This is a genomic window from Kitasatospora sp. NPDC058063, assembly GCF_042885395.1.
Classification (GTDB): domain Bacteria; phylum Actinomycetota; class Actinomycetes; order Streptomycetales; family Streptomycetaceae; genus Kitasatospora; species Kitasatospora lactacystinica.
In genome coordinates this window covers 53718-111388 of sequence record NZ_JBHVSD010000029.1, presented here as the reverse complement: position 1 = coordinate 111388, position 57671 = coordinate 53718, and the positions used below count along the sequence as shown (strand labels likewise).

General features: G+C 73.3%; 45 protein-coding genes (1 of these 45 only partly in view). 21 read left to right on the top strand and 24 right to left on the bottom strand.

What is annotated here, in order from left to right; translation table 11 throughout:
* Positions 1-184: the 5' end (the start) of a glutamate 5-kinase gene (proB, locus tag ACFVUY_RS36445; protein WP_359910954.1), read on the bottom strand. Its footprint begins 953 nt before the window's first position; only the first 184 of its 1137 coding nucleotides appear in the window; its start codon is at positions 182-184; its stop codon lies off the left edge, out of view.
* Between the two features lie 306 nt (positions 185-490).
* Between proB and ACFVUY_RS36440 the strand changes: the two genes are divergently transcribed.
* On the top strand, positions 491-1267 hold the full coding sequence (locus tag ACFVUY_RS36440; protein ID WP_387736452.1) for a hypothetical protein: 777 nt from the start codon (positions 491-493) through the stop codon (positions 1265-1267).
* Between the two features lie 102 nt (positions 1268-1369).
* Here the strand turns inward: ACFVUY_RS36440 and obgE are convergent, their stop codons facing one another.
* The 6 genes from obgE to ACFVUY_RS36410 form a co-directional block, all read right to left on the bottom strand.
* Positions 1370-2851 (bottom strand): GTPase ObgE, encoded by a 1482-nt coding sequence (gene obgE / locus ACFVUY_RS36435; protein ID WP_387695370.1) that lies wholly within the window; start codon positions 2849-2851, stop codon positions 1370-1372.
* A 139-nt stretch (positions 2852-2990) separates the two neighbouring features.
* The gene (gene rpmA, locus ACFVUY_RS36430; protein WP_030309712.1) at positions 2991-3248 is read right to left on the bottom strand and encodes a 50S ribosomal protein L27; all 258 of its coding nucleotides are present in this window, start codon (positions 3246-3248) and stop codon (positions 2991-2993) included.
* A gap of 14 nt (positions 3249-3262) precedes the next feature.
* On the bottom strand, positions 3263-3580 hold the full coding sequence (gene rplU / locus ACFVUY_RS36425) for a 50S ribosomal protein L21 (protein ID WP_045696828.1): 318 nt from the start codon (positions 3578-3580) through the stop codon (positions 3263-3265).
* A 227-nt stretch (positions 3581-3807) separates the two neighbouring features.
* Positions 3808-7476: a ribonuclease E/G gene (locus ACFVUY_RS36420; protein ID WP_387736451.1), complete on the bottom strand. Its 3669-nt coding sequence runs from the start codon at positions 7474-7476 to the stop codon at positions 3808-3810.
* Between the two features lie 398 nt (positions 7477-7874).
* A complete protein-coding gene (locus ACFVUY_RS36415) occupies positions 7875-8675 on the bottom strand; it encodes a TIGR03936 family radical SAM-associated protein (RefSeq protein WP_387695373.1) in 801 nt (266 codons plus the stop codon).
* Between the two features lie 230 nt (positions 8676-8905).
* Positions 8906-10834, bottom strand: coding sequence for a TIGR03960 family B12-binding radical SAM protein (locus tag ACFVUY_RS36410; protein ID WP_359908081.1), 1929 nt, complete (start codon positions 10832-10834; stop codon positions 8906-8908).
* Positions 10835-11382: 548 nt separating this feature from the next.
* Here ACFVUY_RS36410 and ACFVUY_RS36405 point away from each other — a divergent pair.
* The 6 genes from ACFVUY_RS36405 to ACFVUY_RS36380 all read left to right on the top strand — a co-directional run bounded on the left by ACFVUY_RS36405 (position 11383) and on the right by ACFVUY_RS36380 (position 19482).
* Positions 11383-12687 (top strand): M14 family zinc carboxypeptidase, encoded by a 1305-nt coding sequence (locus ACFVUY_RS36405; protein WP_387736450.1) that lies wholly within the window; start codon positions 11383-11385, stop codon positions 12685-12687.
* Between the two features lie 315 nt (positions 12688-13002).
* Positions 13003-13806, top strand: coding sequence for an IclR family transcriptional regulator (locus tag ACFVUY_RS36400; RefSeq protein WP_387695375.1), 804 nt, complete (start codon positions 13003-13005; stop codon positions 13804-13806).
* Positions 13807-14274: 468 nt separating this feature from the next.
* Positions 14275-15960 (top strand): ABC transporter substrate-binding protein, encoded by a 1686-nt coding sequence (locus ACFVUY_RS36395; RefSeq protein ID WP_387736449.1) that lies wholly within the window; start codon positions 14275-14277, stop codon positions 15958-15960.
* On the top strand, positions 15957-16916 hold the full coding sequence (locus ACFVUY_RS36390; protein ID WP_359908091.1) for an ABC transporter permease: 960 nt from the start codon (positions 15957-15959) through the stop codon (positions 16914-16916). The genes ACFVUY_RS36395 and ACFVUY_RS36390 overlap by 4 nt, the downstream gene beginning before the upstream one ends.
* Positions 16913-17818, top strand: coding sequence for an ABC transporter permease (locus ACFVUY_RS36385; RefSeq protein WP_387736448.1), 906 nt, complete (start codon positions 16913-16915; stop codon positions 17816-17818). Before ACFVUY_RS36390 ends, ACFVUY_RS36385 begins: the two co-directional genes overlap by 4 nt.
* On the top strand, positions 17815-19482 hold the full coding sequence (locus ACFVUY_RS36380) for a dipeptide ABC transporter ATP-binding protein (protein WP_387736447.1): 1668 nt from the start codon (positions 17815-17817) through the stop codon (positions 19480-19482). Before ACFVUY_RS36385 ends, ACFVUY_RS36380 begins: the two co-directional genes overlap by 4 nt.
* Before the next feature lie 135 nt (positions 19483-19617).
* Here ACFVUY_RS36380 and ACFVUY_RS36375 read toward each other — a convergent pair whose 3' ends face one another.
* Both ACFVUY_RS36375 and ACFVUY_RS36370 read right to left on the bottom strand, forming a co-directional pair.
* On the bottom strand, positions 19618-20658 hold the full coding sequence (locus tag ACFVUY_RS36375; RefSeq protein ID WP_387736446.1) for an SGNH/GDSL hydrolase family protein: 1041 nt from the start codon (positions 20656-20658) through the stop codon (positions 19618-19620).
* Positions 20655-22127, bottom strand: a complete 1473-nt coding sequence (locus ACFVUY_RS36370; RefSeq protein WP_387695381.1) for an MFS transporter — start codon at positions 22125-22127, stop codon at positions 20655-20657. The genes ACFVUY_RS36375 and ACFVUY_RS36370 overlap by 4 nt, the downstream gene beginning before the upstream one ends.
* 206 nt (positions 22128-22333) lie before the next feature.
* Between ACFVUY_RS36370 and ACFVUY_RS36365 the strand changes: the two genes are divergently transcribed.
* The 5 genes from ACFVUY_RS36365 (at position 22334) to asnB (ending at position 29999) form a co-directional block, all read left to right on the top strand.
* Entirely contained in the window at positions 22334-23533 is a 1200-nt protein-coding gene (locus ACFVUY_RS36365) for an acyltransferase family protein (RefSeq protein WP_387695382.1), read from the top strand.
* A 77-nt stretch (positions 23534-23610) separates the two neighbouring features.
* A complete protein-coding gene (locus ACFVUY_RS36360) occupies positions 23611-24813 on the top strand; it encodes a cytochrome P450 (RefSeq protein WP_359908108.1) in 1203 nt (400 codons plus the stop codon).
* 203 nt (positions 24814-25016) lie between these two features.
* A complete protein-coding gene (locus ACFVUY_RS36355) occupies positions 25017-26636 on the top strand; it encodes an aromatic amino acid lyase (protein WP_387695383.1) in 1620 nt (539 codons plus the stop codon).
* A gap of 97 nt (positions 26637-26733) precedes the next feature.
* Positions 26734-28185, top strand: a complete 1452-nt coding sequence (locus ACFVUY_RS36350) for a phenylacetate--CoA ligase family protein (protein ID WP_387695384.1) — start codon at positions 26734-26736, stop codon at positions 28183-28185.
* On the top strand, positions 28182-29999 hold the full coding sequence (gene asnB, locus ACFVUY_RS36345; RefSeq protein WP_387736445.1) for an asparagine synthase (glutamine-hydrolyzing): 1818 nt from the start codon (positions 28182-28184) through the stop codon (positions 29997-29999). The genes ACFVUY_RS36350 and asnB overlap by 4 nt, the downstream gene beginning before the upstream one ends.
* Positions 30000-30209: 210 nt before the next feature.
* Here asnB and ACFVUY_RS36340 read toward each other — a convergent pair whose 3' ends face one another.
* Together ACFVUY_RS36340 and ACFVUY_RS36335 are read right to left on the bottom strand one after the other, a co-directional pair.
* Entirely contained in the window at positions 30210-31049 is an 840-nt protein-coding gene (locus tag ACFVUY_RS36340) for a class I SAM-dependent methyltransferase (protein ID WP_387736444.1), read from the bottom strand.
* Between the two features lie 64 nt (positions 31050-31113).
* A complete protein-coding gene (locus ACFVUY_RS36335) occupies positions 31114-31926 on the bottom strand; it encodes a cyclase family protein (RefSeq protein ID WP_387695387.1) in 813 nt (270 codons plus the stop codon).
* An 85-nt stretch (positions 31927-32011) separates the two neighbouring features.
* Here ACFVUY_RS36335 and ACFVUY_RS36330 point away from each other — a divergent pair, with 85 nt between their 5' ends.
* Entirely contained in the window at positions 32012-32518 is a 507-nt protein-coding gene (locus ACFVUY_RS36330; protein WP_387695388.1) for a MarR family winged helix-turn-helix transcriptional regulator, read from the top strand.
* 26 nt (positions 32519-32544) lie between these two features.
* On the opposite strand, the gene ACFVUY_RS36325 is transcribed toward ACFVUY_RS36330, so the two are convergent.
* On the bottom strand, positions 32545-33780 hold the full coding sequence (locus tag ACFVUY_RS36325) for a serine hydrolase domain-containing protein (protein ID WP_359908126.1): 1236 nt from the start codon (positions 33778-33780) through the stop codon (positions 32545-32547).
* A gap of 213 nt (positions 33781-33993) precedes the next feature.
* On the opposite strand from ACFVUY_RS36325, the gene ACFVUY_RS36320 reads away from it, so the two are divergent.
* Together ACFVUY_RS36320 and ACFVUY_RS36315 are read left to right on the top strand one after the other, a co-directional pair.
* Positions 33994-34647, top strand: a complete 654-nt coding sequence (locus tag ACFVUY_RS36320) for a nitroreductase family protein (RefSeq protein ID WP_387695390.1) — start codon at positions 33994-33996, stop codon at positions 34645-34647.
* Positions 34648-34951: 304 nt separating this feature from the next.
* Positions 34952-35674: a response regulator transcription factor gene (locus ACFVUY_RS36315; protein ID WP_359908131.1), complete on the top strand. Its 723-nt coding sequence runs from the start codon at positions 34952-34954 to the stop codon at positions 35672-35674.
* Between the two features lie 14 nt (positions 35675-35688).
* Here the strand turns inward: ACFVUY_RS36315 and ACFVUY_RS36310 are convergent, their stop codons facing one another.
* Positions 35689-36669, bottom strand: a complete 981-nt coding sequence (locus ACFVUY_RS36310) for an LLM class F420-dependent oxidoreductase (RefSeq protein WP_387695391.1) — start codon at positions 36667-36669, stop codon at positions 35689-35691.
* Between the two features lie 150 nt (positions 36670-36819).
* On the opposite strand from ACFVUY_RS36310, the gene ACFVUY_RS36305 reads away from it, so the two are divergent.
* A complete protein-coding gene (locus ACFVUY_RS36305; protein ID WP_380348070.1) occupies positions 36820-37143 on the top strand; it encodes an ArsR/SmtB family transcription factor in 324 nt (107 codons plus the stop codon).
* 112 nt (positions 37144-37255) lie between these two features.
* A complete protein-coding gene (locus ACFVUY_RS36300) occupies positions 37256-37735 on the top strand; it encodes a hypothetical protein (protein ID WP_387736443.1) in 480 nt (159 codons plus the stop codon).
* Positions 37736-37823: 88 nt separating this feature from the next.
* On the opposite strand, the gene rodA is transcribed toward ACFVUY_RS36300, so the two are convergent.
* The 8 genes from rodA to ACFVUY_RS36260 all read right to left on the bottom strand — a co-directional run bounded on the left by rodA (position 37824) and on the right by ACFVUY_RS36260 (position 46758).
* Complete coding sequence (gene rodA / locus ACFVUY_RS36295) at positions 37824-39023, bottom strand: rod shape-determining protein RodA (RefSeq protein ID WP_387695393.1); 1200 nt, start codon at positions 39021-39023, stop codon at positions 37824-37826.
* Positions 39020-41320 carry a penicillin-binding protein 2 gene (mrdA, locus tag ACFVUY_RS36290; protein ID WP_387736442.1) on the bottom strand — a complete coding sequence of 767 codons (2301 nt, stop codon included), beginning with the start codon at positions 41318-41320 and terminating at the stop codon, positions 39020-39022. Before mrdA ends, rodA begins: the two co-directional genes overlap by 4 nt.
* Positions 41321-41371: 51 nt before the next feature.
* A complete protein-coding gene (gene mreD, locus ACFVUY_RS36285) occupies positions 41372-42010 on the bottom strand; it encodes a rod shape-determining protein MreD (RefSeq protein WP_359908147.1) in 639 nt (212 codons plus the stop codon).
* Positions 42011-42013: 3 nt separating this feature from the next.
* Positions 42014-42985, bottom strand: coding sequence for a rod shape-determining protein MreC (gene mreC, locus ACFVUY_RS36280; RefSeq protein WP_359908150.1), 972 nt, complete (start codon positions 42983-42985; stop codon positions 42014-42016).
* A 115-nt stretch (positions 42986-43100) separates the two neighbouring features.
* The gene (locus ACFVUY_RS36275; RefSeq protein ID WP_049648984.1) at positions 43101-44126 is read right to left on the bottom strand and encodes a rod shape-determining protein; all 1026 of its coding nucleotides are present in this window, start codon (positions 44124-44126) and stop codon (positions 43101-43103) included.
* A 366-nt stretch (positions 44127-44492) separates the two neighbouring features.
* A complete protein-coding gene (ndk, locus tag ACFVUY_RS36270) occupies positions 44493-44906 on the bottom strand; it encodes a nucleoside-diphosphate kinase (protein WP_359908153.1) in 414 nt (137 codons plus the stop codon).
* 108 nt (positions 44907-45014) lie between these two features.
* Entirely contained in the window at positions 45015-45365 is a 351-nt protein-coding gene (locus ACFVUY_RS36265; protein WP_387695396.1) for a DUF4233 domain-containing protein, read from the bottom strand.
* Position 45366: 1 nt separating this feature from the next.
* Positions 45367-46758 (bottom strand): bifunctional folylpolyglutamate synthase/dihydrofolate synthase, encoded by a 1392-nt coding sequence (locus ACFVUY_RS36260; protein ID WP_380634308.1) that lies wholly within the window; start codon positions 46756-46758, stop codon positions 45367-45369.
* Between the two features lie 184 nt (positions 46759-46942).
* Here ACFVUY_RS36260 and ACFVUY_RS36255 point away from each other — a divergent pair, with 184 nt between their 5' ends.
* The 3 genes from ACFVUY_RS36255 to ACFVUY_RS36245 all read left to right on the top strand — a co-directional run bounded on the left by ACFVUY_RS36255 (position 46943) and on the right by ACFVUY_RS36245 (position 51290).
* The gene (locus tag ACFVUY_RS36255; protein ID WP_387695398.1) at positions 46943-48376 is read left to right on the top strand and encodes a glycosyltransferase family 2 protein; all 1434 of its coding nucleotides are present in this window, start codon (positions 46943-46945) and stop codon (positions 48374-48376) included.
* A 70-nt stretch (positions 48377-48446) separates the two neighbouring features.
* The gene (wecB, locus tag ACFVUY_RS36250; protein ID WP_387695402.1) at positions 48447-49586 is read left to right on the top strand and encodes a non-hydrolyzing UDP-N-acetylglucosamine 2-epimerase; all 1140 of its coding nucleotides are present in this window, start codon (positions 48447-48449) and stop codon (positions 49584-49586) included.
* A 165-nt stretch (positions 49587-49751) separates the two neighbouring features.
* A complete protein-coding gene (locus tag ACFVUY_RS36245) occupies positions 49752-51290 on the top strand; it encodes a chitinase (protein ID WP_387736441.1) in 1539 nt (512 codons plus the stop codon).
* 31 nt (positions 51291-51321) lie between these two features.
* On the opposite strand, the gene ACFVUY_RS36240 is transcribed toward ACFVUY_RS36245, so the two are convergent.
* The gene (locus ACFVUY_RS36240; RefSeq protein WP_387695400.1) at positions 51322-51846 is read right to left on the bottom strand and encodes a hypothetical protein; all 525 of its coding nucleotides are present in this window, start codon (positions 51844-51846) and stop codon (positions 51322-51324) included.
* Between the two features lie 312 nt (positions 51847-52158).
* A complete protein-coding gene (locus ACFVUY_RS36235) occupies positions 52159-54798 on the bottom strand; it encodes a valine--tRNA ligase (protein WP_359908171.1) in 2640 nt (879 codons plus the stop codon).
* A 190-nt stretch (positions 54799-54988) separates the two neighbouring features.
* On the opposite strand from ACFVUY_RS36235, the gene ACFVUY_RS36230 reads away from it, so the two are divergent.
* Positions 54989-55858: a hypothetical protein gene (locus tag ACFVUY_RS36230; protein ID WP_387695401.1), complete on the top strand. Its 870-nt coding sequence runs from the start codon at positions 54989-54991 to the stop codon at positions 55856-55858.
* A gap of 73 nt (positions 55859-55931) precedes the next feature.
* Here ACFVUY_RS36230 and clpX read toward each other — a convergent pair whose 3' ends face one another.
* Entirely contained in the window at positions 55932-57221 is a 1290-nt protein-coding gene (gene clpX / locus ACFVUY_RS36225) for an ATP-dependent Clp protease ATP-binding subunit ClpX (protein WP_045696864.1), read from the bottom strand.
* Positions 57222-57671 lie beyond the last annotated feature (450 nt).

Below are 57671 nucleotides of genomic sequence, written 5' to 3'. Positions count from 1 at the left end.
CGGAGGAGACGAGCACGACCTCCGGCGCCCCCGGGCGGCCGCGCAGCTTGGCGAGCGCGTCCACCAGGGCGTCGACGCGGTCTGCGTCCAGGCCGCCGGCCGCCGTGGTCAGGGAGGAGGAGCCGACCTTGACGACGATCCGCCGCGCGGTCAGCACCTCGTCCCGCAGAGAGTCCTCGCTCATCTCGCTGTACGCCCTTCCGGTGTGGTGCGGGTACGGCGGGGCCCGGGCCCGGCCGTCACCCCCGCAATCTACGCGATCGGCGCAGGTCACCCGCCGGGTGTTTCACCGGCTGGACCCGGCCTGGTCACGGGCCCGCCACAGCCCGTCCGGCAATCCGGATGACTGGTATGGTCCCTGACCGCAAGCCAGATCGGGGGACGGCTTCTTGCCCGCTGGACCCATGTCGTCATCGACCCTTCCTGTCACGACGGGCGGCGCCGCACTGGGCAAAGGCCGGCAACGGTCGCGGCCGTGCGCCCAGGAGAAATGCGCACCATGCGTTCGTACACCACCAAGCTGACCTTCGCCGCGCTCGCGGCGGCCACCGCCCTGTCGCTCGCGGCCTGCGGGCCGGACAACGCCGACCCGGCCGCCCCGGCGGGCGGCTCGACCGGTGCCGCTCCGGCGCCGACCAACGGCGCTCCGGGCGCCGCCACCGGGGGTGCCGCCACCGGGGGCACCCCGACCGGCGGCGCGGCCGGCGGTTCGACCGCGGCCCCGTCGGGTGCGGCGACCGGCGGCGCGGCGTCCGGCGGCGCGGGCACCGCCGGTGCGGCGGGCGGCGGGGCCGCCGGCGGAGCCGTCCCGGCGGCCGCCAGCAGCGTGAAGGTCGGCCAGAGCGCCACCGTGGACTTCGCCGACAAGACCTCCAAGGTCGCCACCAAGCTGGAGATCACCGTCACCGGCGTCGAGGTCGGCTCGGTGCAGGACTTCACCGCCGCCAAGATCAGCATCGTCGGCCTGGAAGGCCGCACCCCGGTGTACGTGAGCTACACCATCAAGAACGTCGGGGACGCCAGCCTCTCCTTCACCGCCCCGGACTCGAAGTTCGTCGTCTTCGACACCGCCGGCAAGAAGGGGCTCAACGTCATGACCGCCGCCACCCCGCTGCCCAAGTGCACCGGGGCGAAGTTCCAGGGCGTGACCAAGGGCGCCGAGGCCAAGGGCTGCACCATCATCTCCATCCCCGGGAACACCCCGGCCGCGGTCGGCTACACCGACCTGGCCGACCCGCTGAAGCTCCAGGCCTCCTGGGCCAAGTGACGCCCGGTCACCGCTGAACACGCGGACGGCCCCCGCCACCTTCGACAGGTGACGGGGGCCGTCCGACAGGGGCTCTGGAGACAGGCCTCAGGACTCCGGGGCTCAGTTGTCCTCGTCGTCGTCGCCCTCGATGGCGGCCTGGCGGCCGCTGGAGAGCGCCTCGAAGGCGAGGAACTCGGACTCGGCCGCGTCCCGGCCCTTCTGCTTCTCGCGGCGGCGGTCGACCGCCGGGCGCGGGTTCTCGAAGCGGTGGTCCTCACCGCGGCGGCCGAGCATCTCGGCACCGGCGGCCATGGTCGGCTCCCAGTCGAAGACGACGGCGTTCTCCTCGGGGCCGATGACGACGGTGTCGCCCTCGTGCGCCCCGATCTTCCACAGCTCCTGCTCGATCCCGAGGCGGGCCAGCCGGTCGGCGAGGTAGCCGACGGCCTCGTCGTTGCTGAAGTCGGTCTGGCGGACCCAGCGCTCCGGCTTGACGCCGCGGATGTGGTACGCGCCGTCCTCCTCGGTGATGGTGAAGCCGGCGTCGTCGACGGCCTTGGGCCGCAGCACGATCCGGGTGGACTCCTCGGCCGGCTTGGCGGCGCGCGCCTCGGCGACGATCCCGGCCACGGCGAAGCTCAGCTCGCGCAGGCCCTTGCGGGAGGCGGCGGAGACCTCGAACACCCGGTAGCCGCGCTCCTCCAGGGAGGCGCGGGTCAGGTCGGCGATGTCCTGGCCGTCCGGGACGTCCACCTTGTTGAGCGCGACCAGGCGCGGGCGGTCGTCCAGGCCGCCGTACTCGGCGAGCTCGGCCTCGATGGTCTCCAGGTCGGTCAGCGGGTCGCGGCCGGGCTCCAGGGTGGCGCAGTCCAGCACGTGCACCAGCACCGAACAGCGCTCCACGTGGCGCAGGAACTCCAGGCCCAGGCCGCGGCCCTGGCTGGCGCCCGGGATCAGGCCGGGCACGTCGGCGATGGTGTAGACGGTGTCGCCCGCGGTGACCACCCCGAGGTTGGGGATCAGGGTGGTGAACGGGTAGTCCGCGATCTTCGGCTTGGCGGCGGAGAGCACCGAGATCAGCGAGGACTTGCCCGCGCTCGGGTAGCCCACCAGGGCCACGTCGGCGACGGACTTGAGCTCCATGACGATGTCACGGGCCTCACCGGGCTCGCCGAGCAGCGCGAAGCCGGGCGCCTTGCGGCGGGCCGAGGCCAGCGCGGCGTTGCCGAGGCCGCCGCGGCCGCCCTGGGCGGCGACGAAGCTGGTGCCGTGCCCGACCAGGTCGGCCAGCACGTTGCCCGCGCGGTCCAGCACCACGGTGCCGTCCGGCACCAGCAGGACGAGGTCCTCGCCGAGCGCGCCGGTGCGGTTGCCGCCCGCGCCCGGCTTGCCGTTGGTGGCCTTGCGCTTGGGCGAGTGGTGGTACTCCAGCAGGGTGGTGACCTGCGAGTCCACGGTGAGGATGACGCTGCCGCCCTCACCGCCGTTGCCGCCGTCCGGGCCGCCGAGCGGCTTGAACTTCTCGCGGTGCACGGAGGCGCAGCCGTGGCCCCCGTTACCCGCGGCGACATGAAGTTCGACGCGGTCCACGAAGGTGGTCATGGGTGTGCCTCCAGTGCGCGAGAGTCTGCTTGCTACCTGCGTAAAGCGTGAAGGGTGGACCGGAGAATTCCGGCCCACCCTTCACTGTGAGTCTTGTCCGACCCGGTGGGTCTTCTCAGACTCGGGAGTCCGCGGGGACTCAGGCCTCGACGGCCACGATGTTGACGACCTTGCGGCCACGACGGGTGCCGAACTGCACCGCACCGGCGGTCAGCGCGAACAGGGTGTCGTCGCCACCGCGACCGACACCGGCACCCGGGTGGAAGTGGGTGCCGCGCTGGCGGACGAGGATCTCGCCGGCGGAGACGACCTGGCCACCGAAGCGCTTCACGCCGAGGCGCTGGGCGTTCGAGTCACGGCCGTTACGAGTAGAGCTTGCGCCCTTCTTGTGTGCCATTTTTCGCTATCCCCTTACTTGCTGACCGAGTCGATGCTCGTGATGCGCACCGCGGTGTGCTGCTGACGGTGACCCTGGCGACGGCGGTAGCCGGTCTTGTTCTTGTAACGCAGGATGACGATCTTGTCACCCTTGGTCTGGTCGACCACCTCGGCGTGAGCCTTCACGCCGGCCAGGACCCACGGGTCGGAGGTGACAGCGTCACCGTCGACGACGAGGATGGTCGAGAGCTCGACCGAGTCACCCGGCTTGGCCTCGATACGGTCGATCTCCAGCACGTCGCCCACGGCGACCTTGTGCTGGCGGCCGCCTGCGCGAACGATCGCGTACATGCGGTACCTGCTTTCCTTGCTCGGTCGGAACCCCCGACGCCAGCCACCTGGGTACGGACACAGGAGCCTCTCCCCGGCCCTCCGCGCGAACGCGGCGACCCGGGAAGGTGATGTGCTCGGGAGCATGGCGTAGACACGCCGATGGTCAAGAATACGGACCGGCCGCCCGGGGGGCAAACCGGCCCGTACGACCCGGGGCGGGATCACTCCCGCCCCGGGCGTGGGCACTACTCGGACGCCGTATCACCGTCGGCGGCCGCGGCCTTCTTGGCCGCCGCGCTCGTCCGCTTGGTGGCGGTCTTGCGGGCGGTGGTCTTCTTGGCCGCCGTGGTGGTCTTCTTGGCGGCGGTCTTCTTCGCGGCGGTCTTGCGGGCGGCCCGCTTCTTCGGCGCCGGCGCCTCCTCGGCCGGAGCCTCGGCGGCCTCCGCGGCCTCGGGAGCCTCCGTGGCCGCGGGGGCCTCGGCGACGACCGCGGCCTCCGCGACCACGACCGGCTCACCCGGCGCCTCGGCGACGGCCTCGGCGGCGGCTTCCGCGACCGCCGGGGCGGCGGCCTCCAGGGCCGCCTCCAGCGCCGCCTCGGCCTTGGCCTGGAGCACCACGATCTCGGCGGTGTCCGGGGAACCCGCCGGAGCGGTCGCCTTGCGCACCGCGCGGCGACGCGGACGGCCCGCCGGAACGGCGGCCGGGGCCTCGGCCACGGGGGCCTCGACGACCGGCGCGGCCACCTCGGCCGGAGCCTCGACGCCCGGGACCTCCAGGGCCAGCTGGCCCTCGATCTCCTCGCGCACCGGCTCGGCGAGCTCCTCCGCCGACTCGGACAGGATGGTCACCACGGGCTCGACGGCCTGCGGCTCCTCGTGGCCCGCGCCGCCCTTGCCGCGGCGACGGCGCTTGCCGCCGCCCGCACCGGCCTCGCCCGCCGCCACGGGGGCGTGGACGTGGGCGCTCGGCTGCTCCATGTGGACGATCACGCCGCGGCCGTTGCAGTGCACGCACGGCTCGGAGAAGGACTCCAGCAGGCCCTGGCCGACCCGCTTGCGGGTCATCTGGACCAGGCCCAGCGAGGTGACCTCGGCCACCTGGTGCTTGGTCCGGTCCCGGCCCAGGCACTCCAGCAGGCGGCGCAGCACCAGGTCGCGGTTGGACTCCAGCACCATGTCGATGAAGTCGATCACGATGATGCCGCCGAGGTCGCGCAGCCGCAGCTGGCGCACGATCTCCTCGGCCGCCTCGATGTTGTTCCGGGTGACCGTCTCCTCCAGGTTGCCGCCCTGGCCGACGAACTTCCCGGTGTTGACGTCGATGACGACCATCGCCTCGGTGCGGTCGATCACCAGCGAACCGCCGCTGGGCAGCCAGACCTTGCGGTCCAGCGCCTTCATCAGCTGCTCGTCGATCCGGTAGGTGGCGAACACGTCCACCTCGGAGGTCCAGCGCTGGAGCCGCTCGGCGAGGTCCGGGGCCACGTTGGAGACGTACTCGTGGATGGTCTTCCAGGCCTCGTCGCCGGAGACGATGACCTTGCTGAAGTCCTCGTTGAAGATGTCGCGGACGACCCGGACGGTCATGTCCGGCTCGCCGTACAGCAGCGCCGGGGCGTTGCCGGTCGCGGCCTTCTTCTGGATGTCCTCCCACTGCTGCTGGAGGCGCTGGACGTCGCGGGTCAGCTCCTCCTCGGAGGCGCCCTCGGCGGCGGTGCGCACGATGACGCCCGCGTCGTCCGGGACGATCTTCTTGAGGATCTGCTTCAGCCGGGCGCGCTCGTTCTCCGGGAGCTTGCGCGAGATGCCCGTCATCGAGCCCTCGGGCACGTACACCAGGTAGCGGCCGGGCAGCGAGATCTGGCTGGTCAGGCGGGCGCCCTTGTGGCCGATCGGGTCCTTGGAGACCTGCACCAGCACGGACTGGCCGGACTTCAGCACCGACTCGATCCGGCGCGGGCCGCCGTGGCCGCCCAGCGCGCCGAAGTTGACCTCACCGGCGTACAGCACCGCGTTGCGGCCCTTGCCGATGTCGACGAAGGCGGCCTCCATCGACGGCAGCACGTTCTGGACCTTGCCCAGGTAGACGTTGCCGACGTACGAGGTGGCCTGCTCCTTGTTGACGTAGTGCTCGACCAGCACGCCGTCCTCGAGGACGCCGATCTGGGTGCGCTGACCGCTCTGGCGCACCACCATGACGCGCTCGACCGACTCGCGGCGGGCCAGGAACTCGGCCTCGGTGATGATCGGCACCCGGCGGCGGCCCAGCTCGCGGCCCTCGCGGCGGCGCTGCTTCTTGGCCTCCAGACGGGTCGAGCCCTTGATGGACTGCACCTCGTCCGGGTCGAAGGACGGCTCGGTGGAGCGGCGGCGCGGCTCGCGCACCTTCACCACCGTGCGGACGCCGTCCTCGGTGGTCTCGGCGGCCTCGACGGCGCCGGCCTCACCGCTGCGGCGACGGCGGCGACGGCGGCGGCGCGACGAGGACAGGCCGGCGGCCAGGTCGTCGTCCTCGTCGCCCTCGTCCTCGGCGACGGCCTCGGCCGACTCCTCGGCGGCGGGCTGCTCGGTCTCGACGGCCTCGGCGGCCTCGAACTCCTCGGCCTCGCCACGACGGCGGCGGCGGCCACCCCGGCGGCGACGGCGCGACGGACGGCCGTCGTCCTCCCACTCGCCCTCGGTCTCCGGACCGGCGACGGGGGCCTCCACGGCGGGCGCCTCGGCGACCGGGGCCTCGACGACCGGCGCGGCCTCGACCGGGGCCTTCACAGGGGCCTTCGCCGGCGCCGGAGCCTTCGCCTGGGCCTTCGCCTGGGCGGCCGGCTTGCGACGGGTCGGCTCGACCCGGGTACGGACCCGGCGGCGACGGCCGACACCGCTGTACTCGAACTCGTCCTCCTCCTCCGTGCGCTCGGCCACGGCCGGGGCCTCGGCCTGCACCGGGGCGGCGACGGGCTTCTGCGGCGCGGCCGCGGTGGCCGGCGCGGACGGCGTGGACGGCGCGACGAAGGGGGCCGGCTCCTGGAACACCGGCGCCTGGAACACCGCGGTGGCCGGGCGCACGGCGCGGCGGCGCACCCGGTGGTGCGGCTCGGCGGGGGCCTCGGCGACGGGGGCCTCGGGGGCGGCGGCCTCGACGGCCTCCTCCTCGGGCTCCTCCGCGGCGGCGGGCTCCTCGGCCTGCGGCGCCTCGGCGACGGGCTCCGCCACCGGGGCCTCGACGACCGGTGCGGCCTCGACCACGCGACGGCGGCGGGGGCGGCGGGCCGGAGCGGCCGGGGCCTCCTCGGCCACCGGCTCGGCGGCGGCGGGGGCCTCGGGAGCGGCGGCCTCCACGACCGGCGTCTCGACAACCGGCGTCTCGACAACCGGCGCCTCGGTCGTGGGAGCACCGGCGGGCGCCTCGGCGCGCTTGCGGGTGCGCCGGGCCCGGGCGGGCTTCTCGGCGACGGGCTCGGCGACCTCGGCGACCTCGGCCTTCTCCGCCTTCTCGGTCTTGCCCGCCTTGGTGGCCCTGGTGGCCCTGGTGGCCTTCGCGGGCTTCTCGGCGGCGGGCTCGGCCGCCGGGGCCTGCGCCGTCTCCGGTGCGGTCACCACGATCGGGGTGGCCTCCGGCGCCCCGGCCGGGGCCTCGGCGCGCTTGCGGGTCCGGCGGGCCCGGACCGGCTTCTCGGCGGCGGGCTCGGCCGCCGGCTCCACGGCCGGAGCCGGGGTGGCCGCGGCGGTCGGCGTCTCGGCCGGCAGCACCGTCTCGGCCGCCTCGGCGGCCGCGCCCTGCGGGGTGCCCGCCGGGCGGGACACCGCGCGGCGACGACGGCGCGGCGGCGCGGCGGACGCGCCCTCGCCACCGGTCGCGGCGGTTTCGTTCTGGTCCGTGGCCGCAGTCTGCTGCGGATCGGTGTTATCGAGCATGCGGGTGGATCTCCCGTCAGGCCCCCGGGCTCCACATCCGGGCACGGCACGGCACCGCTGGGCGGCCGGCATCGCGACGATGCCCGGACCGGACCCATTTGACGGTGCCGCCGCGCGGACGCGACGCCGCACAGGGGCTCGTAGTCTCGCTCGGCGCCCCGCGCTCGGCGGGGTGTCGAAAGTCTTCTGGTTCTGACCAGTCTTCTGAGGTTTTCCCAAGCTGCGCCGTCCCCCAACCCCGGGTGGCTCCCGGACGGGGTCCCGGACCGGCCGACCTTCCTGGTCGGCAGGCCCCGGGTGGCAGGCCTGTGCTGCGACGACGCTCGCTCCCCTGGGGAGCCGCGGGAACCCTGGAGGACCGTCGGGTCCAGTGAGGCACTGGACCCGGCCTCCCCCCGCTAGGCGGACGCGGTAGCGTGCGGCCCCACGGCCGGCTCCGAGCCGACCGGGGCCGCCGCGCGGTCGAGCGCCAGCGGGTCGGTCACCGTGCCGGTCTCCTCGTCGAGCGGCCCCTGCGCCAGCCTGGTCACCTCTGCGGGGACCGGCGGCGCCAGGTCGGCCGTCGCACGGAGACCGGACAATACGTCGTCGGGTCGTACGGCGGGTGTGGCGTGTCGTACTACCAGGCGCAGTATCGCACAGGGTCGGCCGGTCCGAACATCGCGGTCGGTTCCGGGTCCGGCGTCCGCACCGGCCTCGACCTGGGCCGGGACGGCTTCCAGCGCCGCCACCGCGCCCCGCGCGTCGAAGACCCGCAGGCCGTTCTTGGTGCGGCGCTCGACCTCGACCCGCTCGGCGGCGAGGAAGCGCGCGACCGCCTCGGCGGCCACGTCGGGCTCCACGCCGTCCAGTCGGAGCAGCCACTCGGAGGCCTCCAGGCGCTCCACGAAGTTCGGCGTCCGGACCTCGACCGCGTCGATCACGTCCAGGCCGGCCGGCAGCGACTCGTCCAGCTGCGCCCGCAGCTGCTCGGGGTCGCGGACCGCGGCCAGGCCGATCTCCAGGTACTCCGCCTCGCTCGCCACCCCGGTCGGGGCCGCGTTGGCGTAGGAGACCTTCGGGTGCGGGGTGAAGCCGGCCGAGTAGGCCATCGGAACGGCGGACCGGCGCAGGGCGCGCTCGAAGGCGCGCTGGAAGTCGCGGTGGCTGGTGAAGCGGAGCCGGCCGCGCTTGGTGTAGCGGAGACGAATCCGCTGCACCGTCGGCGCGGGCGGCGGACCGTCGGGCGTACGGCGTGCCAGGGTCGCTCAGTCCTTAGTCAGTTGTCCCCGTCCGGTGCGGCGTCTTCCCGCCACTGTCCGGACTCTGTCACCTCAAAGGGTACGCGCCCCGCGCTCCCCCTCGCTCCGCCCCTGGTCAGCCTCCGCTCCACCGCACGCCGCGACCCCCGGCCGGAACGTTCCGGCCGGGGGTCGCGGGAGGGGACGCGCTACTTGTTGACCACCGTCAGGGGGAGCATCTTCTTGCCGGTGGGGCCGATCTGGATCTGCGTGTCCATCTGCGGGCACACGCCGCAGTCGAAGCACGGGGTCCAGCGGCAGTCGTCGACCTCGACCTCCTCCAGGGCGTCCTGCCAGTCCTCCCAGAGCCAGTCCTTGTCGAGGCCGCTGTCCAGGTGGTCCCAGGGCAGCACCTCCTCGTAGGTGCGCTCGCGGGTGGTGTACCAGTCGACGTCGACGCCGGTGCCGGACAGGCCCTTGTCGGCGCAGGCCATCCAGCGGTCGTACGAGAAGTACTCGCGCCAGCCGTCGAAGCGGCCGCCGTCCTCGTAGACCGCGCGGATGATCGCGCCGACCCGGCGGTCGCCGCGGGAGAGCAGGCCCTCGACGATGCCCGGCTTGCCGTCGTGGTAGCGGTAGCCGATGTTCTTGCCGTACTTGCGGTCGCCGCGGATCGAGTCGCGCAGCTTGGCCAGGCGGGCGTCGGTGTCCTCGGCGGACAGCTGCGGGGCCCACTGGAACGGGGTGTGCGGCTTGGGCACGAACCCGCCGATGGAGACGGTGCAGCGGATGTCGTTCTGGCCGGTGACCTCGCGGCCCTTCTGGATGACGTTCTTCGCCATCTCGCCGATCTGGAGCACGTCCTCGTCGGTCTCGGTCGGCAGGCCGCACATGAAGTACAGCTTCACCTGGCGCCAGCCGTTGCCGTACGCGGTGGCGACGGTGCGGATCAGGTCCTCCTCCGACACCATCTTGTTGATCACCTTGCGCATGCGCTCGCTGCCGCCCTCGGGGGCGAAGGTGAGGCCCGAGCGGCGCCCGTTGCGGGACAGCTCGTTGGCGAGGTCGATGTTGAAGGCGTCGACGCGGGTGGACGGCAGCGACAGGCCGATCTTGTCCTCGGTGTAGCGGTCCGCCAGGCCCTTGGCGATGTCGCCGATCTCGGTGTGGTCGGCGCTGGACAGCGACAGCAGGCCGACCTCCTCGAAGCCGGTCGCCTTCAGCCCGCGCTCGACCATCTCGCCGATGCCGGTGATGCTTCGCTCCCGCACGGGGCGCGTGATCATGCCGGCCTGGCAGAAGCGGCAGCCGCGGGTGCAGCCGCGGAAGATCTCCACGGACATCCGCTCGTGCACCGTCTCCGCGAGCGGGACGAGCGGCTGCTTCGGGTACGGCCACTCGTCGAGGTCCATCACGGTGTGCTTGGACACCCGCCACGGCACGCCCGGGGCGTTCGGCACGACGCGGCCGATCCGGCCGTCGGCCAGGTACTCCACGTCGTAGAACTTCGGGACGTACACCCCGCCGGTGCGGGCCAGGCGCAGCAGCAGCTCGTCCCGGCCGCCCGGGCGGCCCTCGGCCTTCCAGGCGCGGATGATCTCCGTGATGTCGAGGACGGCCTGCTCGCCGTCGCCGACCACGGCGCAGTCGATGAAGTCGGCGATCGGCTCCGGGTTGAAGGCCGCGTGGCCGCCGGCCAGGACGATCGGGTCCTCGTCGGTGCGGGCCGCGGCCTCCAGCGGGATGCCGGCCAGGTCGAGCGCCGTGAGCATGTTGGTGTAGCCGAGCTCGGTGGAGAACGACAGCCCGAACACGTCGAAGGCCTTCACCGGGCGGTGGGCGTCCACGGTGAACTGGGGGACGTCGTGCTCGCGCATCAGCGCCTCGAGGTCCGGCCAGACGCTGTAGGTGCGCTCGGCGAGCACGCCCTCGCGCTCGTTCAGCACCTCGTAGAGGATCATGACGCCCTGGTTGGGCAGGCCGACCTCGTAGGCGTCGGGGTACATCAGTGCCCAACGGACGTCGCAGGCGTCCCAGTCCTTGACGGTCGAGTTGAGCTCGCCGCCGACGTACTGGATCGGCTTCTGGACGTGCGGGAGGAGGGCCTCCAGGCGTGGGAAGACCGATTCGACAGTCATGTACTAGGAACCCTTACGACGTGATTCGGTGCCGCTGGCCGGCACGGGAGGGGTGACCCTCAAGGGTAGCCCAATCCGGGGAACGGGCCGTCTGCCCCGGATCACGGGCCCCGCGTGCTCCGGCGCCTCCCGGACGGCCGGTGTCCGCCCGTGCCCGCCGCCGTCCGCCGGCACCCGCCGGTGCCCGCCCCGGCACGCGCAGTGCGCGCCCGCCGGCCGGTGCCGTCCGCCGTTGACACGCCCGGAAGGACCGTGCGGTACTGACAGGGCTCCGCCAAAGAGATCTGCCCCCCTTCCGGACAAGGAAGTTGAGTCGTACGCTCGGCCCTCTCGGTTTTCCGGCCGGCGCGACCCTCCCTCACCACGGGCCGCTCCGGCACGGCCCTGTCCGCCCCCGCCAGGCCCCGCCCCGGCTCCGCTCGGCCCCCGTCCCGGCCCGCGCGGTGCCCCGCCCCGTTCCCGCCCCCGTCCCCCGCCCGCACGCCGTGCCCGGCGGCGCACCCGCACGCCCGCGCCCCGGCGGCCGTACGACCGGCGCTAGGAGAACCATGACCGACACCGGTCGGCGGATCCGCCCCCTCCGGCCCCTCGACAACCGGCCGGCCCGCTACCCCACGCCCGCCCAGGCCGAGTCCGCCGCGCGCCGGCTCGCCCTGCGGCACCCGGACCGCTGCCGGCTGCGCGAGGTGGGCCGCTCCCGGGCCGGACGCCCGCTGATGCTGCTCTCCGTGGACCGCGGGCCGCGCGCGGTACTGGTGGTCGGCGGCCCGCACCCCAACGAGCCGATCGGCACCGCCGGGACCGTCCGGCTCGCCGAGGTGCTGCTGGACCGTCCCGCCTGCCCCGGCGTCTCCTGGCACCTGCTGCTCTGCCTCGACCCGGACGGTGCCGCGCTCAACGCCGGCTGGCTGGACGGCCCGCTCACCATGCGGCGCCACTACGAGCACTTCTTCCGCCCCTCCTTCGAGGAGCAGCCCGAACTGCTGCCCGCCCCCGGCTCCGGCCGCCCGCCGATGCCGGAGAGCCTGGCACTGACCGGCCTGATCGACGAGCTGCGCCCCTTCCTCCAGTGCTCGCTGCACGGGGTGGACTTCGGCGGCGCGTTCGTCCAGCTCACCCGCCCGGTCCGGGGCCTGGCCGGGCGCTTCGCCCGCTCCGCGGAACGGGCCGGCGTCCCGCTCGACGTGGACTCCTACGACGCGATCGGCTGGGCCAGCCCGGACCCGGGCACCTATCTGATGCCGGCCCCGGGCACCGGCGGTTCCCGGGCCCTGCCGGACGAGCCGGAGCTGTCCACCTGGTCGTACGCGGCCCGGTACGGCGCGGTCAGCGCGGTGCTGGAGGTCCCGATGTGGGCCGTCGACGCGGTCGGCGACGCCCGTCCCCACCCGGCCGGGGCGCAGAACCTCGCCGCGGCCGCCCGCGACCTCACCGCGCGCGCCGAGGAGCTCGCCGCCCTGCTCCCGGGCATCGCCGCGCACCAGTACGAGGCCTACGGCCACGAGGCGTTCGGCCCGCTGCTGCGCACCGTCGAGCTCAGCCTGGCGGCCGCCCCGCGGGTGGCCGAGGAGTGGCTGGAGCGCTGGGGCTCCGAGCCGCTCACCGCCTCCCGGGTGACCACCGCCGGCCTGGTCGCGGCCCGGGTGCCGCTGCGGGTCGCGTCGGTCCTGCTGCGGCTGCTCGCCGACGCCCGGGACCCCGCCGCCGAGGTCGCCCGGGACCGCGCCCGCGCCGTCGTCACCGACAGCCTCGACCGGTTGCGCCACCGCTTCGGCGCCCGCTGGGTCCCCGTCCAGGAGCAACTCGCCCACCAGACGCGGGCCGTCCTCACCACGGCCGACTGCCTGCTCTAGGGCGTGTCTGACAATTCCCGCCGGGTGCGCGGCGTTGGGGCACGCACCTCGCCGCGTTGTCGTCGGTCGCCAATGCTCCGCAGTGGCTCCCTCCTCCGCCTTGCGATGCACGCACCCCAACGCCGCGCCCTGATCCGACGCGAATTGTCAGACACGCCCTAGGACGCCCGGCCCGGTTGCACCGGCCCGGTGCGCCGGGCGGCCTCGCACAGGGCCGCGGTACGCGGAACCCGCGCCGCGGAATCCGCGTGCCCGGCGCGGGTGTTGGGGCGGGTGACGGGATGTGGGCGGCGGTGGCGGTGGAGGGTGGGGCGGGTGGCGGGGAATTCGGGGGAGGCCGGGGGACGCTCGGTGGCCGGGCGGGTGTTCTCGGTGCTGGAGGCGTTCGACGGGGAGCGGGAGTCGCTGCGGCTGGCCGAGATCGCGCGGCAGACCGGGCTGCCGGCGCCGACGGCGCTGCGGATGGTGCGTGAGCTGGTCGCCTGGGGCGCGCTGGAGCGGCAGCGGGACGGCGGGTACCGGCTGGGGCGGCGGCTGTGGGCACTGGGGGCGTTGGCGCCGTGCCTGCGCCGCATCCGGGAGCTGGCGCAGCCGGCCCTGCGGGAGCTGCACGAGCGGACCGGGCAGACCGCGCTGGTGGCGGCGCTGGACGGCCGTTCGGCGCTGCTGCTGGACCGGCTGCCGGGTGCGGCGGCGCAGTCCTCGCCGTTCCAGGTGCGGGTGGGCGGGCGGATGGACCTGCACGCCACGGCGGTGGGCCGGGTGCTGCTGGCGCACGCGCCGGAGGCGCTGGTGCGGGAGGTGGCGGCGGGTCTGTCGGCGGCGGGCGCGCGGCACACCCGGTACACGGTGGTGGCGCCGGGCCGGCTGGGCCGGGAGCTGGCGGCGGTGCGGCGCGGGGGCGTGGGGTACGCGCGCCGGGAGATGCAGCCGGCGTACGGGGCGGTGGCGGTGCCGGTGTTCCATCCGGACGGTTCGCTGCTGGCCGCGCTGGGGCTGGTGGTGGCCTCGCCGGTGGATCCGGCCCGGTACGAGGGGCGGTTGCGCGAGGCGGGGCGGCTGATGGCGGCCGAGGTCGCGCGTTCGGTGGCCGCGGAGGGGGCGCACCCCGCCGGGTGACACGCCCCCGGAGGGGGTCTTCCCCCGGGTGACGCGCCCCGCCGGACGGCGTCTTCCACTGGGTGGAACGCCGCGGTGGCCAGGAACCGCCGGTAGCGGGCACCCTGGTGCGCGAAACGGGCGAACGCGCAGGCATCGGAGGCCGCAGTGCACAGCAGCGGTGGCAGGACACCGGCCGCGCGGGGCCTCGCCCCGTCGGCGGGTGGTCCGGGCAGCCGTGGCCGATGTCGCGCCCTCGACCGCGCCCGCGGCACCGGTGTGCCCGGCGCCCCCTGCCGCTCCTCGGCCTACCGCACCTCGGCCTGACGCCCGGGCGAGGCCCGGCAGCGGATCCGACGCGGGATCCGATGTGGGATCCGATGTGGGATCCGCCCCTCCTCTCTCTCCTCTCCCCCTTCCCCCGCCGTGCGCGCCCGCGCCCGGCGGCGGTCCCGTACGCCCTCCACCGGCACCACCAAGGAGTCACCCATGCCCAGCAGACCCGTGCCCGCCGCCCGGCGCGTCCGCCGTCCGTTCGCCGTCCCCTCGTCCGTGCCCGCCGCCGGCCTGGCGGCCGTCCTGCTCGCCGGCTGCTCCTCGGCGGGCCCGGCCGGGCCGGGGGCGGGCGCCGAGGGGGCCCCGGTGCGCGGCGGCACCCTGAAGTACGCGGTGGCGGTCGGCACGTCCTGCCTGGACCCGCACGTCAGCCCCGGCGACGTGACGGCGGTGATCCAGCGCAACGTCTTCGACTCGCTGGTGTACCTGGACGACAAGGGCGCCTTCCACCCGTGGCTGGCGAAGTCCTGGCAGATCTCGCCGGACGCCCGGACGTACACCTTCCAGCTGCGCGAGGGCGTCACCTTCCACGACGGCACGGTCTTCGACGCGGCCGCGGTGAAGGCCAACCTGGACCACGTCAAGGACCCGAGGACCAAGTCGCTGTACGCGGCCAGCCTGCTCGGCCCGTACACCGGGACGGAGGTGGTGGACCCGCACACCGTCCGGGTGTCCTTCGCCGAGCCGTACGTACCGTTCCTGCAGGCGGTCGCCACCCCCTACCTGGGCATCGCCTCGCCGAAGTCGCTGGCGGAGAAGGCGGACCAGCTGTGCGCGGGCGGCGAGAACTCGGTGGGCACCGGGCCGTTCAAGGAGACCGAGTACGTCAAGAACGACCACGTCGAGTTCAAGCGCAACGACGCCTACGCCTGGGCCCCGGAGGGCGCCGCGAACCAGGGCGCGCCGTACCTGGACGGGCTGACGATCCGCTTCCTGCCCGAGGACTCGGTCCGCAGCGGCGCGCTGACCAGCCGCCAGGTGGACGCGGCCACGCTGCCGGTCACCGCGGTGCGCACGGTGCGGGCGGCCACCGGCATCGAGGTGAACCGCACGCAGAACCCCGGCGTGGTCTACTCGCTGTTCCTGAACACCACCCGGGGGCCGCTGCAGGACGAGCGGGTGCGCCGGGCCGTCCAGCGGTCGGTGGACGTGGACGCGCTGGTCAAGAGCATCTACTTCGGCGAGTACGAGCGCGCCTGGAGCCCGCTGAGCCCGACCACCCCGGCGGCGTACGAGGCCGGGCTGAAGGACGCGCTGCCGCACGACCCGGCGGCGGCGGGCCGGCTGCTGGACGAGGCCGGCTGGAGCGCCAGGGACGCGGACGGCTACCGGGTGAAGGACGGCAAGCGGCTGACCCTGCACTGGCCGTACATCGCCTCGCTGGTGCGCGACCAGCGCGACACCCTGGCGGCTGGCATCCAGGCGGACCTGAAGAAGGCCGGGGTCGAGCTGGTCCGCGACTCGATCGACAACGGCACCTACTTCAAGATCTACGCGAGCGGCGACTACGACCTGTGGGACAACTCCTGGGTGCGGGCCGACCCGGCGATCCTGGCGGGCTTCTACCTCTCCTCCAACACCCCGGCGGCCGGCGGCCAGAACGTGTCGCTCAGCAAGGACCCGGAGCTCGACGGCTGGCTGACGGCGGGCGCGGCGACCACCGATCCGGCCGCCCGCAAGGCCGACTACACCAAGGCCGAGCGGTGGGCGGTGGAGCACGGCACGGTGCTGCCGCTGTACGTGACCACCAATCTGATCGGGCACACCCAGCTCGTCCGGGGCCTGGCGTTCGACGCGAACGCGTGGCCGCAGTTCGCCGGCGTCTGGAAGAGCAAGTGACACGGGTCGCGCGCGCGGTGCTGCACCGGCTGGGCGGTGCGGTCCTGGTGCTCTGGGGCGCGGCCACCCTGGGGTTCCTGGCGCTGCACCTGGTACCCGGCGACCCGGTGTCGACCCTGCTCGGCGGCTCGGTGACCACCGGTTCGGCGGCCGTCCGGGCCGAGATCACCCGGGAGTTCGGGCTGGACCGCCCGCTGTTCGAGCAGTACCTGACCTTCCTGGGCCGGCTGCTGGGCGGCGACCTCGGCCGCTCCTACCAGCAGCAGCAGCCGGTGAGCCGGATCATCGGCGAGCAGCTCGGCCCGACCGCGGGGCTCGCGCTGACGGCGTTCGGGCTGATCCTGGTGTTCGCCCTGGTGTCCGCGGTGACCACGGCCGGGCGGCGGCGGGCGGTGCGCGGCGCGGCCTCCGGGGCGGAGCTGCTGGCGATCTCCACCCCGCCGTTCTGGCTGGGGGTCCTGCTGCTCACGCTGTTCTCCTTCCACCTGCGGCTGTTCCCGGTCGCCGGGGCGGAGGGCTGGCAGTCGCTGGTGCTGCCGGCGGTGACCCTGGCGGTGCCGTTCGGCTCACTGCTCTCGCAGGTGCTGCGGGAGGGGCTGGAGTCGGCGCTGCACGAGCCGTTCGCACTGACCGCCCGTTCGCGCGGGATCGGCCCGCTGGCGCTGCGCGGCCGGCACGCGCTGCGGCACGCGCTGGTGCCGGCGGTCACGCTGGGCGGCTGGCTGGTGGGCGGGCTGCTGGGCGGGACGGTCCTGGTGGAGACGGTGTTCGCCCGGCCGGGTCTGGGCCGGGTGGCGCTGGACGCGGTCACCGGGCACGACCTGCCGGTGGTGATCGGGCTGATCCTGCTGTCCGCCGCGGTCTACCTGGTGGTGAACACCGCGGTGGACGCGCTCTACCTGCTGATCGACCCCCGGCTGCGCGGCGCCGGCCGGGTGCGGGAGGTGGCGGCATGACCGGCCCCCTCGCCCCCGCTCCCGTCCCCGACGCCGACGCCGCGCCGGCCGCCGGGTCCGCCGCCCGGGCGGTCCGCTCGGGCGGCGGGCGGGCGGCCCGGGTGCGGCCCGGGGTGCTGCTCGCCGCGCTGGTCCTGGCGGCGGCGGTGGTGGCCTGCGCCTGGCCCGCCCTGCTCGCGCACGCCGACCCGACGGCGGCCGACCCGGTCGCCGCGCTCACCCCGCCGGGGGCCGAACACTGGCTGGGCACCGACCAGTTGGGCCGGGACGTGTACGCCCGGGTGGTGCACGGCGCCCGGTACTCGCTGCTGATCGGGCTCGGCGCGACGGCGCTGTCGGTCCTGGCGGGTCTGCTGGTCGGCCTGCCGGCCGCGCTGTCCGGCCGGATCGGCGACCAGGTGGCGATGCGCGCGGTGGACGTCCTCCTGGCGCTGCCCGAACTGCTGCTCGCGCTGCTGGTGATCGCGGTGGTGGGTCCGGGCACCGGCAACGCGCTGCTGGCCATCGCGATCGCGGCCACTCCCGGGTTCGCCCGGCTGGTGCGCGGGCAGGCGATGGTGGTGCGCGGTTCGGAGTACGTGCGTGCCGCGACGGCCCTGGGGGTGCCCCGGGCGGCCGTGGTGCTGCGGCACGTGCTGCCGAACACCCTGGGGCCGCTGACGGTGCCCGCCACGCTGGCCGTCGGCACCGCCGTGGTCTCGGGTTCGGCGCTCAGCTTCCTCGGGCTCGGGCCCAAGGCGCCCGCCCCGGAGTGGGGGGCGATGCTCTCCCAGGGGCGCGACTTCCTGTCCACCGCCTGGTGGATCGCGGTGTTCCCGGGGGCCGCCATCACCGCCGTGGTGGTCGCGATCACCGTGCTCGGCCGTCAGTTGCACCGCCGCCTGGAAGGACGGACGCCATGAGCCCGATCGTCGAACTGGAGGGCCTGAGCGTCGAGTTCGGCCACGGCAGGCAGCGGACCGCGGCGGTGGCCGGGGTGTCGCTGTCGCTGTCGGCGGGCGAGTGCCTGGCGCTGGTCGGGGAGTCCGGCTCGGGCAAGAGCGTCACGGCCCGGACGCTGGTCGGACTGACCGCGCCCGGTGCCGCCGTCCGGGCCGAGCGCTTCCTGGTCGAGGGCCGGGACGCCGCCGCCTTCGGCGAGCGGGAGTGGCGCCGGGTGCGCGGGCGCACCGTCGCGCTGGTGCTCCAGGACGCGCTGTCCGCGCTGGACCCGCTGCGCCGGGTGGGCACCGAGGTGGGCGAGCCCCTGCTCGCCCACCGGGTGCTGCCGAAGGCCGAGGTGCCGCGCCGGGTCGAGGAGCTGCTGCGCGACGTCGGGGTTCCGGAGCCGGCCGAACGGGCCCGGCAGTACCCCCACCAGCTCTCCGGCGGGCTGCGCCAGCGGGCGCTGATCGCCTCCGCGCTGGCGGCGGGGCCGCGGGTGCTGGTCGCGGACGAGCCGACCACCGCGCTGGACGTCACGGTGCAGGCCCAAGTGCTCGATCTGCTCGGCGAGTTGAAGGCCGAGGGGACGGCCCTGCTGCTGATCAGCCACGACCTGGCGGTGGTGGCCCGGCTGGCGGACCGGATCGCGGTGATGAAGGACGGCCGGATCGTGGAGAGCGGGCCGGCCGACCGGGTGCTGGGTGCGCCCGAGCACCCGTACACCCGGATGCTGCTGGCGGCCGCGCCCGATCCGGACCGGCCGGGGCCGGCCCCGGCGGCCGGCGAGCAGGAACAGGGGCAAGGGCAAGGGCAGGCGCAGAAGCAGGAACAGGACCAGGACCAGGGGCGGGGGCAGGACCGGCTCCTCACCGCCAGGGGCCTGGTGAAGCGCTACCGCACCCCGGACGGCAGCCTGCGGGAGGCGGTCGCCGACGTGTCGTTCGCGCTCGCGCCCGGCGAGACCCTGGGCATCGTCGGCGAGTCCGGCTCCGGCAAGAGCACCACCGCCCAGCTGGTGATGGGCATGCTGACCCCGGACGCCGGGGAGGTGCTGCTGGACGGCCGCCCGTGGAGCGCGCTGCCCGAGCGCGAGCGCCGTCCGGCCCGGGCCGCCGTGCAACTGGTCCACCAGGACCCGCTGGCCTCCTTCGATCCGCGCTTCACCGTCCGGCGGATCCTGGCCGAGGCGCTGGCGGTCGCCGGGGTGGCCCGCGGAGCGGCCCGGCGGGAGCGGGCGGTCGGGCTGCTGACCCAGGTGGGCCTCGGCGAGCAGCACCTGGAACGGCGGCCGCGCTCGCTGTCCGGCGGGCAGCGCCAGCGGGTGGCGATCGCCCGGGCGCTGGCCACCGGGCCGCGGCTGCTGGTCTGCGACGAGCCGGTGTCGGCACTGGACGTCTCGGTGCAGGCGCAGGTGCTGGAGCTGCTGGCCCGGCTGCGGGCCGAGCTGGGCCTGGCGATGCTGTTCATCTCGCACGACCTCGCGGTGGTGCGCCAGGTGAGCGACCGGGTGCTGGTGATGAAGGACGGCCGGGCGGTCGAGTACGGCCCGGCCGAGCGGGTGTTCCGCTCCCCCGAGCACCCGTACACCCGGCAGCTGCTGGCGGCGGTGCCCCGGCTGCCCGTACGGACCGCGGCGGTCTGACGGGCCCCGGCACGCGGCGGTGCCCCGGCGGGAACGTCCCGTCGGGGCACCGTCGTTCGGAGCCGGGCGCCGACCCGGCAGGGTGCGGCCGTCGGCCCGGCAGGATCCGGGCGCCGGGCGGGCAGGAGCCGGCCGTCAGCCCGGCAGGAGCCGCCGGAGGATCGGCGCGGCCCGGTCGGCGAGGTCGTGCTCGCCGTCCGGGGTCGGGTGCAGCCCGTCCGCGTAGACCCGGTCGGCCTCGGCGACGGGCAGCACCTCGCGGCCGTCGACCAGGTGCAGCCGCCGGTCGCCGAGCCGCTGGAGCACCCGGACCGCCTCGCCGGTCAGCTCCCGGATGCCCTCCAGGGTGAGCCCGGCGGCGTTGACCGCCTTTTCCCGCTCCACCGAGGGCAGCGCGGCGATCACCGCGATCGGGGTGTCGGGGTGGCCGTCGCGGACGGTCTCGACGAAGCCGCACACCGCCGAGCCCCAGCTGCGCGCGGTGAACACGCTGCGGATGTAGGCGTTGGTGCCGATCTCCAGGGTGATCAGCTCGGCCGGGGTGTCCCGCAGGACGCGGGCGACCAGCGGGTCCAGGTACGCCTCCCCGGCGAAGCCGAGGTTGCGCAGCCGCCAGCCGTGCCGGACGGCCACCAGGGAGACCCAGCTCTCGGACGGGCCGTGCGGGAACATCGCGTGGGTGAGCGAGCTGCCGTACGCGATCCAGCGCGGGCCGGTACGTTCGAACGGCTCCAGCACCCGGTGGCCGTGCAGCGAGAGCCGGCCGATCCAGGTGCGGCTGAGGTGCGGCAGCCAGATCTCCACCTCGGCCGGGCCGTTCGCGCCGGCGGGCAGCGGCAGGGTGAGCCGGTGGCGGCCGGGCACCGGGTGCCACCGGTGGGCGACGACGCCGTCCACCACCACGTCCAGCGGCGCGCTGCCGGGTTCGGCGTCCAGTTCCAGGACCAGTTCGACGGCGTCGGTGCGCAGGCCGAAGCGGGCACCGGCCGGGAGTCGGGCGAGGCGGGCGAAGTCGGCGGAGAGGGTGGTCGCCACCCGGTCCAGCGGCAGGCGCAGCGGGATCCAGCGGTCCTCGTGCCGGGCCAGGCCGCTGATGCCGTCCCAGGAGAGCCGGGGGTCGTCCGGGGTGAGGTGTTCGACGGCGGTGGCGGCGGTGGCGGGCCGGGTGGCGGTCACGCCCGGCCCTCCTGGAGGTCGGCGGCCAGGGCCTGCGCCTCGGCGGGCGCGGCCTCGGCGGGCGGCGTCTGCGCGGCGTCCCCGCCCTTCGGCGCGCCCAGCCCGAGGGCGGCGGCGACCAGCCCGACGGCCGAGAAGAGCGCGGCGACCAGGAAGGCCCAGTGGTACGCGGAGAGCGAGGGCGAGGCGCCTCCGACGCCGGTGAGCACCGCCGCGCCGACGGCGACGCCGATGCCGCCGCCGAGTTGGAGGGCGGCGGTGACCAGCGCGGTGGCCAGCCCCTGGTCCTCGTTCTTCACGCCGCCGACCGCGGCGATGTTGAAGGCGAGGAAGCTGGTGCCGTTGCCGAGCCCGTGCACGATCAGCGCGGGCAGCAGGACGCTCAGGTAGTTGCTGTCGGTGCCGGTGCGCAGGAACAGCAGGATGCCGCCGCCCTGGAGGAGCAGGCCGAGGACGGCCGCCGGGCGCAGCCCGGAGCGGTTGATCAGTTTGGGCGCGAGGTTGACGGCGAGCAGGATCGCGGCGGCCATCGGGACGATCGCCAGGCCCGCCTGGAGGGCGCTGTAGCCGAGCACCTGCTGGAGGTAGAGCAGGGCGATGAACTGCCAGCCGATGGTGGCGCAGGCCCAGACCAGGCCGATGGTGTTGGCGGTGGACAGGGTGCGCGAGCGGAAGATCCGCAGCGGCAGCAGCGGGTCGGTGCGGCGCTGCTGGATGACCACGAAGACGACCAGCAGGACGACGGCGGCGATCAGCGAGCCGAGGGTGGCGGCGGAGCCCCAGCCGGCTTCGGGGGCGCGGACGAGTCCGAGGACGAGCAGCAGGACGCCTGCGGTGGCGGTGAGCGCGCCGGCCGCGTCGAAGCCGGGCCGTTCGCCGGTGCGCGCCTGGTCGGGGGCGACGGCGTAGTTGGTGACGGCGAGGACGAGCGAGGCGACGACGAAGGGGACGAAGAAAATGAGCCGCCAGTGCACTTCGGTCAGGACGCCGGAGAACACCAGGCCGGCCGCGTAGCCGCTGGCGCCGGTGAGGGAGAAGATGCCCATCGCGCGGGTGCGCTCGGGGCCCTCCTTGAACGTGGTGGTGATGATCGACATCGCCGCGGGGGCGATGAAGGCGGCGGCGACGCCCTTGATGACGCGGCTGACGACCAGCAGGGTGCCGTCGGAGACGAGCCCGCCGGCGAGGCTGACCAGGGCGAACACGGCGGTGGCCCAGAAGAACAGCCGGCGCCGGCCGAAGAGGTCGGCGGCTCGGCCGCCGAGCAGCAGGAAGCCGCCGTAGGCGACGGCGTAGCCGGAGATGATCCACTGCAGCGTCTCCGGCCCGAGGCCGAGGTCCTGCTTGATCTCCGGCAGGGCGACACCCATCAGGGAGACGTCCATCGAGTCGAGGAAGAGCTGGGCGCAGAGCACCAGGAGTGCCAACCCCTTGTGCGCGCCGAGGGTGCGGGGCGCCGTGTCCGGCATCGGCCCTCTCCCAATCCATCTGGCAGACAATCGTCTGCATCTCAATCAAGTGGGCTGAACGTAGCAGTCAAATCATCTAGCGTCAAACAATCTCTGCGCCACGCGACCTCCAACACCCCTTGCATCTCCGCGAGTTGACTTCCTATTGTTTGATAATTGCCGAACCTTAGAAATATCGGCCCTACCCACGGGGGAGTTGCCCACCCATGCCCGAATCCGTCAGACGTCCCCGCCTGCCCTCGCTCACCGGCGTCAGATTCCTGATCGTGGTCCCGGTCTTCGCCTTCCATGCGGACATGGAGAAACCGTTCGGCGACGCGGGGGTCGCCGACGCCTACGCCTGGCTCGTCGCCAACGGCGCCTGGACCGCGATCAGCTGCTTCTTCGTCCTCAGCGGCTTCGTGATCACCTGGGGCTCGCGCCCCGACCACAGTGCCCGCGGCTTCTGGCGCCGCCGGGCCGCCAAGATCTACCCGCTGCACGTGCTCACCTGGGCCGCCGCGCTGGTGCTGCTCGCCGTGGCCGGCCACGCCGCGACCGCCCGCCAGGCCGTTCCCAACCTGTTCCTGGTGCACACCTGGAACCCGGACCGCGAGGTCTTCTCCAGCCTCAACGACGTCAGCTGGTCGATCTCCTGCGAGATCTTCTTCTACGCCGCCTTCCCGCTGCTGGTGCACTGGATCCGGAAGATCCGCCCCGAGCGGCTCTGGGCCTGGACCGCCGGGGTGATCGCCGCGGTCCTGCTCGTCCCGGCCGCCTCCGCCCTGCTGCCGGACCGTCCGCCGCTGCCCTTCGGCTCCGGCTCGGTGTGGCAGTTCTGGTTCGTCTACGTGTTCCCGCCGGTGCGGCTGCTGGAGTTCGTGCTGGGCATCCTGCTCGCCCGGATCGTCCTCACCGGCCGCCGGCTGCCGATCGGCGCCCTGCCCGCCGCCCTGCTCCTGATCCCGGCCCAACTCCTGGCCAAGCAGCTGCCGTTCCTGTGGGGACTGACCACCCCCGCGATCGTCCCGATCGCCCTGCTGCTGCCCGCGCTCGCCGCCCGCGACGTGGCCGGCCGGCGCACCTTCCTCACCTCCCGGCCGCTGGTCACCCTCGGCAGCTGGACCTTCGCCTTCTACCTGGTGCACCGGCTGATCCTGGACCACGGCCACCGCGCCCTCGGCGCCGGACGGACCTTCACCACCCCGGTCGCCGCCGCGCTGCTGCTCGGCGCGTTCGCCGCCGCCTGGCTGCTCGCCGGGCTCCTGCACCGGTACGTCGAGCTCCCGGCCGTACGGCTGCTCGCCGCACCCCGCCGGCGCCCCACCGACGCCACGCCCCCGAGCCCCCCGGCCGGTCCCCCGGCCGGCCCGGCGCCCGCCCCCGACCCGGACACCGGCCGCCTGACCGAAGCCCCGACCACCTGATCCCGCACCCGTAACACCCCGACCGGAACCACGACCGCCCGACCACGACCCCAGCGATCCCACCGAGAGGCAGACCGATGACCGACCAGGACCTCACCGCCTACCCCCTTCCGCTCTCCCCCTACGGCGAGCCGCCCGCCGAGTTCGCCGAACTGCGCGCCAAGTGCCCGGTCAGCCGGGTCCGGCTGCCCAGCGGCGACCAGGCCTGGCTGGTCACCGGCTACGACGAGGTCGTCTCCGCGCTCTCCGACCAGCGGCTGTCCCGGGCCGCGCTGCGCGAGCCGGGCGCCGTGCGCACCGTCTCCGGCGAGGACTTCTCCGACAACCCGTACAACCTGCTCAACCAGGAGGGCCCCGACCACGCCCGGCTGCGCCGGCTGATCTCCCCCGCCTTCACCCCGCGCAAGGCCGAGCGCTGGCGCTCCCGGGTGGTCGAGATCGCCGACGAGCTCATCGACCGCCTGGTCGAAGGTCCCCGGCCGGCCGACCTGCACCACGACTTCGCCGCCGTGCTGCCGGTCTGGGTGATCTGCGAGATGGTCGGCGCCCCGGTCGAGGACCGCCCGCTGCTCCAGCAGTGGACCGACCGGCTGGTCTCCATCACCGCCCACACCCCCGAGGAGCGGCTCGCCGCCCGCCAGGAGTCCGCCGCGTACGTCGCCGGGCTGGTCGCCGAACGTCGCGCGAACCCGGGCGAGGACCTGCTCTCCACCCTCATCTCGGCCCGCGACGACGAGGACCGCCTCGACGAGCGCGAACTGGTCTGGCTCGGCATCAACCTGCTGGTCGCCGGCCACGACACCACCGTCAGCGCGGTCTCCCGGGCGCTGTACCAGCTGCTGCGCCACCCCGACCAGTGGCGGCTGCTCACCGAACGCCCCGACCTGCTGGACAACGCGACCGAGGAACTGCTGCGCTACGCCCCGCCGTCCGAGATCGGCTTCATGCGGGTCGCCACCGAGGACCTGGAGCTGGCCGGCACCCCGGTCGCCAAGGGCGAGGGCGTCATCCCGGTGATGCACGCGGCCGGCCGCGACATCCGCCGGGTGGACGACCCCGAGCGGCTCGACCTCACCCGCGCCGACCCCAAGCACGTCGCCTTCGGCCACGGCGCCCACTACTGCCCCGGCGCGGGCGTCGCCCGGATGGAGCTCCAGGTCGCCTTCGGCACCCTGGCCCGCCGGCTGCCCTCGCTGCGGCTCGCGGTGCCCGCCGAGGAGGTCGAGTGGCTCGGCGGCCTGCTGACACTGCGTCCGAAGGCGCTGCCCGTCGAGTGGTGACGGGGCTCTGCGGACGCCCCGGCGACCCGGTCCGACGGCCCGTCCGTTGGGCCGGGTCGCCGCCCGCCGCCCGGCCGTTGGGACGGGATCCGGTCCGTACCGACGCCCGAAGACGGAACACCTGTCCGATCCCGAGACTTGGGGCCAGCCGGTACCCCGCCCCCTCCGACCGGACCGCCCGCTCCGCCCAGGAACGAGGACCCATGCCCACCACGCCTCCCCTGGCCCTGACCGGCCACGACCTGACCCTCGCCGACATCGTCTCCGTCGCCCGGGCCCGCCCCGGCACCGCCGGACCGGTCCTCGCCCCCGCCGCCACCGGGAGGATGGCCGCCTCCGTCGCCCTCAAGGAGGACTGGCTGGCGCGCGGCATCCCGCTGTACGGCATCACCACCGGCTTCGGCGACTCCGTCGGGCGGCAGATCTCCGCCGACCGCGCCGCCGTGCTCCAGCGGAACCTGATCACCTACCACCTCAACGGCACCGGCCCGACCGCCGCGCCCGAGGTCGCCCGCGCCGTCCAGCTGATCCGCGCCAACTGCCTGGGGCGCGGCCCCTCCGCGATCCGGCCCGTCGTGGTCGACACCCTGCTGCGCCACCTGGCCGCCGACATCCTGCCGCTCATCCCCGAACGGGGCTCGCTCGGCGCCAGCGGCGACCTGGTCCCGCTCTGCTACCTGGCGCACGCCCTGCTCGGCGAGGGCGAGGTGCTGCACCGCGGCCGGATCCGCCCGGCCGCCGAGGCGCTCGCCGAGGAGGGCATCGAACCGGTGGTGCTCGCCGCCAAGGAGGGCCTGGCGCTGATCAACGGCACCTCCTTCACCTCCGCCTTCGCCGTCCTCGCCGCCCACGACGCAGCCGAACTCGCCGCCGCCGCCGACATCGCCACCGCCCTCGCCGTGGAGGCGCTGCACGGCAACGCCTCGCACTTCCACCCGTTCCTGCACCGCCAGAAGCCGCACCCCGGCCAGCTCGCCTCCGCCGCCGCGATCCGCGCCCTGCTCGACGGCTCCGAACTCGCCACCGACTACCGGGGCATCCTCGACCGCCAGGAACGCCTGGGCGACCGCGGATTCCTCACCCACGAGCACCGCATCCAGGACCCGTACTCGCTGCGCTGCGCCCCGCACGTCACCGGCGTGCTGCGGGACACCCTGGACTGGGTGCGGCCCTGGCTGGAGACCGAGGTCAACTCCTCCACCGACAACCCGCTGTTCGACACCGAGGAGGGCCTGCTGCACCACGGCGGCAACTTCTACGCCGGCCACGTCGGCCAGGCCATGGACGGCCTCAAGACCGCCGTCGCCAACACCGCCGACCTGCTCGACCGCCAGCTCGCCCTGCTGGTCGACCCCAAGTTCAGCCGCGGCCTGCCGCCCAACCTGATCGCCCCCGCCGCCGACACCGACGCCCACGCCGGGCTCCACCACGGCTTCAAGGGCATGCAGATCGCCGCCTCCGCGATCACCGCCGAGGCGCTCAAGACCGCCGCACCCGCCTCGCTGTTCTCCCGCTCCACCGAGGCGCACAACCAGGACAAGGTGAGCATGGGCACGATCGCCGCCCGCGACGCCCGTACGGTCGTCGAGCTCGCCCGCGAGGTCACCGCGATCCACCTGCTCGCCGTCGCCCAGGCGGTCGAGCTGCGCGGCCTGCGCAAGGCCTCGCCCACCCTCCAGAAGGTGCACGGACTGATCCGCGAGCAGGCCCCGTTCACCGACCGCGACCGGCGGATGGACGGCGACATCGCCGCCGTGGCGGGCCTGGTCCGGGACGGTTCGCTGCGCCGCGCCGCCGGGCTCCCGGAGCCCTTCGCCGCCTGAACCCCCGCCCTTCGCCGCCCGAACCCCCGCCGTTCGCCGTTCCCCCGCACCGGCACGTCCCCGACCGTGACTCCCACAGCTCGAGGAGCTATCGAAGATGCTGCTACTGCGCGACCCCGCCCAACGCCAGGACGCCGCCGAGCGCCTGGACTCCCACACCGCCCTGATCCACCGCACCTGGCAGGGCCAGGACCCGGCCGAACGCTACGGCGCCGAGCTGGCCACCACGCTGGCCGCCGCCGTGCGCTCCCCGATGTACGCCGGCACCCTCGCCGGGGAGCTCGCCGAGCGGCTGCGCTCGGACACCCCGCTGACCCCGGCCGAGGCCCTGGACGCCTTCGCCGCGCTGCCCTTCCTCGGCAAGAAGGAACTCGGCGGCCACGGCGCCGGCGCGTTCACCCGCCCGCTGTCGGAGTTCCTGCACTACTACGAGTCCTCCGGCACCACCGGCGACCCGGCCCCCGCCCCCAAGGCGGTGGACGACCTGCTGGTCAACACCCTCAACATCGGCGAGATGTGGGGCCGGCTGCTGCGGCCCGCCGACGTCGCCCTGATCCTCATCAACGCCCCCTTCGCGCCCGCCGCCTACCAGTTCGAGAAGGTGCTGGAGTACCTCGGGGTGATGTCCTTCCGCCCCTGGGTGGACAACATCACCGGCGACTACACCCGGGTGCTGCGACTGATCTCCGAACTGAACGCCAACGTCTACGTCGGACCGCCGTCCCGGCTGCTGGAGCTGGCCCAGTTCTCCCAGCGGAACGGCCTGCCGCTGCCCCGCTTCGACCGGCTGCTGCTGATGGCCGAACAGACCGGCCCCAGCTTCGTGCGCCACCTCGAACGCCTCACCGGCGGCACCGCCTACGTCGGCTCGTACGGCTCCTCGGAGACCGGCACCCTCGCCGTCACCTGCGAACACCGCCGGCTGCACCTGCAGTTGCAGAGCTACCTGCTGGAGATCGACGACGGCGACCGCACCACCGTGCTCGGCCCGGACACCGACCCGGTGCAGGGCGAGCTGATCGTCACCACCCTGGACATCCCTTCCCGCCCGCTGCTGCGCTACCGCACCGGCGACCTGGTCCGGATCGAGACCGACCCCTGCGAGTGCGGCATCCGGCTGCCCGTCCTGCGCACCCTCGGCCGGGCCCAGGACGTCCTGCTGCTCGCCGAGAACAACATCCGCCAGGACGACCTGGAGGAGGCACTGTGGGCCGAGGCCCTGCCCGGCGCCTCGGTGTTCAACTACATGCTGGTGCTGCGCGGGAAGTCCCTCGTCTGCCTGGTCACCACCGACGGCACCCCGGACGGCTCCTGGTCGAAGGTGCTGGAGCAGCGCCTCGCCCCGCTGTTCGAGGAGTACACGGTGACCGTCCACCCGGTGGAGAAGCTGCCCCCGCTGGCCTCGCTCGGCCAGTACCTGGGCTGGAAGCTCTCCCGGGTCCTGGACCTCAACGAGGAGGCCAACTGGGGCCGGCTGCCCGCGCCGCTCACCTCACTGGTGCGCGAGTCGCTGGCCCAGGTCGCCCAGGCCACGGGGGTGGAGGCATGAGCGGAATCGCGGGGCTGGTGTCGCGCAGCGGGGATGTGCGCGAACAGGCCCGACTCGTCCAGGAGTTCACCGACACCCTGACCCACCGCGGCCCGCGCCGCGGCGGCACCTGGCTGGCCCGGCACGCGGGCCTCGGCCACCGCCAGTTCCACACCGGGCCCCGCAACGACGTGCCCCAGCCCTGGTTCCCGCCCGAGCTGGACCCGGCCCCGGCCGTCATCGCCTTCTCCGGCGAACTGCTCAACCCCGGCCCGCTGCACACCGCGCTGACCGCCCGCGGCCACCGCATCCGCAACGGTTCGGACGCCGAACTCGTCCTGCGCGCCTACCTGGAGTGGGGCGCCGACGCCGCCGACCGGCTGGTCGGCGGCTACGCGGCGGCGATCTGGGACGCCCGCACCGAGGAGCTGGTGCTGATCCGCGACCGGCTCGGCGTCGAGCCGCTCTACTGGGCCGAACTCCCCGACGGTTCACTGGCGTTCGGCTCCGAACCGAAGGCCCTGCTGGCCGCCGGGCTGCCCGCCGAGGTGGACGCGAACGGTCTGGTGGACGTCCTCACCGTCGCGCTCAAGCGCCCCGGCGACGCCGTCTACCGCGGCCTGCACGAGGTCCGTCCCGGGTGGCTGCTGGTCGCCGGTCCGAACGGCGTGCGCCACCGGCGCTACTGGGCCCCGGAGGCCGCCGAGCACACCGACGACGAGGCGACCACCGTCCGGCGGGTGCGCGCCCTGCTCGCCGACACGGTGCGCCGGCAGTCCGCCGACACCGGGGTCAAGCCCGGCGCCCTGCTCTCCGGCGGCCTGGACTCCAGCGCCATCGTCGGCCTGGCCGCGGCCGGCGGCGACAAGATCGCCACCTACTCGGTCGACTTCGCGGGCAGCGAGACCGACTTCAAGGCGGACGCCCTGCACGTCAGCCGGGACGCCCCGTACGTCCGGGCGGTGGTCGACCACGTGGGCACCAGGCACACCGAGATCCTGCTGGACGCCCCCTCGCTGCTCGACCACCTGGGCGCCACCCTGCGCGCCCGCGACCTGCCCGGCGTCGGCGACCTCGACGTCTCGCTGCACCTGCTCTTCCGCGAGGTGCGCGGCCACGCCGAGGTGGTGCTCTCCGGTGAGGGCGCGGACGACGTCTTCGGCGGCTTCCCCTGGTTCACCGCCGAGGCCGACCGCCCGACCGCCAACTTCCCGTGGTCGGCCGGGATCACCGACCGCAGCGGGATGCTCTCCGCCGAGCTGCGCCGACACCTGGACGTGGACGCGGAGGTGGCCGCCCGCTACGGCGAGGCGCTCGCCGAAGTCCCGCGGCTGGCGGGCGAGTCGGGCGCGGACCGCCGGCTGCGCGAGGCCTTCCACCTCCAGCTCACCCGTTTCCTGCCCTTCCTGCTGGACCGCAAGGACCGGATGAGCTTCGCGGCGGGCCTGCTGGTCCGGCTGCCGTTCACCGACCACCGGCTGGTCGAGTACGTGTGGAACACCCCGTGGGCGCTCAAGCAGCTCGGCGGCCAGGAGAAGGGCCTGCTGCGCGAGGCGGTCGCCGATCTGCTGCCCGCCGAGGTGGTGCGGCGGCAGAAGAGCGGTTTCCCGTTCGGGCAGAGTCCGGAGTACCTGGAGGCGGTCCGCGAGGCCGTCCGCGCCCTGCTCGCCGACCGCGACTCGCCCGCCCTTCCGCTGCTGAACGCCGACGCGCTGCGCGCCCAGGTGGACGGCGGCGGCTGGCACACCGGCACCTTCACCCCGCCGCCCTGGCTGCCGCGCGCCCTGCTGCTGGACGCCTGGCTGCGGACGTACGGCGTCCGCGTGGTGCTCTGACCCTCCGACCGCACCGCACGCGCCGCCCGTACCCCCCGCTCCACCGGGGTACGGGCGGCGCCGCGTTCGCCCCGGACACGACCCCCGGGCGCGACCCTGCCACGCCCCGGACACAACCCCCGGGCACGACCCCGGACACGCCCCGGGCGGAACGCCGACGGGCCGGCCGCCCCCGCAGGGGTGACCGGCCCGTCGGCGTGCGCGGGTGCGTCAGGCCCGCTTCCCCCAGGCGGTGAAGACCGCGAGGGAGAGGTCCCGGAACTGCGGGTCGGCGAGCTCCCGGTACGCCGCCTCGAAGTCCTCCTCGGTGGCGAGCCCGGCGGCCACCACGGCCGGCCGGGTCTGCTCCAGGGTGAGCCGCCACCACTCGGCCTCGTCGTCCCCGCCGGCGATCAGCTGGAAGCGCGCGTCGTGGCCGAGGCCGCTCAGCCCCTTGCCCTCCAGCGGCACCGGCAGGCTGCGCGCCCATTCGGTGTCGGTGCCCACCGCGGTCTCCAGGTGGTGGCGGAAGGCCCGCAGCACGGTCCGGTAGCCGGGGTGCGGCGAGTCCTTGATCGGGAAGAAGGCCGGCTCCTCCAGCACCAGCGTCCCGCCCGGGGCCAGCCACTGGACCAGCCGCTCCACCGCCTTCTCCGGGTCGGGCAGGTGGATCACCACGTACCGGGCGTGGATGAAGTCGAAGGAGGCGGGCGGGAAGTCGTCGGTGTAGACGTCGTGGCGCAGCACCCGCACGCCGTCGGCGGCGAGTTCGTCCAGGAAGGTGGTGTCGAGGTCGGTCACGGTGACCTCGGCACCCTGCTCGGCCAGCCAGCGGGCGACCGAGCCGCCGCCTCCGCCGACCTCCAGCACCCGGTGCCCGGCCCGCAGGCCGAGCCCCCGGAAGCGGCTGCGGGTGTGCTCGTCCAGGACGGACTCCAGCAGTCGCAGCCGGTGCAGTTCGGTGTCCACGGCGTGGCTGAAGACCCCGTCGCGGTAGCGCTCCTCCTTCCACTCCCAGCGTTCGCCGGTGGCCCCGGCGAAGACGGACTCCGAGTCGGTCTGTACGGTCATGGGCTTCTCCTGTGATCGCGGTCGAGCGTGTGGACGGACGTGCGGACGGACGTGCGGACGGGGGTCAGACGAAGGCGAGGACGCGGACCGGGCCGCCGGTCCCGCCGAGGTGCTTGGGCGCGCCGACCACGGCGACCGCGCCGAGGTCGGGCACGGTGTCGAGCCCGGCGAGGCACTCGATGGCGTACTTGCCGGCCGGCAGCAGCACCCGGTGGGTGTCCGGGTCGGCCGGGCGGGTGCCGGGGTCGAGGCTGATCGAGTCGGTGCCGACGCCCACCACCGTGCGCTCGGTGACCAGGAAGTGCGCGGCCTCCACCGAGATCCCGGGGAAGCGGTAGAGCCCTTCCGCGGGGTCGAGGTTGAGGAAGGCGCCGGGGGTGTCGATCCGGTGCGCCCAGTCGTTGTCGACGGCGAGCAGCGCGCCGTCGGGGATGCGGCCGTTGCGGCTCTCCCACGCCAGCAGGTCGTCGACGGTCAGTTCGGTGACGTGGTCGCGGGCGGCGCGCTCGCCGATCCGGACCACGGCCAGCGGTGCGACCAGGGTGTCGGCCGGGATCTGGTGGGTGGCCAGGCCGTCGTCGTCGAAGTGCGAGGGTGCGTCGAGGTGGGTGCCGATGTGCTCGTTGTAGGTGAGCTCGAAGGCGTTGTACTCGTGCTCGGCGAGGTTGGCGAGCCGCTTGATCTCCATCGGCTTGACGTACAGCTCGAACACCGGCCAGTCCGGGCCGACCACGTGGGTGAGGTCCCGGACGGCCCCGCGCGGCAGGCTGATCGGGGCTCTGGCCCGGAGCGGTGCCGAGACCTCGGCGGGCCCGGCGGCGACGGGCCCGGTGGCGGTGTGGCCGGTGGCGCCGGCCACTGTTTCCGGTGAGCACATGGGATTCCCCTTCCTGAGAACGTCTACGGAAAAACAATCTCCTGAACGCGTTATGCTGATGGCCCCGCCCGCAGAAGGAGTTCCGATGGCCACCGCCCCGCGGACGCCCCGCCTCGCCTCGCCCAGCCGGACGGACGACGGGGGCGAGCGTCGGCAGTACTTCGCGACGCTCACCCGGGAGCGCCCGGACATCGCGCTCTGCCGGGCCACCACCGTGGTCGCCCGGGCCATCGACGAGGAGCTGACCGGCGCCCGGCTGACGGTGGCCCAGCACCTGGTGCTGAAGATGCTGGACGCGGTCGGGGCCTGCTCCCAGCAGGAGTTGAGCGAGCAGCTGCGGATCGACCGCAGCGTGATGGTCGGCTGCATCGACGGCCTGGAGAGCTCCGGACTGGTCGTCCGCGAGCGTCACCCGCGCGACCGCCGCGCCTACGCCGTCACCATGACCGAGGTCGGTTCGCGGGCCCTGGCCGAGGCGGAGGCGGGAATCGCCCCGATGATGGACCGGGTGTTCGCCGCACTCACCGCGGAGGAGCGGGACACGCTGATCCGGCTGACCCGCAAGCTCCTCGACGTCCAGCCGGGCGGGTGAGCCCCGGAGCGGGGCGGGCGGACCCGTTATCCGACCAGCGCCTGGTTGACCAACTGCCGCAGGCGTCCGTGCAGTTGGTGCGCACTGGAGGGCATCAGCTGGGTCAGGAACAGCACCGTCAGCCGCTCCGCCGGGTCCACCCAGAAGATGGTGGACGCGGCGCTGTGCCAGCCGTACTCCCCGGCACTGGCCGGCACCCCGGCGGCGGCCGGGTCCTGCACCACCGCGAAGCCGAGCCCGAAGCCGACCCCGGCGGTGGGCATCTCGGAGAACACCGGCCGCCCGACGCTCTTCAGGTCCCCGCCGCCGGGCAGGTGGTTGCGCAGCGCGTGCCGCAGGGTGTGCCGGCCGAGCACCCGTACGCCCTGGTACTCGCCCTCGCCGAGCAGCATCTGGCTGAACCGGTGGTAGTCGGCGAGCGTGGTGACCAGTCCGGAGCTGCCGGAGAGGCAGTGCGGCTCGCGCAGCACGTCACCGCCGAAGGCGTCGTTGCGGACGGCCTTCCCGCTCGCCGGGTCGACGACGTAGAAGCCGGCCAGCCGGTCGGCCTTGTCGGCGGGGACGTGGAAGCCGGTGTCCGCCATGCCGAGCGGGCCGAGCACCCGCTCGGCCAGGAACTCGTCCAGCCGCCTGCCGGAGGCGACCTCGATCACCCGCCCGAGCACGTCGCTGGAGGCGCCGTAGTTCCAGGCGGTGCCGGGCTCGAAGAGCAGCGGGAAGGAGGCCCACTTGGTGACGCACTGGGCGAGGTCGAGGCCGGGCGCAGTGGTCCACTCGAAGCCGTTGGCGGTGTAGATCTCGTCCACCGGGTGCGCCCGGTGGAAGCCGTAGGTCAGGCCGGAGGTATGGGTGAGCAGGTGCACGATCCGGATCGGCTCGGCGGCGGGAACGGTGACCGGCCGGGAGGCCGGCCCGCGCTGGTAGACCCGGACGTCGGCGAACTCCGGCAGGTAGCGGGAGACCGGGTCCTGGAGACCGATCGCGCCCTCCTCCAGCAGCACCAGCGCGGCCACCGAGGTGACCGGCTTGGTCATCGACCAGGACCGGTAGATGGTGTCCGGGGTCTGCGGCAGGCCCTTCTCGACGTCGCGGTGCCCGTATCCGGCGAGGTGGGCGACCTTCCCGCCGCGGGTCACGGCGAGCTGCCAGCCGGGCAGCCGGCCGTCGTCCACGTAGGCCCGGAGGTAGGAGTCGATCCGGCGCAGCCGCTCGGGGTCCAGCCCGACCTCGGCCGGTTCGACTTCGACTTTGATCTGCGACATGGCGTCCTCTCGCGGTCGAGCACTCTCGTCATGTTTCGAATGTTCGAAGATAGTGGAAGCATAGAAAGAATCAACTCGGCACACAAGAGCGGAACTTGAGATCCCGTCCGGTCCACCCACTGGACTTCGAATGTTGCGCAAGCTTCGAACCATTAATAGGATCCGGAAGGATCCGCACCCCCTTCCGACCCGACCGGAGCTGGAGCCCCGCCCATGCCGCCCCTCACGCTTTCCATCGACGAACTCCTCACCACCACCCGGGCGGTGCGCAAGCGGCTCGACCTCACCCGCCCGGTCGAACGCGAGCTGATCGAGGAGTGCCTGGCCCTGGCCACCCAGGCCCCCACCGGCCGCAACCGCCAGCGCTGGGACTTCATGATCGTCACCGATCCCGCCAAGCGCTCCGCGATCGCCGACCTCTACCGGCTCGGCCTGGTCCGCCCCCGCCAGCAGGTGGTCGGCACCGGCGTGGACCGCACCGTCGGCGACCAGCTGCGCCGGCTCCGGCTCGCCGAGAGCGCCCAGCACCTCTTCGACCACCTGCACGAGGTCCCGGTCCTGGTGATCCCCTGCGTCCGGATCGAAGGCCGGCACGAGGTCGACTCCTTCGTCGGCCAGGCCAACACCTGGGGCTCGATCATCCCGGCCACCTGGCAGTTCATGCTCGCCGCCCGCTCCCGCGGCCTCGGCACCGCCTGGACCACCCCGCACCTGCACTACGAGCGCGAGGCCGCCGAGATCCTCGGCATCCCCTACGAGACCGTCCTGCAGGCCGCGCTGATCCCGCTGGCCCACACCATCGGCACCGACTTCCGCCCCGGCCCCCGGGTCGGCACCGAGCAGATCGCCCACTGGGACGCCTGGTAGTCCCCCTGGTGGCACCGCGCCCACCGGGAAGTTCTTGACCATCGATCAGGCCGATCTTTAGGATGGCTTCCATGTTCCGGGAATGTCGAGTCAACGGCCTTGCTGCCGCAGCGACTTCCGACTGCGCGACGCACCGCTGCCGCTGTCGCCCCTGAACTCTCCTCCCGCGTCCGCGCACCGACTCGACGCCGGAAAAGAAATCTCCTCTCATCATCACGATTCCGCCCCCGCGGTGGTGCCCCCACGCACCCCGCCGATTCCGGCTGCCCGGAGTCCCGGAATCTCGACGGCAAGGAGAACGAACATGAGCCTGTCCCTCTACCGCCCCGCCGACCCCGCCGATCCCACCGGCCCCACCGTCCGCGTACTCATCTGCGCCGCCTCACCACTGCTGCGCACCGGGCTGCGCACCATCCTGCAGCGCTCACCCGGGCTGCAGCCCCTGACCGAGCTGTCCACCACCGCGAGGATCGCCCAGGCCTGCGCCGCCAAACGCCCGGACGTGGTCGTCATCGACGCCGACATGCCCGGCATGGAGGCCTGCGAGGTCAAGAAACTCACCTCCGACCGGGGCACCACAGCCCAGGGCGCTGGGCAGCCCGGCGTCATCCTGCTGGTCCGCCCCGGCGACCCGGAGCGGATGCTCGACTACCTCAGAGCCGGCGCCCGCGGCCTGGTCCTGCGCGACGGGCCCGAGTCCGACATGGTGCACGCGGTCCGCGCGGTCGCCGCCGGGAACGCGCTGATCTCCCCGCCGATCACCGCCGAGGTGGTCACCGAGATGGCCCGCCGGCTGCCCGGGCCTCCGCTGCACACCCCACCGCTGCTCCATCTGCTCACCCCGCGCGAACAGGAGGTGCTCACCCTGATCGCGGGCGGGCTGTCCAACGCCGAGATGGCCGCCGAGCTCCACCTCAGCGAGAAGACCGTCAAGTTCCACGTCTCCAACGTGCTCGGCAAGCTGCGCGTACGCAGCCGGGCCCAGGCCATGGTCTACGCCCGGTCGGGACACCGGGCGGCCGGATAGGGGGCTGCGCGGCGTCACGTCTGCGGGGCCAGGGCCCGCAGCGTGTCGCGCATCCCCTCCGGCCCGGGGCCGAACTCCGGCACCGGCAGCACCGCCAGCAGCGGCGTGTCCACCCCCGCCGCCGCGAACTGCGCGACCCGCTCCCGGCACTCCCCCGGGGAGCCGTGGATCAGCAGCGCGTCGATCAGGTGCTCGGGCACCGCCTCGCACGCGCCGTGGAAGTCGCCCGCCGCCCACGCGGCGTGCGAGGCGGCCAGCTCCTCGCCGCGCCCCAGCCAGTCGTGGAAGCCGCCGTACGTCCGGGCGTTGAGGATCGGCCCGAGCAACTGCCGTCCCTGCCACCGGGCGTGGTCGCGGTCCTTGGTCGGGCAGACGAACAGCCGGGCCACCACCTCCTTGGTGCGGCCCTCCTCGCCCATCGCCTCCCGTACCCGCGGTACGTCCGCGACCGCCAGGAAGTTGGTCACCAGCCCGTCCGCCTCCCGGCCGGCCAGCCGCAGCATCTGCGGGCCGAGCGCGCCCATCATCACCGGCGGCACCGGGTCGGGCCGCAGCGCCGGGGTGTACCCCTCGATGGTGAAGGAGTCGAACGCGCCCCGTACCGTCCGCCCGGCCAGCGCGTGCTTCAGGAACCGCACGGTGTCGCGGACCTGACGGTACGGATGCTCGAACGGGATGCCGTTGATCCGGGTGACGAACGGCGGGCCGGAGGAGCCGACGCCCACCACCACCCGGCCGGGAGCGGCCTCGGCCAGCGAGGCGACCGTCATGGCGAGCAGCGCCGGTCCTCGGGTCTGCACCGGCACCACCCCCGTGCCCAGCCGCAGCGCGGGTGCCCAGGCCGCGGCGAGCGCCAGCGGGGTGAAGCCGTCGTAGCCCGCCGCCTCCCCGGTCCACACATCGGTGTAGCCCAGGTCGGGCAGTTCCTCGACCAGTGCGCGGTGGCGGTGCAGCGGGACGCCGCGCAACGGGAGCGTCAGACCGTAGCGGCCCACGGGCACCTCCCGGCGGTTCGCTCGCGGCGTTCACTCATCGGGTGTCCTTCCGCGGGAACGGCGGTGCGGGCCGGCCCCATTGCCTAAGATTGGATAGTACGCCAAAGTTCGAACAATCCATCGCACGACCAGGACGACCAAGGAGCCGCCATGCGGACCCCGAGCCACCCGGCCACCGACTCCATCCAGCTCGCCGGCATCTTCCACGCCCTCAGCGACCCGGCCCGACTCTCCATCGTGACGGGCCTGTCAGAGGTCGACGAGCAATGTTGCAGCGACCTGGACGTCCCCCTGTCCAAGTCGACCCTCTCGCACCACCTCAAGGTGCTGCGCGAGGCCGGCGTCACCACCACCCGGGTCGAGGGCACCCGCCGGCTGATGTCGCTGCGCCGGGACGACCTCGACCTGCGTTTCCCCGGCCTGCTGGACGCCGTTCTGGACGCCGCGACCCGTGAGCCCGCCGGCGCCCACTGATTCTCCCCGACACTCCCGGGGCGGCTCTTCGGCCGTACGACCGGTCTGTGCCCCGGCCTTTGGACCTGAATCGGCCCCGCCCGGCCCCACCGGGCGCGCCGGTGGACCAGGCTTGCCGCGTCCCTGCCGTCCGCAGCCCGCCCTGGAGGCCGCCGTGCCCGCCGACACCCGCGCCCACGAGACCGCCGCCCACGCTCACGACACCCACGCTCACGAGGCCGCCGCCCGCGCCGCCCTCGACGCCTTCCTCGACGCCCTCAACAGCCGCGATCTGACGGCCTGGGCGCGGACCCTGCACTACCCGCACGTCCGGGTGCACGAGGGCGAGGTGACGGTCTGGGAGGACGAGGCCGGCTACGTCGAGCGGTCCGCCCCCGAGCTGGCCCTGCTGGTCGCCTCCGGCTGGTCCCGCAGCGGCTGGGAGAGCGTCGAGCTGAGCCAGTCCTCCCCCGACCAGGTGCACGCCCTGGTCCGCTTCGCCCGCTACGACGCGGCCGGGGAGCGCACCGGCTCCTTCGACTCGGTCTACGTGCTCACCCGGCGCTCCGAGCGCTGGGGCGTGCTGGCCCGGATCGGCTTCCCGGCCGCCTGACCCCGGCACCCCCGGCCGCGGGAGCACCCCGGACACGACGGCGGGGCCGGCCCGGGAAGTCCCCGGCCGGCCCCGCCGCGACGCGCGCTCAGGCCGCTATCGGCCGCTGGCTGCGCACCGCCTGGAGCAGCCCGATGGCCATCCAGTTCGCGAACATCGAGGAGCCGCCGTACGAGACGAACGGCAGCGGGATGCCCGCGACCGGCATGATGCCCAGGCACATCCCTATGTTCTCGAAGGCCTGGAAGGACAGCCAGGCGATGACCCCGGCCGCCACGATCGTCCCGTACAGGTCGGTCGCCTGCCGGGCGATCCGGCAGGCCCGCCAGAGGATGACGCCGACCAGCGCGATGATCGCCAGCGCCCCGACGAAGCCCAGCTCCTCGCCGGCCACGGTGAACACGAAGTCGGTCTGCTGCTCCGGCACGAACTGCCCGACGGTCTGGGTGCCGTGGAACAGCCCCTTGCCGGTCAGCCCGCCCGAGCCGATCGCGATCCGGGCCTGCGCGGTGTTGTAGCCGACGCCGTTCGGGTCCAGCTGCGGGTTCGCGAAGGCGGCGAAGCGGTCGATCTGGTACTGGCTCAGCAGTCCGAACTTCCAGATCGCCACGCACCCGGCGGTGCCCGCCACCAGCAGGCCGAGCACCCAGCGGTTCGCCGCGCCCGAGCCGAGCAGGATGCCCAGCACGATCGCGGCCATCACCATCACCGAGCCGGCGTCCGGCATCAGCAGCACTATGCCCATCGGCAGCCCGGCCCAGAGCAGTCCCCGGAACACCGCCCGGTGCGAGGGGAACTCCCGCTCCCCCGCGTCCACCTGGTCCGACAGCACGACCGCCATCGCCAGCACGATGCCGAGCTTCGCGAACTCGGCCGGCTGGATCGAGAAGCCGCCGCCGAGCTGGATCCACGAGTGCGCGCCGTTGATGGTCGAGCCCAGCGGGCTGAGCGTCGCCAGCAGCATCAGGAGCACGCCGACGTACAGGAACGGCACGATCGTGCGGAAGCGCCGGCTCCCTATCGCTATCACCACGGAGCACAGCACCAGCCCGACCACGAAGTTGGTCAGGTGCCGGTACAGGAAGTACTGCGGGTCCCCGTGGGTGAGCGAGTCGCGCCCGCGGGTGGCCGACCAGACCAGCAGCGAACTGCCGGCCGAGAGGGCCAGCGCGGCCAGCAGCAGTATCCAGTCCAGCCGCCAGAGCGGGGAGTCCTTGGCCAGGGCCTTGGAGACCCCGCTGCGCTGCGGCGCCAGCCGCAGCTGCCGGTACGAGCCGTAGGAGGTCATGCCCGTCCCCTTCCCGGTCCGCGCGTGGGTTCGAGCGCGGCGTTGGCCGCGGTGTACGACGCCGGACGGTCGGCCGGCGGCGCCTGGTCGAGGAAGGCCGTCGCCGGGGCCGGCTGCGCGGCGGCCGCGTCGAGCAGCGCCGGAGCCGGTGCGGCGGCCGGCGCCTGGGCGCCCGGCGCCGCGTCGGCGCCGTAGGAGACCGGCTTGATGATCGCGGTGCCGTCCGGGTTGAACTTCGGCAGCTCGGCCTGCGGCGCGGGAAGCAGCGCCTTGCCGGTGTCGATGCCGCCCTTGTCGTCCACGCCGTACAGCGCCTGGTAGATCCGGCGGATGGCGTCGCCGGAACCGCCGGAGCCGGTGCCGCCCTGGCTTATCGTCATGACGACGGCGTAGTCCTTGCTGTACGTGGTCAGCCAGGAGGTGGTCTGCTTGCCCTCGACCTCGGCGGTGCCGGTCTTGGCGTGCAGCGTGATCTTGTCCTGCGGCCAGCCGTTGAACTTCCAGGCGGCGGTGCCGCTCTTGATGACGCTCTCGGTGGCCTGGTTGATGTAGCTGAGCAGCTTCTCGTCGCCGGGGAACCTGGCCTCCTCGTGCGGGGCGATCTCGCGGACGAGGTCCCCGCCCGGGCTTATCACCGCCTTGGCGATGGTCGGCCGGTAGAAGGTGCCGCCGTTGGCCAGCGCCGAGTAGATCCGGGCCATCTGGACCGGGGTGACGAGGGTGTCGCCCTGGCCGATCGCGAAGTTGACGGCGTCACCGGCGCGCATCTGGTAGCCGTCGACGCAGTTCTCCCGGGCGATCTGGTCGGAGTAGCTGTTGCCGCCCTTCTGCCCCTGGGCGCACCAGGCGTCCTTGTTGTTGTCGTAGAAGGACTGCTTCCACTGCCGGTCCGGCACCCGGCCGGTGACCTCGGACGGCAGGTCGATGCCGGTCTTGGCGCCGAGGCCGAACTCGTGGGCGGTCTTGAAGAACCAGTCGCCCGGCTCCTTCTTGGGCTTGATGCCGCCGTCCTTCAGCCACTGGTCGTACGCCAGGCCGTAGAAGACGGTGTCGCAGGAGACCTCCAGCGCCTTCTCCAGGGAGATCTGGCCGAAGTTCTCGCTCTCGAAGTTCTTGAACTCGCGGCCGCCGATGGTCATGCTCTTCGGGCAGTCGTAGTGGCCGTCCAGCGAGTAGCCGGCCTGCACGGCGGCGGTGGTGGAGATGACCTTGAAGGTCGAGCCGGGGGCGGACTGACCCTGTATGGCCCGGTTCAGCAGCGGGAAGTTGGAGTCCTTGCTGGTCAGCGACTGGTAGTCCTTGCCGCTGATGCCGCCCACCCAGAGGTTCGGGTCGTAGGTCGGGGCGCTCGCCATCGCGACGATCCGCCCGGTGTGCACGTCCATCACCACGGCGGCGCCGGAGTCGGCCTCGTAGTTGCGGTTGGTGACCTTGTCGAAGGTGTTCCGGGCGTCGTTCATGGCCTGCGCCAGGTTGTCCTCGACGACCTTCTGCACCCGGGCGTCGATGCTGGTGACCAGGTTGTCGCCGGTCTGCGGGGCGACGGTGCCGGCGTTGCCGATCACCCGGCCGAGGTTGTCCACCTCCAGCTTGGTGATGCCCGCGGTGCCGCGCAGGTCGCGGTCGTACACCGACTCCAGCCCGGCCCGCCCGATCTGGTCGGCCGGCAGGTAGCGGTCCAGGCCGCTCCTGCCGGCGGTCTTGCTGACCTCCTCGTCGGTGACCGGCGAGAGGTAGCCGAGCACCTGGGCCATGTTGGCGCCCTCGGCGCCGGTGTAGCGGCGCACGGCGGTGGGCTGCGCGGTGACCCCGGGGAAGTCCTCGCGGCGCTCCATTATCTGCATCGCCTGCTGGGTGGTCGCCTCCTTGGTGACCGGGATCGGCTGGTACGGCGAACCGTTCCAGCACGGCTGCGGGGTCTTGGCGTCGCAGAGCCGGACCTTCTCCTGCACGTCCTTGGCGGGCATCCCCAGCACCTCGGCCAGCCGGGACAGCACCGCCTTGCCGCCGTCCTTCTGCTGGAGCAGCGAGGTGCGGCTGACCGAGACCACCAGCCGGGTCTCGTTTCCGGCCAGCACCCGCCCGGAGGCGTCCAGGATCTCGCCGCGGACGGCCGGCTCGACCACCTCGCGGATGTGGTTGCCGGTCGCCTTCGCGGTGTATTCCTTGGCGTTGCGGATCTGCAGGTACCACAGCCGCCCGCCGAGGGTGGCGAGCAGCGACAGCACCAGGATCTGCAGCACCACCAGACGGATCGTCACCCGTCGGGTGCGGCCGGTCTCGGGGATGTTGCTCACGTCTCGTGCGCTCCAGGATGCGGGGAGGTCGGGTGGTCGGGGCCGGGCCGGTTACGGGCGGCGGACGAAGCCGGGCACGCGCCGCTTCTTGTACGACGGGCCCGTCGAGGCCTCGCGGGTGGTGCGGTAGCGGGCCAGGGTGCCGAGGCCGGAGCTGCCCTCGTCGTCGTCCGCCGCGGCCACCGGGTCGCGCCCGAAGCGGCGGCCGAGGTACATCACCAGCGGCACCACGAAGGGCGCCAGCAGCAGGTCGTAGAGCAGGGCGCTGATCACCAGTCCGCCGAGGCCGACGTGCCGGGCCGCGGTGTCGCCGACCAGGGCGCCCACCATCGCGTAGAGCAGCGTGGAGGCGACCGCCGCGGCACCGACCACCAGCAGCGAGCCGGCCACGGAGCGCTGGCGGCCGTGGTCCGGGCGCAGCAGTCCGGCGGCGTAGCCCATCAGGCAGAGCACCAGCGCGTAGCGGCCGATCGCGTGGTCGGAGGGCGGTGCGAGGTCGGCCAGCAGGCCGCCCGCGAAGCCGACCAGGCAGCCGCCGGTGGGCCCGTAGACCATGGCCAGGCCGACCACGACGAGCAGCAGTATGTCCGGGGTGGCTCCCGGGAGCTGGAGCCGGCCGAAGACGCTGACCTGGAGGATCAGGCCGAACAGCACGAGGCCGGCGGAGACGGGGATGCGGGCGAGGCGCATGGCTCAGTTCCCCCCAGTGGGCTTGGCGGGCGGGGCGGCGGGCGCGGAGGCCGGGACCTGTCCGGGCACGGAGGCCGGGACCTGGCCCGGCGCGGCGGCCGGCTGGCCCGCGGCGGGCGCCGGCGGCAGGACGGCGTCGCGCGGGTCGGCGCGCGGCGGCACGACCACCACGCCGACCAGGTCCAGCCGGGTGAACTGGACGAAGGGCTCGACCATGACGGTCTTGGTCAGCTGGCCGGCGTTGGCCTGGACCTCGACGACCTTGCCGACCGGGACGCCGGGCACGAACGGGCGGCCGCTCTGCGAGCCGAAGGTGACCAGCCGGTCGCCGGCCTTGACCTGGGCCTTGCCGTTGAGCAGCGAGACCTTCATCGGGCTGTCGCCGCCGCCGGAGGCGAAGCCGATCTCGCCGGTGCCCTCCAGCCGGGTGCCGGCCGAGAAGCCGGGGTCGGAGGCGAGCAGCACGGTGGCGGTGGTCGGGGCGACGGTAGTGATCCGGCCGACCAGGCCCTGACCGTTGATCACCGTCATGTCGCGGGTGAGGCCGTCGTCGCTGCCGGCGTCGATGGTGATGGTCCAGGAGAAGCCCTGGGCCGGGCCGATCGCGATGACCTGGGCCGCCTTGACGGTGTAGCCGCCGGCGCCGGCGGTGCGCAGCAGGTCGTCCAGCTGCTTGGTGCGCCCGGTGGCCATGTCGGAGGAGGCGAGCTTCTGCCGCAGTTCGGTGTTCTCGCGGGCGAGCTGATCGGTGCGGCCGCTGTCGGTGGCCGCGTCCCGGAAGGCGCGGACGGTGTCGGCGACCGGGTCCACGACGGTGGCGGCTCCGCGCTCGACCGGTCCGAGGACACTGGCGGCGGCGTGCCGGGCCGGGCCGAGCGGGGAGTCCTCACCGCCCTTGATGTCCACGGTGATCAGCGCGAAGGCGACGGCCACCAGCAGGATGAGCAGCAGCCGGCTCTCTCGTGTGTCCCTCACGGTGCTGGTACTGCCCCTTCGTACCTGGCCGCCGCCCGGGGCTGTGGGGCCCGGGCGGCGACCCGTTCAGTCGAGTGTCGGATGTGACGCGTGGTACCGGTGGTGCGGCGACGTGTCAACGACGCGGCGAGGCGTCGAGTACCTGCTGGAGGGCCTCGAACTCCTCGACGCACTTGCCGGAGCCGAGCGCGACGGAGTCGAGCGGGTTCTCCGCGATGTGGATCGGCATGCCGGTCTCGCGGCGCAGCCGCTCGTCCAGGCCGCGCAGCAGGGCGCCGCCGCCGGTGAGCACGATGCCCCGGTCCATGACGTCGCCGGCCAGCTCGGGCGGGCACTGGTCGAGGGTGGTCTTGACCGCGTCGATGATCGCGTTGACCGGCTCGTCGATGGCCTCGCGGACCTCGGCGGCGGAGATCACGACGGTCTTGGGCAGACCGCTGACCAGGTCACGGCCGCGGATCTCGGCGTGCTCGTCCTTCTCGCCCTCCAGGCCGAAGGCGCTGCCGATGCTCATCTTGATCTGCTCGGCGCTGCGCTCGCCCAGGAGCAGCGAGTACTCCTTCTTGATGTGCTGGACGATCGCGTTGTCCAGCTCGTCGCCGGCCACCCGGATGGACTGGGCGGTGACGATGCCGCCGAGCGAGATCACGGCGACCTCGGTGGTGCCGCCGCCGATGTCGACGACCATGTTGCCGGTGGCCTCGTGGACGGGCAGGCCGGCGCCGATCGCGGCGGCCATCGGCTCCTCGATGATGTGCACCTGGCGGGCGCCGGCCTGCGAGGAGGCCTCGATGACGGCGCGGCGCTCGACGCCGGTGATGCCGGAGGGCACGCAGACCACGACGCGGGGGCGGGCGAGGTAGCGACGGCGGTGGATCTTGAGGATGAAGTACCGCAGCATCCGCTCGGTGATCTCGAAGTCGGCGATCACGCCGTCCTTGAGCGGGCGGATGGCGACGATGTTGCCCGGGGTGCGGCCGATCATCTTCTTGGCCTCGGCGCCGACCGCGAGGATCCCACCGGTGTTGGTGTTCACCGCGACGACGGACGGCTCGTTCAGGACGATGCCCTTGCCCCTGACGTACACCAGCGTATTGGCTGTTCCGAGGTCGATCGCCAAGTCGCGGCCGATGAACGACAGGTTGCTCGCCATGGGGTGTGGGTGCCTTCCCGGGCTCGGAGTTCATGGGGGGGGTGGACGAATGCGCGCCCACGCTTGGGCGGAGACCAGCTGAGCTGCCTTACCGGGCCCTTGAGTCGCGTCCATCGTAGTCACGCCGCGCGGCACGGACGTAGACGTGGGGCATACCGTCCATTGTCCGGGGCGTGATCGCATCTCCGAGGATTGGGACGCCGTGTCGGCGCCTCCAGTTCCCTATTTCACGATAAGAATGCCCCGGCCGGGCCAATGGTCCCGACCGGGGCGGACGAAGGTCCTGCGGGTGCGTCACCCGCTTCCCCGGGGTGTGTCACCCCCGCTCCCGCCGGGCGTGTCGCCCGGTCCGGGTCAGGCGTGCGCGGGGAAGAAGATCTTGATCTCGCGCTCGGCGGACTCCGGGGAGTCGGAGGCGTGGATCAGGTTCTCGCGGGTGATCGTCGCGTAGTCGCCGCGGATGGTGCCGGCACCGGCCTCCAGCGGGTTGGTGGCGCCGGCCAGCATGCGGATGCCCTTGACGACCTCCTCGCCCTCGACGATCAGCGCGATCGACGGGCCGGAGGTCATGAACTCCAGCAGCGGCTCGTAGAACGGGCGGCCCACGTGCTCCGCGTAGTGCTGCTCCAGCGTCGCCCGCTCGAAGGTGCGCAGCTCGACGGCGGCGAACCGCCAGCCGGCCTTGCGCTCGATGCGGCTGATGATCTCGCCGGCCAGGCCGCGGCGGACGGCGTCGGGCTTGAGCAGGACGAGAGTGCGCTGGGACACGGTGCGTCTCCTGGGGATTCGGTTCGGCGGGCAGTCGGGTCGACAAGAGGCGCCGACAGGGCAGAGATTACCTTGCGTACACGGCGTGTCGGTCCGCCGGTCCGGGCCTCAGACCTGTACTGCGGCGGCCTCCGCGGCGGCCCGGGCGGCCTTGAACGCGTCGACCTTGCGGCCGTAGTGCACCGAGCACCACCACAGGCCGGCGAAGACCACGCCGAGACCGAACATGGTCGGCAGGATGAAGCCGCCGGCGATCAGCCCGATCTGCAGCGCCCAGCCGATCTGCACCGCGCCGGGGCGGTCGATCATGCCGCAGAGCAGGACGCACAGCGCCATCGCGATGCCGCTGACCGTCCACACCTCCACGCCGGAGACGTCGGTGAGCCGCACCGCGACCAGCGCCGCGAAGAGGATCAGCAGCGCTTCGCCGATCAAGGTCGAGGAGCAGAGCGTCCTCATGTCACTTCCTCCCGAGCAGCAGGCGGGCCTCGCCCACCGTGATGACCGAACCGGTGACCAGCACCCCGGAGCCGCCGAGGTCGCCCTCCTCCTCGGCGAGGGTGACGGCGGCGGCGATGGCGTCGTCGAGCCGGGGCTCGACCTGGACGCGGTCCGGGCCGAAGACCTCCACGGCCAGCGCCGCGAGCGCGTCGACGTCCATCGCGCGGTGGGTGGAGTTCTGGGTGATGACGACCTCGGCCAGGATCGGCTCGAAGGCCTCCAGCACACCGGCCACGTCCTTGTCCCCGGAGGTGCCGATCACGCCGACGAGCCGGGTGAAGCCGAAGGACTCGGTGAGCGCGGCCACGGTGGCGCGGGCGCCGTGCGGGTTGTGGGCGGCGTCCAGGACGATCGTGGGGCTGCGGCGGACGACCTCCAGGCGGCCCGGCGAGGAGACGCCGGAGAAGGCCTGGCGGATCTTGTCCACGTCCAGCTGCCCGCCGCGCGCGCCGCCGACGCCGAAGAAGGCCTCGACCGCGGCCAGGGCGAGGGCCGCGTTGTGCGCCTGGTACTCGCCGTGCAGCGGGATGAAGACGTCCTCGTACTCCTCGCCGCCGAGTCCGCGCAGCGTCACCAGCTGTCCGCCGACGGCGAGTTCGCGGCGGATCACGCCGAACTCCATGCCCTCGCGGGCGACCGTGGCGTCCACCTCGACGGCGCGGCGCAGGATGGTCTGGGCGGCGTCCAGCTGCTGCTGGGCGACGACGGCGACGGCACCGGACTTGATGATCCCGGACTTCTCGACCGCGATCTCGCCGGTGGTCCCGCCGAGCTTGTCGGTGTGGTCCAGCCCGATCGGGGTGATCACCGCGACGGCGGCGTCGATGACGTTGGTGGCGTCCCAGGAGCCGCCCATGCCGACCTCGACCACGGCGACGTCCACCGGGGCGTCGGCGAAGGCCGCGTAGGCCATGCCGGTCAGCACCTCGAAGAAGGACATCGGCACCGGCTGCGCCGCGTCGACCATCCGCACGTAGGGCTCGATGTCGCGGTAGACCTCGACGAAGCGCTCGGGGCTGATCGGGGCGCCGTCCAGGCTGATCCGCTCGGTGACGGACTCCACGTGCGGGCTGGTGTAGCGGCCGGTGCGCAGCTCGAAGGCGTTGAGCAGCTGCTCGACCATCCGGGCGGTGGAGGTCTTGCCGTTGGTGCCGGTGATGTGGATGGAGGGGAAGGACCGCTGGGGCTGGCCCAGGATGTCCATCAGCGCCTCGATCCGGTCGAGCGAGGGCTCCAGCTTGTTCTCCGGCCAGCGTTCGGAGAGCTCCACCTCGACGTCTCGCAGGGCGTCGCCGGTGCCGCCGTCGGCGGGGCGGATGGTGTACGGGTTCGGGTCGGCCTTGTCGCTCACGACCACAGTCTACGGAGCGCCGACGGGTCCTCCTCACGGGGTGAGAACCACCACTTTGCCCACCCTTTGCCGTGATCGCCCATTTTTCTCCCTTTACTATCGATTTGGCGATTTGAACCGCAACGAAGCATCGATTCGCAACCAATGGGAGCCCACGGCCTTTGATCACGAGGAGCACTTCGCCATGCCCGACGCCCTGCACGCATGGATCGTGCTTCGCCAGGACTCCGTCGTCCGGATCGCCGGACTGATCTCCCTGGCCCTCGTCGGCTACATGCTGCTGGTCTTCGGCCGCTTCCTCGTGTACTGGGCGGGCTCCCGGCACGCTTTCCGGCACGGCCGCCCCGCCGAGCCCGGCGACCCCGCCGCCTTCCAGTGGCACCTGGTGATCCCCTGCCGCGACGAGGAGGCCGTGGTCACCCAGACCCTGGACGGCCTGCGGGCCGGCGCGCCCGAGGCCCACCTGTGGGTGATCGACGACGACAGCGAGGACGCCACCCGCGAGCTGGTGCTCGCCGCCGCGGCCCGCGACCCGCGGGTCCACCTCGTCCAGCGCCGCCGCCCGCACGCCCGGATCGGCAAGGGCGCCGCCCTCAACGCCGCCTACCGGGAGATCTCCGCCTGGCTGCCCGAGGGCACCGACCGCTCCCGGGTGGTGATCGGCGTGGTCGACGCCGACGGACAGCTCGGCCCGGACACCCTCGCCCGGGTCTGCAACGCCAAGGCGCTCGGCCGCCCCGACACCGGCGCCGTCCAGATCGGCGTCCGGATGCGCAACGCCGACGACGAACTCCCGCTGCCCGGCCGCGGCCGGGCCGCCAACGCCCTGGCCCGAGCACTGGTGCGGATGCAGGACGTCGAGTTCCAGGCCACCAACACCGGCATGCAGCTGCTGCGCCGCCGCACCGGCAGCGTCGGCCTCGGCGGCAACGGCCAGTTCGTCCGGCTCACCGCCCTCGACTCGCTGACCGCCGAGGAGGGCCGGGCCGGCCGCCCCTGGCCGGAGCGCGCCCTGCTGGAGGACTACGAGTCCGGCCTCGACCTGCGGCTGGCCGGCTGGCGGCTCACCCACGTCACCGAGGCCCAGGTCTCCCAGGAGGGCCTGATCTCGCTGCGCCGCTTCCTCACCCAGCGCACCCGCTGGGCCCAGGGCAACATGCAGTGCCTGCGCTACACCGGCCGGGTGCTGCGCTCCCCGCACTACACCCCGTCCGGCAAGGCCGAGGTGCTGTACACCTTCCTCCAGCCGGTGGTCTGCGTCCTGCTGGTACTGCTCTTCCCGCTCTCGCTCGGGATCACCGGCGCCGGGGTGGTGCTCTTCCCGGAGGAGACCGCCGAGTTCCAGCTCAGGTTCGGCCCGTGGATGCTGCTCGCCTTCGTGCTCGCCGCCCTGCCGATGGTGTTCTGGGGCTTCGCCTACCGCAGGGCCGTCCACCCCGACCGGAGCCGGCTCACCGCCCTGCTCTGGGGCGTCCTGGTCTGGCTCTACGCCTACCACCTGTTCGTGGTCGCCACCCGGGCCGCGGTCCGGATGCTGCTCGGCCGCAACGGCTGGGCCAAGACCCGCCGCAACGCCGAGAAGGTCGCCGTCGGCGCCCCCACCGCGCTCGAGTCCTGACCCGCGTCCCGAGCCGCCCGCCCCCACGCCTCCTCCCCGCACCACGTTCCGACCGGAGTCCCGCATGAGCATGTGCCTGCCCCCGTCCAGCGTCGCCGTCGTCCTCGGCACCCGCCCCGAGCTGGTCAAGCTCGCCCCGCTGATCCACGAGCTCGGCGACGCCACCCGGCTGGTGCACACCGGCCAGCACTGGGACGAGGCGATGTCCGGCCGCTTCCTGCGCGACCTCGACCTGCCCGAGCCCGAGCTGCTCACCGGTGTCGGCGGCCGCCCCCGGGCCGGCCAGATCGCCCGGTCGCTGGGCCAGCTGGACACCGCCTTCGCCGAGGACCGCCCGGCGGCCGTGGTCGTCCAGGGCGACACCAACGCCACCCTGGCCGGGGCGCTGGCCGCCAACGCCCGGGGGATCCCGCTGGTCCACGTCGAGGCCGGGCTGCGCAGCTTCGACCGGGCGATGCCCGAGGAGCACAACCGGGTGATGGTCGACCACGTCTCCGACCTGCTCTGCGCCGCCACCGGGGAGAACGTCGCCAACCTGCGCGCCGAGTCGCTGGCCGAGGAGCGGATCGAGCTCACCGGCAACACCGTCGTCGAGGTGGTCCGCCGCCAGCTGCCGGACGGGGCCGCCCGCGCCGCCCTGCTCGCCGCACACGGGCTGCGCCCGGACGGGTACGTGCTGGCCACCGTGCACCGCCCGGAGAACACCGACACCGCCGAGGCGCTCGGCGCGGTGCTCGCCGAGCTGGACCGGATCGCCCGGGCCGGCACCCCGGTGCTGTTCCCGATGCACCCGCGCACCCGGGCCGCCGTCGAGCGCTTCGGCCTGGACGGCCTGCTGGAGCGGCTGGCCGTCACCGGCCCGGTCGGCTACGGCGACTTCCTGGGCCTGGCGGGCCACGCGGCCCTGCTGGTCTCCGACTCCGGCGGCGTGCAGGAGGAGTGCACCGTGCTCGGCCGCCCGCTGCTGGTGGTGCGCCGCTCCACCGAGCGTCCGGAGGCGGTAGCGGCCGGCTTCGCCGCGCTGGTGCCGCCCGGCGAGGAGCTGGGCGCCCTGGCCCGCGCCTGGCTCTCCGACACCCCCGAGCGGCTCGCCCGGCTGGCGGCCACCCCGAGCCCGTACGGCGACGGCCTGGCCTCGGCCCGGATCGCCGCGCTGACCGCGGCGATCGCCGGGCCGACCGGGGCCGGGTCCGCACCACTGGCCGCGTAACGCCCCCTTGACAGCAGAATTGGTCTACTCCACCTTGTGAGGCAAGTCTCCGTTCCCGACCGGGACTTGAGTTGTCGGTAGCTCCCGCACGCGCACCATCGACACCCCGGACGGCGTTCCTCCCCCACGAGGCGCCGCCGGGCCTCCCCCACTGGAGACGGAGTCATGCCACCTGCCCGACACCGGCGCCCGCGCGCCGTCCGTTCGCTGCTCGCCGGAGCGAGCGCCCTGGTCATCGGCCTGGGCGCACTCGCCCTGGCCGACGGCACCGGCGCCCACGCCGCCGACACCGATCTGATCACCAACGGCGGCTTCGAGACCGGGAACCTGTCCGGCTGGACCTGTTCGAGCGCCACGGTCCGGAGCACCGCCGCGCACTCCGGCACGTACGCCCTGCAGTCCACCCCGAGCGGGAGCGACACCGGCGAGTGCACCCAGACCGTCGCGGTGAAGCCCTCCTCCTCGTACACCCTGAGCTCCTGGGTCCAGGGCTCGTACGTCTACCTGGGCGCCCGCGGCACCGGCGGCACCGATCCGAGCACCTGGACCCCCGGCGGCACCGGCTGGAGCCAGCTGAGCACGGGCTTCAGCACCGGCCCGAACACCACCAGCGTCACCGTCTACCTGCACGGCTGGTACGGGCAGCCGGCCTTCGCCGCCGACGACGTCTCGCTGCTCGGGCCCGGCGGACCGCAGCCGTCCCCGAGCCCGACCGCCACCACCACCGCCTCGCCGAGCCCGACGGCCACCGCCACGGGCACCGGCAGCCCCACCCCCACCGGGACGTCGACCCCGACCAGGCCCCCCGGCCTGCCCAAGCACATCCTCACCGGCTACTGGCAGAACTTCGACAACGGCGCCACCGTCCAGCGGATCAGCGACGTCCCGGCCGCCTACGACATCATCGCGGTCTCCTTCGCGGACGCCACCGCCACCCGCGGCGGCCTGGGCTTCACCCTCGACCCCGCCCTCTCCTCCCGCCTCGGCGGCTACACCGACGCCCAGTTCAAGGCCGACATCGCGGCCAAGCGGGCGGCCGGAAAACGGGTGGTGCTCTCCATCGGCGGACAGAACGGCACGGTCTGGGTGGGCGATTCCGCCTCCGCCGCGAACTTCACCGACTCCGCCTGGGCACTGATGCAGGGTTACGGCTTCGACGGGATCGACATCGACCTGGAGAACGGCATCAGCTCCACCTACATGGGCCAGGCGCTGCACGCCCTGGCGGCGAAGGCCGGGAGCGGATTCGTCCTCACCATGGCGCCGCAGACGATCGACATGCAGTCGACCGGCATGGAGTACTTCAAACTGGCGCTGAACGTGAAGGACATCCTCACCATCGTCAACATGCAGTACTACAACTCCGGCGCGATGAACGGCTGCGACGGGAACGTCTACTCGCAGGGCACCGAGAACTTCCTCACCGCGCTGGCCTGCATCCAGCTCAAGGGCGGGCTGCGCCCCGACCAGGTGGGGCTCGGGGTGCCGGCCTCCACCAGCGCCGCCGGCGGCGGGTACCTCGCCGCCGGCACGGTCAACAACGCGCTGGACTGCCTGGCCTCCGGAACCAACTGCGGCAGCTACAAGCCGGACACCAAGTGGCCGGGCATCGGCGGCGCGATGACCTGGTCGACCAACTGGGACGCCAAGGCGGGCAACCCGGTCGCGAGCACCATCGGTTCGCATCTGCACGCCATGCCGTAGCCGGACCGGCCGGCCGGCCGGCGGCCCGGGTTCAGACCCCGGCCCGGGCCTCCGGCACATGCGCGGCGCCACCGTGCCGACGGCGCAACTCGGCCGTGATCTCGGCCAGTTCACCGTCGGGCAGCAGCGGCAGCATCATCGCGACGCCCTGCAGCAGGCCGCCGAGCAGGAAGGTGGTGTCCGGCGTCGCCGCCACCAGGCCGCGGACCTCGGCCACCTCGCCGGCCGCCACCGCCTCGATCAGCCCGGCGGCGCTCGCGGTCTCCTCGTCCACGTCGACCGCGCCGGTGTCCTCCGGGGCCCGCCGGGCCATCGCCCGCAGCACCCTGTCGCCGACCTCGGGGGCGTACGCCTTGCGGACGGCCTCGGCGGCGATCCAGGCGAGCAGGGTGGTCACCTCGCGCTCGGCGTGCTCGGCGAACAGCAGGTCCAGCTCGTGGTCGAACGCGATCTGGTTGCCGTGCCGGAACGCGAGCAGCAGGGTCGCCGCCCTGGCCTTGGCCTCCTCGACCGCCTCCACAGGCAGTTCGTCGGCCAACTCCTCGGTCACCACCACGCCATGCCCTCCCGTCCGTCGCTCAGCAGGAACGCTCAGCGGAAACGCCCATTCGGAAACTCCGTGCACACGGTACACAGCGGACCTGCAAACTTCCGAGAACCCGCGCGGGCAAGACCGGAATCAATTCGCTCGGAATAGGACCTCACCCGGTCGCAGGATGATAATTCGCCGGAAGGGAGCAATGTTTCTGGGCTATTTGGTGTAGTGAAAGCACCCGGGTAGCCGTTCCGGACGCGAACGCCGGAAAAACGCCCGAGGGGCCGCACCCCGCGTGTCGCGGTGTGCGGCCCCTCGGGGACCGGTCCGGGCTCAGCCCTGCGGCAGCGCCGCGAGCTGGGCGGTGATCCGGGCGATGTCGGCCTCGGCGGCCTCCTGGCGGCCCCGGATCTTGGCGACCACCTCGTCCGGCGCCTTGGCGAGGAACGCCTCGTTGCCGAGCTTGGCGGTGGTCTGGGCCTTCTCCTTCTCGGCGGCCGCGAGGTCCTTGGCCAGGCGCTTGCGCTCGGCCGCGACGTCGATGGTGCCGGAGAGGTCCAGCGCGACGGTGGCACCGGCGACCGGCAGCGAGGCGGTGGCCGCGAAGCCCTCCTCGGGAACGGTCAGCCGCAGCAGCGAGCGGATCGCGTCCTCGTGGACGGACAGCACGGTGCCGGCCAGCTCCAACTGGGCCGGGACGCGCTGCGCGGGCTGGAGGCCCTGGTCCGAACGGAACCGGCGGACCTCGGTGACCACCTGCTGGAGGGTGGCGATCTCCGACTCGGCGGCCGCGTCACGGTAGCCGCTGTCCTTCGGCCACGCGGCCACGACCAGCGACTCGGCGCCGGTGAGCGTCGTCCACAGCGCCTCGGTGACGAACGGGACGACCGGGTGCAGCAGCCGCAGCGTGACGTCCAGGACCTCGCCGAGCACCCGGCGCGAGGCGTCCGCCTGCGGGCCGCCCTTGGCCAGGGTGGTCTTGGAGAGCTCGACGTACCAGTCGAAGACCTCGTCCCAGGCGAAGTGGTACAGCGCGTCCGTCGCCTTGGCGAACTGGAAGTCGTCGTACAGCGCGTCCACCTTGGCGACGGTGGCGTTCAGCCGCGACAGGATCCAGCGGTCGACCGCGGTCATGTCCTCGGGCGCGGGCAGCGCGCCCTCGGTGGTGGCGCCGTTCATCAGCGCGAAGCGGGTCGCGTTCCAGATCTTGTTGCAGAAGTTGCGCGAGCCCTTGACCCAGTCCTCGCCGATCGGCACGTCGGCGCCCGGGTTGGCGCCGCCGGCCAGGGTGAAGCGGACGGCGTCGGCGCCGTAGGCGTCCATCCAGTCCAGCGGGTCCACGGCCGTGCCGGAGGACTTCGACATCTTCTTGCCGAACTCGTCGCGCACCAGACCGGTCAGGGCGACGGTCTTGAACGGCGCCTCGCCGTCCATCGCGTACAGGCCGAACATCATCATCCGGGCGACCCAGAAGAAGATGATGTCGTGGCCCGTCACCAGGACGTCGGTCGGGTAGAACTTCTCCAGGTCCGCGGTCCGCTCCGGCCAGCCGAGCGTGGAGAACGGCCACAGGCCGGAGGAGAACCAGGTGTCCAGCACGTCCGGGTCCTGGACCCAGCCCTCGCCGGTCGGCGGCTGCTCGTCCGGACCGACGCAGACGACCTCGCCCTCGGGGCCGTACCAGACCGGGATCCGGTGGCCCCACCAGAGCTGGCGCGAGATGCACCAGTCGTACATGTTGTCGACCCAGTCGAAGTAGCGGCGCTCCAGCTCCTTCGGGTGGATCTCCACCTTGCCGTCGCGGACGGCGTCGCCGGCGGCCTTGGCCAGCGGCTCGACCTTGACCCACCACTGCAGCGACAGCCGCGGCTCGACCACGGTGTGGCAGCGCGAGCAGTGGCCCACGGCGTGCATGTACGGGCGCTTCTCGGCGACGATCCGGCCCTGCTCGCGCAGCGCGCCGACGACGGCCGAGCGGGCCTCCAGCCGGTCCATGCCGAGGAAGGGGCCGTGCACGGTGATCGCACCGCGGTCGTCCATGACCGTCAGGTTGGGCAGGCCGTGGCGCTGGCCGATGGCGAAGTCGTTCGGGTCGTGCGCGGGCGTCACCTTGACGGCGCCGGTGCCGAACTCCGGGTCGACGTGCTCGTCCGCGACGACCGGGATCTCACGGTCGGTCAGCGGCAGCTTGATGGTCCGGCCGACCAGGTGCCGGTAGCGCTCGTCCTCGGGGTGGACGGCCACCGCGGTGTCGCCCAGCATCGTCTCGGCCCGGGTGGTGGCGACGACGATCGAGTCCTCGCCCTCGCCGTAGCGGATCGAGACCAGCTCGCCCGGCGTGTCCTCGTGCTCCACCTCGATGTCGGACAGCGCGGTGAGGCAGCGCGGGCACCAGTTGATGATGCGCTCGGCGCGGTAGATCAGGCCGTCGTCGAAGAGCCGCTTGAAGATGGTCTGGACGGACTGGGACAGGCCCTCGTCCATGGTGAAGCGCTCGCGCGACCAGTCCACGCCGTCGCCGAGGCGGCGCATCTGGCCGAGGATGCGGCCGCCGTAGCTCTTCTTCCACTCCCAGACCTTCTCGACGAAGGCCTCCCGGCCCAGGTCGTGGCGGGAGAGGCCGGACTCGGCGAGCTGCTGCTCGACCTTGTTCTGGGTGGCGATGCCGGCGTGGTCCATGCCCGGCAGCCAGAGCGTCTCGTAGCCCTGCATGCGCTTGCGGCGGGTCAGCGCGTCCATCAGCGTGTGCTGGAAGGCGTGGCCCAGGTGCAGGGCGCCGGTGACGTTCGGCGGCGGGATGACGATGGTGTAGGCGGGCTTGTCACTCTTCGCGTCCGCGGTGAAGTAGCCACGCTCCACCCAGCGCTCGTACAGCTCGCCCTCTACGTCCGCGGGGGTGTAGGTCGTCGGGAGGGTCGCTGCTTCGTCCCCGGCAAAGGTGCTCACGGGGCGCTGGTTCGTCGTGTCGGTCACGACGCACAGTTTACGTAACCGGGGGGAGGGTCACGAACCGCTTTCGGTGCCCGGACCCGCCGCGCCCGGGCGGGCCCCGGTCCGCCACCGTGCGGTAGCGTGCCCGGGCACTCGTCCGGCGGACCGGACGGGCACGGAACGACTGGACACCACGACAGGCCGCGGGTGCGGCGGGGGAGCACGAACGCAGATGTACGGCCAGGGACAGCAGTACCCGCAGGGACAGCCGCAGCCCTACGGCGGCCAGCCGCCGCAGTACGGGGGGCAGCCGCCGCAGTACGGCCAGCCGCCGCAGCAGCCCTACGGCGCACCCCAGCCCCCGTACGGCCAGCCGCAGTACGGGCAGCCGCCGCAGCAGCCCTACGGCGCTCCCCCGCAGCCGTACGGCGCGCCGCCGCAGGCGCCGTACGGCCAGCCGGGCTACCCGCCGCCCCAGCAGCCCAAGGGCAAGGGCGGCCTGGTGATCGGGCTGGTGGTCGGCGCGCTGGTGCTGGGCGGCGGCGGCTACGCCGCCTGGTCGTTCCTCGGCGGCAAGGACGCGGGCGGCCAGTACAAGCTCACCGCCCCGCAGACGCTGCTGGACGGCTACGTCCAGAAGTCGGCGAAGGAGGAGGCCGCCGACATGAGCAAGCCCGAGGTCTCCAAGGTCGGCAAGGACCTGCACGCGGTGGTGGCCAGCTACGGCAAGGGCACCGACGTCAAGAACGTGGACTCGCTCTCGGTGATCGGGATCTACGGCGACCTCAACGACCCGGACCAGATCATCGCGGACTCGAAGAAGGACGGCGGCGGGGTCAGCTGGACCACGCCGATGGCCGACTACCCCGCGAAGGACAGCCACGCCTCCGCCGGCAAGCTCAGCTGCGGCGTGATCAGCGTGATCGCCGGCAAGGCCGGGCCGACGGTCTGCGTGTGGGCGGACAAGTCCACCTACGGCCGGGTCACCTTCACGAAGATGAGCCTGGGCGGCACCGGCGGCGACAGCGGCCAGGGCGTCACCCCGGACCAGGCCGCGGAGAAGACCCGGGCGATCCGCGACGCCATGAAGGTCGCCAAGTAGCGCGCACGTGACACGGGAGGGGCCCCGCACCGGATCCGGTGCGGGGCCCCTCCCGTGTCACGGAGGCCTCGGGTCAGGCGCTCTTCTCCCGGCGCTCGCGCTTGATCATGTCGCGCGGCACCAGGGTGGGGATGGCGTGCTTGGAGACCACGTCGCCGGTGACCACCACGCGGGCGACGTCCTGGCGCGAGGGAACCTCGTACATCACGGACATCAGCACCTCCTCCATGATGGCCCGCAGCCCGCGCGCGCCGGTGCCGCGCAGGATCGCCTGGTCGGCGATCGCTTCCAGCGCGTCGCGGGAGAACTCCAGCTCCACGCCGTCCAGTTCGAACAGCTTGCGGTACTGCTTGACCAGCGCGTTGCGCGGCTCGGTGAGGATCTGGAGCAGCGCCTCGCGGTCCAGGTTGTGCACGCTGGTGATCACCGGGAGACGGCCGATGAACTCGGGGATCATGCCGAACTTCACCAGGTCCTCGGGCATCACCTGGCGGAAGTGGTCGCTGGCGTCCGACTCCCGCTTGGAGCGGATGTTGGCGCCGAAGCCGATGCCCTTGGCACCCGCGCGGCCCTCGATGATCCGCTCCAGGCCGGCGAACGCGCCGCCGACGATGAACAGCACGTTGGTGGTGTCGATCTGGATGAACTCCTGGTGCGGGTGCTTGCGCCCGCCCTGCGGCGGCACCGAGGCCGTGGTGCCCTCCAGGATCTTCAGCAGGGCCTGCTGCACGCCCTCGCCGGAGACGTCCCGGGTGATCGACGGGTTCTCGCTCTTGCGCGCGACCTTGTCGATCTCGTCGATGTAGATGATCCCGGTCTCGGCCTTCTTGACGTCGTAGTCGGCCGCCTGGATCAGCTTGAGCAGGATGTTCTCGACGTCCTCGCCGACGTAGCCGGCCTCGGTCAGCGCGGTGGCGTCCGCGATGGCGAACGGCACGTTGAGCATCCGGGCCAGGGTCTGCGCCAGCAGCGTCTTGCCGGAGCCGGTGGGGCCCAGCAGCAGGATGTTGGACTTGGCCAGCTCGATGGCGTCCTCGCGGCCGTTGCCGCCGCTGCGGCCCGCCTCACCGGCCTGGACCCGCTTGTAGTGGTTGTAGACGGCGACCGACAGCGCCTTCTTGGCGAGGTCCTGGCCGACCACGTACTGGTCCAGGAACTCGTAGATCTCGCGCGGCTTCGGGAGCTCCTCGAAGCGGACCTCGGAGGTCTCGGCGAGTTCCTCCTCGATGATCTCGTTGCACAGGTCGATGCACTCGTCGCAGATGTACACGCCTGGGCCGGCGATCAGCTTCTTCACCTGCTTCTGCGACTTGCCGCAGAACGAGCACTTGAGCAGGTCGCCACCGTCTCCGATGCGTGCCACGAGGTGCTTCCCCTTCGCCAGGGGCCCCGCAGGGTTCCGGGGCCTGGTGCTGTGGACCGTCAACGCCGACGGCGCTCGGTCTCGCTATCCGACGGTACTCTGCCGGGCCCGTGATTCCGGCCTCTTCGCCAGGTCTGCCCTACGCCCTGGGCGAATTGATACCGAACAGATGCCGTCGCGCGGGCCCGCCGATGGGCCGGGGCGGGGTGCGCACCCGGGTGCGCACGCCGCCCCCGCCGGCCCAGCGGCCCGGGGGCGGGGGGGGTGGGGGCCGGCGTCGGGCCCGGGGCGGCGGGGGGGTGGGGCAGGGGGGCGGGGCGGGGGCCGGGGGGGGGGTTTGCGGGCGGGGGGGGGGTAAAACCGGTGGGCCCGGCCCCGCCCCGGTGGGCGAAGCTGCTCCGATGCAGCGAGCGAGCAACCGGACCGTGACGGTCGATCTCACCTACGGCG

Bases quoted from the DNA above. Each gene is read 5' to 3' on its own strand.
- ACFVUY_RS36440 (WP_387736452.1), top strand. From the start codon at position 491: ATGCGCACCATGCGTTCGTACACCACCAAGCTGACCTTCGCCGCGCTC.
- obgE (WP_387695370.1), bottom strand. From the start codon at position 2,851: ATGACCACCTTCGTGGACCGCGTCGAACTTCATGTCGCCGCGGGTAAC.
- rpmA (WP_030309712.1), bottom strand. From the start codon at position 3,248: ATGGCACACAAGAAGGGCGCAAGCTCTACTCGTAACGGCCGTGACTCG.
- rplU (WP_045696828.1), bottom strand. From the start codon at position 3,580: ATGTACGCGATCGTTCGCGCAGGCGGCCGCCAGCACAAGGTCGCCGTG.
- ACFVUY_RS36420 (WP_387736451.1), bottom strand. From the start codon at position 7,476: ATGCTCGATAACACCGATCCGCAGCAGACTGCGGCCACGGACCAGAAC.
- ACFVUY_RS36410 (WP_359908081.1), bottom strand. From the start codon at position 10,834: ATGACTGTCGAATCGGTCTTCCCACGCCTGGAGGCCCTCCTCCCGCAC.
- ACFVUY_RS36405 (WP_387736450.1), top strand. From the start codon at position 11,383: ATGACCGACACCGGTCGGCGGATCCGCCCCCTCCGGCCCCTCGACAAC.
- ACFVUY_RS36395 (WP_387736449.1), top strand. From the start codon at position 14,275: ATGCCCAGCAGACCCGTGCCCGCCGCCCGGCGCGTCCGCCGTCCGTTC.
- ACFVUY_RS36385 (WP_387736448.1), top strand. From the start codon at position 16,913: ATGACCGGCCCCCTCGCCCCCGCTCCCGTCCCCGACGCCGACGCCGCG.
- ACFVUY_RS36380 (WP_387736447.1), top strand. From the start codon at position 17,815: ATGAGCCCGATCGTCGAACTGGAGGGCCTGAGCGTCGAGTTCGGCCAC.
- ACFVUY_RS36370 (WP_387695381.1), bottom strand. From the start codon at position 22,127: ATGCCGGACACGGCGCCCCGCACCCTCGGCGCGCACAAGGGGTTGGCA.
- ACFVUY_RS36365 (WP_387695382.1), top strand. From the start codon at position 22,334: ATGCCCGAATCCGTCAGACGTCCCCGCCTGCCCTCGCTCACCGGCGTC.
- ACFVUY_RS36360 (WP_359908108.1), top strand. From the start codon at position 23,611: ATGACCGACCAGGACCTCACCGCCTACCCCCTTCCGCTCTCCCCCTAC.
- ACFVUY_RS36355 (WP_387695383.1), top strand. From the start codon at position 25,017: ATGCCCACCACGCCTCCCCTGGCCCTGACCGGCCACGACCTGACCCTC.
- ACFVUY_RS36350 (WP_387695384.1), top strand. From the start codon at position 26,734: ATGCTGCTACTGCGCGACCCCGCCCAACGCCAGGACGCCGCCGAGCGC.
- asnB (WP_387736445.1), top strand. From the start codon at position 28,182: ATGAGCGGAATCGCGGGGCTGGTGTCGCGCAGCGGGGATGTGCGCGAA.
- ACFVUY_RS36340 (WP_387736444.1), bottom strand. From the start codon at position 31,049: ATGACCGTACAGACCGACTCGGAGTCCGTCTTCGCCGGGGCCACCGGC.
- ACFVUY_RS36335 (WP_387695387.1), bottom strand. From the start codon at position 31,926: ATGTGCTCACCGGAAACAGTGGCCGGCGCCACCGGCCACACCGCCACC.
- ACFVUY_RS36330 (WP_387695388.1), top strand. From the start codon at position 32,012: ATGGCCACCGCCCCGCGGACGCCCCGCCTCGCCTCGCCCAGCCGGACG.
- ACFVUY_RS36325 (WP_359908126.1), bottom strand. From the start codon at position 33,780: ATGTCGCAGATCAAAGTCGAAGTCGAACCGGCCGAGGTCGGGCTGGAC.
- ACFVUY_RS36320 (WP_387695390.1), top strand. From the start codon at position 33,994: ATGCCGCCCCTCACGCTTTCCATCGACGAACTCCTCACCACCACCCGG.
- ACFVUY_RS36315 (WP_359908131.1), top strand. From the start codon at position 34,952: ATGAGCCTGTCCCTCTACCGCCCCGCCGACCCCGCCGATCCCACCGGC.
- ACFVUY_RS36305 (WP_380348070.1), top strand. From the start codon at position 36,820: ATGCGGACCCCGAGCCACCCGGCCACCGACTCCATCCAGCTCGCCGGC.
- rodA (WP_387695393.1), bottom strand. From the start codon at position 39,023: ATGACCTCCTACGGCTCGTACCGGCAGCTGCGGCTGGCGCCGCAGCGC.
- mreD (WP_359908147.1), bottom strand. From the start codon at position 42,010: ATGCGCCTCGCCCGCATCCCCGTCTCCGCCGGCCTCGTGCTGTTCGGC.
- ACFVUY_RS36265 (WP_387695396.1), bottom strand. From the start codon at position 45,365: ATGAGGACGCTCTGCTCCTCGACCTTGATCGGCGAAGCGCTGCTGATC.
- ACFVUY_RS36255 (WP_387695398.1), top strand. From the start codon at position 46,943: ATGCCCGACGCCCTGCACGCATGGATCGTGCTTCGCCAGGACTCCGTC.
- wecB (WP_387695402.1), top strand. From the start codon at position 48,447: ATGTGCCTGCCCCCGTCCAGCGTCGCCGTCGTCCTCGGCACCCGCCCC.
- ACFVUY_RS36245 (WP_387736441.1), top strand. From the start codon at position 49,752: ATGCCACCTGCCCGACACCGGCGCCCGCGCGCCGTCCGTTCGCTGCTC.
- ACFVUY_RS36230 (WP_387695401.1), top strand. From the start codon at position 54,989: ATGTACGGCCAGGGACAGCAGTACCCGCAGGGACAGCCGCAGCCCTAC.